Below are 56956 nucleotides of genomic sequence, written 5' to 3'. Positions count from 1 at the left end.
TGATGCGTGTACCAGAGTCTAAAGTGCTGCAAATCAAATCCTGGTTAAAACCCAAACCTGCAGATGACCGCAGTCAGAAGATTGAACTGCATCCTATACAGATTCAGACCCAGCTTGATATTCCTTATCCTTTGGAGTCAGTCGCTGCCGGTTTCCCCTCTCCAGCTCAGGATTATGCAGAAGACTTCATCGATTTAAACCGCTATCTGGTGCATAACCCCTCAAGTACCTTTGTATTACGCGTAAATTCGTTGTCGATGAAAAATGCAGGTATAGACATTGATGACCAGATTTTAATTGACCGCAGCCTAAAGGCAGAACACGGCGATATCGTTCTAGCCTTAATTAATAATGACTTTACCGTTAAACGATTAATGATAGAAAAACAGAAAAATGGAGAACTGAATATCTGGTTAAAAGCAGAAAACCCGGAATATCCGGATATTTATTTGCGCAGTGAAGAACAGCTGATTATTTGGGGTGTGGTGACCTGTATTTTAAAAAAATTGCGCTAATGCTCAAAATCAACAACTAAAGGCAGATGCGAGCCAGGTTTTATGCATACCCGTGGCACCTGTAAAAAATCAGGTTTTGTTTGGACTTTATCTATTCGCAATCTGCAAAACTTTGCAGAATATCGTTAGTAAGTCTTTTTTTATTGGAATGATCTATTTCTGCAAGACGCTTATAAAAAATAGGACTCAAGATGGATAAATACGTGGCTCTCGTTTCAAGTAGCATCTAATCGAGGAAATTTGATAGACCAATAAAAAGCCCCAAGTAAACTTGAGGCTTTGTGATGAATCCTTAGCTTGGCTGAGGATTATTTTTGCTGTTGAGGGTTTTTTTGCTGCTGTTGGCGTTGATTGCCTTGGTTTTGCTGACGTTGATTGTCTTGCTGCTGTTGTTGCTGCTGTTGATGCTTTTGGTTTTCGCTTTGCGGATTCGATTGTTGTTGATTAGCCATTTTCATATCCATCCTTTGCATTGATTACTAGATTCTGATTGCTCAATCAGATTACTAGGATATGCCGTATGTATTACGACTCTTATTAATCTAGCGGATATTTCCACTTAACCAACCCGCAAACTGTATCGACTTAATTCATTGTAATGATCAAAATATTAATTTACTGATTTTTAATGCATCATTAAATCTGATCTTTACGCTATTAACTGTAAGTACACTGAAGCTTACAGGCTGCTCAAGCTCTTTATCGAATGCGCTCTTGATTATCTTCATTTTTTAAATTTGAAATTACTGAGCGATTTGATTATTCTAATCTTGAAAATGTTACAATTTCAAGAATAAAAATGGCCCAACAACTTTTTGCTTTAATTGATATCAATAACTGCTATGTGAGCTGCGAACGGGTATTTAATCCTCATTTGAATGGCCAGCCTGTGGTGGTGCTCTCCAATAATGACGGCTGTGTGGTTTCTCGAAGCAATGAAGCCAAGGCCTTAAATATCGGTATGGCCATTCCCTGGCATGAAATTGAGCAATGGGCTTTAGCGGCGGGAGTAAAAGTATTTTCCAGTAATTATGCTTTATACGCAGATATGTCACGGCGTTTTTTTTCGATTCTGGAACAGCATTTTCATCCTGATGATTTAGAGCCTTATTCCATTGATGAGTGTTTTATCCAGCTGAACAGCTATGCAGAAAATTTTGATGTAGAACAATATTGTCGAGACTTAATCCAGCGCATTCAGCAATGGCTTGGCTTGCCCTGCTGTATGGGAATTGGAACCACCAAAACCCAGGCCAAACTGGCCAATCATTTTGCCAAAAAAAGAACTGGCTTTAACTCTCTATGCTATTTGCCTCATTTAGATTTATGCAGTTATGAAAGCCTGCTCTTAGAAACACCGACTAGCGAGATTTGGGGTATTGGTCGTAAAATCAGCAAACAGCTTCAAGACTATGAAATTTATAGTTGCTATGACTTAACTTTTGCCAATGAACATCATCTTGCCAAACAATTTTCAGTGACGATTGCACGCACGATTCGTGAACTAAAAGGTCAATCCTGTATTGCACTGGATGACCCTGCAACACTGGCAAAAAGAATCCTTTCTTCACGAAGTTTTGCTGCAGCCTTGACTGAAAAATCAATCATTAAAGAGGCCGTCATTTTTCATGTTAACCGTGCCCATAAACGCTTAATCAAACAGCAGCAACTGTGTGCCTGCGTGCATGTTTCACTCTATGAAAAGATCCCCAATCCTCCCTATAAAAAAACTCTTTCTCATGCTCTGGGTCTGGAATATGCAAGCGATGACTTACTTGTTTTAAATGCTGCTGCATTAAAGCAAATAGATGTTTTATTTAAAGAAAATAAGAGATACATTAAAGTGGAAGTGATGTTTAGTGCCTTGCATGTGAAACGACAATATACTCATGACTTATGGCAACCCCTAGCACTGATTCAGCAACGTGAGGGTTTAATGAAAACCCTAGTGCAAATGCAACAACGCTATGGCTCGGATTGTATACAAGTTGGCTATCATTCTGCCAATCCAGCCTGGCATATGAAACAGCAACATCGCTCGCCACGCTATACCACCTGCTGGCAAGAAATGCTTACGATTAATGACGCTGCGCTGACTGTTACACAAAATAAATGAACTGTTTTGGTCAATTCAGTTTACAATGTAAAAAAAAGTAATAATTATAAAAAATGTCATTTTTTAACATTGCCAATTACCTGCAAAGTTTCCATTATATAGCTCAGTTTTGACACATAGCTTCCGTATCAATTCAAACAATTTACAATAGAAATACGGAAATATATGCCATAATACGCAAACTTTGCTGACATCTTGCAAGGTACATTTGCAAACTTATAATTGGAGCAAGCTGAATGAGCTCAACCATTTTGGTTATTCATGGACCGAATCTAAATTTACTAGGTATGCGTGAACCTGAAGTTTATGGGCACCTTACTCTGGACGATATAAATCAAAAGCTCATCGCTCAAGCTCAAAATGCATCTCTTACTCTAGATACCTTCCAAAGCAATTGGGAAGGTGCCATTGTTGACCGAATTCATCAGGCACAAAAAGAAGGCGTTCAATTCATCATTATCAATCCTGCAGCCTTAACCCATACCTCGGTTGCAGTACGTGATGCGCTTCTTGGTATTGCCATTCCCTTTATTGAAGTTCATTTGTCCAATGTACACGCACGTGAAGCATTCCGACATCATTCATATTTATCCGATAAAGCCGTTGGCGTGATTTGTGGTTTAGGTGCAAAAGGTTATACCGCTGCACTAGACTTCGCCCTCGACAAAATTCAACCTTCTACGCAACCATAATTAGGAATACTGTCTCATGGATATTCGTAAAATCAAGAAACTCATCGACCTGATGATTGAGTCTGACTTACAAGCGATTGAAGTTAAAGAAGGTGATCAATCCATCGCCTTAACCCGTCGCAATCCTGTGGTAGCAGCAGCTGTTCCTGCAATGCCTGTAGCCGCTGCTGCAGCACCAGTTGCAAAAACACCGCGCGGTGCAGTTGAAAATTCTCCTATGGTTGGTGTGTTCTATGCAGCGCCAAACCCAGGTGAAGCACCCTTCGTTAAAGTAGGTCAGACCGTTTCTGCTGGTGAAACACTGGGTATTATTGAAGCCATGAAAATCATGAACCCGATTGAAGCGACTCAAAGCGGCGTAATTGAAGAAATTCTGGTGAAAAACGGCGAAGTGATTCAATTCGGTCAACCTTTGTTCCGCTATCGCGCTTAAGACCACGGGGACTCACAATGTTGCAAAAAGTTTTGATTGCAAACCGTGGTGAAATTGCTTTACGCATCACCCGGGCTTGCAGAACTTTAGGAATTAAAACCGTAGGTATTTATTCCGATGCCGATAAAGACCTGATGCACTTACGCTTTTGTGATGAAGCTGTATGTATCGGTCCGGGTGCAAGTAGCGAAAGCTATTTAAACATCCCGGCAATTATTACTGCTGCTGAAATTACCGGTGCAGATGCCATCCATCCAGGTTATGGCTTCTTGTCGGAAAATGCCGAGTTTGCAGAAATTGTAGAAAATTCTGGTTTTATCTTTATTGGTCCACGTCCAGAACATATTCGCTTAATGGGGAACAAGGTTTCTGCCATTATTGCCATGAAAAAAGCCGGTGTACCCACTGTACCGGGCTGTGACCATGCAGTAACCATCCACAATGCCCTAGCTGAAGCGAAAGAAATTGGTTTTCCGTTAATCGTGAAAGCAGCTTCTGGTGGTGGTGGGCGTGGTATGCGTATTGTAGAACGTGTAGATACCCTACTCGAATCTGTTCAGGCGGCACAGCGAGATGCTGAAATGTGGTTTGGCGATGACACGGTTTATATGGAACGTTTCCTGCAAAAACCACGTCACGTTGAAGTACAAGTATTGGCAGATGGTAATGGCCATGCGATTCACCTGTATGATCGTGACTGTTCACTACAACGTCGCCATCAAAAAGTTTTAGAAGAAGCACCTGCACCGGGCTTACCAGAACAAGCGCGAGCTGAAATTTTAGAAGCATGTGTTAATGCGTGTAAATTGATGCAATACCGCGGCGCAGGTACTTTTGAATTCTTATTTGAAGACGGTGAATTCTTCTTTATTGAAATGAATACCCGTGTTCAAGTTGAACACCCTGTGACTGAAATGGTCACTGGTATCGACATTATTGAACAACAGCTTCGTATTGCAGGTGGTCTTGGTTTGGATCTTCAACAAGAAGATATCCAATTAAAAGGTCATGCAATCGAATGTCGTATCAATGCAGAAGATCCATCAACCTTTATGCCTTCACCGGGTAAAATTGATCACTTCTATGCACCAGGCGGCGCTGGTATTCGCCTTGATTCACATATTTACCAAGGCTATAGCATTCCACCGTACTATGACTCAATGATTGCAAAACTCATTGCCCATGGTAAAGACCGTGACACTTCTATTGCGCGTATGAAGCAAGCCTTAGAAGAAATCATTTTGACAGGTGTGAAAACAAATATTCCATTACATAAAGATTTGATTCTAGAAGATAAAAACTTCTGCGAACAAGCAATGGATATTCATTATCTGGAAAAACACTTGTTGAAAAAACTGGAAGCCTATCAAGAAGCTTCTTGAATCAAGCTTTCAGACTAAAAAACCGCTCTTTATGAGCGGTTTTTTATATATGAAAGTTATGTATAAAAATTATTAATAATCATTAAGGCAACACACGGCGTAATGTGGCAAAGCATTGTTCTGCCTTGTCATTACTACAGAAATTAATGGTAGATGGATTTTTCCACTGCACGAAATATTGAGAAATTTCTCCGGTTTGGTCTTCCTGCAAACCTGAGCAATCTTTTTCATTGTTGTCATACTTTACCTGCAAAACCAGTGCAGACAATAAAGAGCGCTCTTCTTGGGCCGGCTGAAAGTCATAAATTCCAGATGACCACTCCTGCCCACTTTTAATAATGACATTGTTATTACTTTTAAAATTATAATATTCAATACATTTATTATTGTTGGCCACTTGCATTCCCCACAAGCCAACAATTTCGGGACGAGTCGCGATACGAATCGTATTCGAATTTTCAGCTCGAGCCGTTTCTTCTGTTGCCACTACCGCTTGATTATCATTTGCCATCGCAACAGATGAGCACAAGGTAAGTAAAATTGTAAAATATGTTTTTTTCATACATCAATTCAGTGCTAAGAATCCTTTGCTATAACTTAGCATATTTTTATGAAAAACCAGTATTTATCACCATATTGCAACAATATAATTTCAGGCTGAATTTACCCAAAAAAGTCATCGGCCAAGCTGAAAAGAATTAATTCTTTCCGGCTAATACCGAAATAACAATTTCCACTTATAATGATACAGTTGTATAATAAATGTTCATTCGTCTTGAAAATATTTCTATTTAATTAAGAGTATAGCAAAATAATTTTTTCATCCTTCTGACTAAGTCGCCATGTTAGAGTGACAAGGACGTGATCTTTGCATACTTTGCTAATCTCATCTCAATTATCATCGTTACGGCAACATGCCCCTGCCTTTTTCATTATTGGCGCTGTGGTCCTGATCTGCTGTTTGTGCGGAATTCTATCCAGACCTGTTACCTTTTTAGCCTATTTATGGCCTGCAAATGCAGTTTTGCTGGGATTATTTTTACGTTTTAAGCATTTAAACACCCTGGGCGGATGGTTAGGTGCGTTTAGCGGTTATATGCTGGCAGATCTGCTGACTGGCAATTTTTTGCTGCTGACCTTTGTTCTGAGCCTTGCAAATCTGATTAACGTGATAATTTCGTTATTTCTTATTCAATGCTGGAAATTAAATTATCGAAACTATAATCAAGGTTTTACCTTCTTATATTTATTTACCATTTGTGCCTTGGGCGGTTGCCTAGCTAGTGCCTTGTTTGCCATTGCGACTGTTCCTTATCTTTCTGATACCTTTATGTCTACGCAACGTCTGGGGGTTGATTTTGGCATGTGGTGGGCGGGTGAAATCGTCAATTGCATTACCATTCTGCCAATTATTTTATTTTTCCCAACCTTAACGGAAATAGGAAAATATTTTAAAAATATTAAGCTGAATCAATTTCATTTGACCAAATTGCTACCGCTGATTGCGATTGTCATTTCAGTGACTTTTACCCATATTTTCACTGGACCGGGTGCCTTGCTTTATCCGCTGGCTGCTTTAATTTGGGCTGCTTTAAGTTATCCTATTTTCATCGTTGCCGTCATTAACAGCATTGTATGTCTGGTGACCTATCACAGTCTGACATATTTTTATTTATCCGATTCCTCTGCGGCATATTTATCAACCACTATTTCTGTGCGTATTGGTTTATGTATGCTGGGTTTTGCCCCACTCGTTCTGTGCATTATTACCAGTAACCGCCGTGAACTGTATAAAAAAGTGCTGTATCTGGCCAATCACGACAGTTTGACCAATACCATTAACCGACGCCACCTGTTTGAAAAAGGTGAACGATATCTGAGTGAAGCTAAAAGCCACTCAGTCTCTCTGGTCATGCTTGATCTGGATCATTTTAAAAGAATGAATGACCAATATGGACATCATACCGGTGATTTGGTGCTCAAACATTTTTCGCAACTGGTTGAAGATAATATCCGTGCCAATGAACTTTTTGCGCGTGTAGGCGGTGAAGAATTCCTGATTTTAATGATGAATACCACCTTGCAAGAAACCCAAGCCATTGCTGAACGAATTCGAAATAAAATTGAATTAACCCCAATGCAACTTCCTCAGGGAGATTTATTATTTATTACCACCAGTATTGGTATTACCCATCAGAGCTTACCCACCGAGCTGAGCTTGCAAAATATTATCAATCTGGCGGATCGAGCCCTGTATCGCTCAAAAGCTTTGGGGCGCAATCAGATTACCATTGCTTCTTGATATGCTTAACTTCCTAAGCCCCCCAAAAGCCCCTTGCCTGGCTGACTAAAACCATAACAGGCAGCATCACGGCAACCATATTGAACATGGCATAGAATACTGACTTTTCTTTAAAGACTTTTTAGGCTTGCTGGATATATTTCGGTAGCCAGCGTACAAATAGCAAACCCACAACAGTTGAAAGCCCGGCGAGCAAAAAAACCATCTCTCCCGAAATCACGTGCCAATATCTTCCAGCCAAAATACTTCCCAAGGCGACCCCCAAGCCCCACATGGTGCTATACATGGCCTGGCCACGGCCTTGCTGACCTGCTGAAAAATTTTGAAAGATAATACGCATGGCAATCATATGAAATAGGCCGAAACTAAAAGCATGAATACTCTGGGCTAAAAACTGTGCCATAAATAAACCAGGCAACAATCCCACCACAACCCAACGCACACCCGTTAAAACCAGACACAAACTGACCAGGCTACGCCATGAAAATCGGGTGAGGAAAATATGCGCAAAGGCAAACATGATAATTTCTGCAACCACCCCAATTGACCACAACAGGCCAATTTCAGTGGTGCTATAACCAACCTGGTGCAAGTAGTTGCTATAGAAACTATAAAATGGCGCATGAGAAAATAATAAAACAAACTCTATGGCAAAAAATGCAGCAACTACGGGTCGTTTTAATATGGGCAAGAGTGGCTCTAATTGCTGTTGCGACTGTGGAGCGCTACTGGGTTCTTTAATGCTAAAAGACCAGAGGAAAGCCAAGAGTGCAATACACAATAGCATCAACGGCAACATGGAAATAGCGACTATTTCGAGCAAGGCCCCAATGCCAAACACCCCAACAATAAAACCGACCGAGCCCCATTTTCTTACTTTTCCATACAGCTGAGTGCGCTTGTCGCCCAACCAGAACAAGGTTATCCCTTCAAATTGCGCCAAAATGGCATTTTGAAAAAAGCTGAAAATCAGCATTAGTAGTGCTACCGACTGGAAGGTATTGGGAACCAGAAAAATCATGAACCAAATAAAGCATTCCATCCATGTCGCAATTCGTACCAACAACATTCTTTTACCTGACTTATCGGCAATCCATCCCCAAATGAACGGCGCAAAAAATCGGGTTATAATTGCAATTGAAGATAATAATCCGATCTCTTGATAATTAAAGCCCTGATCTTCCAGATACAAATTCCAAAAAGGCATGAACGTACCGACGATGGAATAGTAGAAGAAGTAGAATCCTGCCAGTTTATGAGGAATTGAGAGTGATCGCATAGAGTAAACAGCTGTATTTTTAAAGACTCAAAATAAAAGAGTAATATTCAGGTAGCTTAAAAATCACTCTTTTTCAGTACCCTATAATACCTGTAATTACAGGATCTGAATTGAACAATTTAAAAGATGTTCTTGTTCGATATGCAGGTTCAAATTTCAGTCCAAATCAAACTATCTAAATTAAATATTGCGGTTTATTTTGAAATCATCCATGTTTGTTTTTCGAGCAATTTATGTGGATTATTGGTTAATAATCAAATGAATTAAGAAAATTTTTATAAAATCATCATCTGTTGTTTGCCTCACAATACAAAAAGTAAATCAATTGGAGAAAGCAAATGTTAAGTAAAATGATGATAGCAACCAGCCTGACTGCCTCTATGGTTTTGACAGGTTGTACATCCTCCATGCCAAATCCTTCTACTGAAAGGCATTTAGCAAAATTGCAAAACAAAAACTGGGTGATGACCGAAATCAATCAAGTTAAGTATAAAGCTGATCCTGTTTTATCTGCCGTTCCAATGCTCAGTTTTGATAATAGCCAACTCAGCGGTAGTGATGGCTGCAACCAATTTATGGGAGGCTATGCTGTACAAGATACCCAAATTAAATTTTCCAATTTAGCCACTACAGAGAAAGCCTGTTTAAATCCAACCGACTTACCGCAAAAGTTTGCACAAGCCCTAAATCAGGTTGTCAGCTATGAGGCGACCGACCATGAATTAAAGTTATTCGATAGCAATCATCGTGTAGTCCTTAAGTTTAAGAATATGAAATAGATATAAATAAGCCCTCGATTGAGGGCTTATTATTGATTTAAAGTTTTGCGAGTTGCTTTACGCTTATCTTAGCTTATACATCGATGAGTGGTTCATTATTAGGAATCGACATTGAGTTACCCTGTCTGTTCTGCATGCCTCCCATTTCATCTTTATTTCTTTCGTACATAGAATAAAGAATTAAAGCAATAACAATCACTGCGATCACACCAAGGATCATTTTTATTTGTCTAGAATCCATATTCATTCCCTTTATAAATAAAGAAAATAGCCATAAGACAATATCTGTAAAAATTTGCCCCTCGTCTCTTATGTAAACGTTAAGAGGATGAAAGCTCAATTTTATTTCGGTTGTCTGCGGAAATGTTCTTGTTGATGGTCATTTTGCTGGTTGGGTTGCTTCTGGGGATTTTGTTGCTGATTTGGTTGATTGGTTTTTGGATTTTCTTGTTGCTGCTGATTGGGTTTCTCGCGCTCTTGATTATGTTGACTGAATTGCATGGGTTCTCGAGTAGCCATCTTATTTTCACCCTCTGTTTATTCTATATAATTTAATTAATTTACTATTTAATTTTTATGAGCCAATCTTTACTTTGTGTCAATTTCATTCAATGTAAATTGTATTCATCTATGCGGTTGATCTATAAAAAGACAGTCTCAAGCACATTAACATTGATTACTCAACGCTTATAAAAAGTTCAGCGATATGATTTCTTTATTGAATCCCAAGCTCGACACAGTCTAGCTTGGATTTTTGTTCAAGTTAGACATATAAACTGTATTTGTATAGCCTCCATTTATCATCTAAATTTTCTCAGATTTTAAATGGCATAACAGTTTGTTTGGGATTAAATGAAGCTAATCATTTTTTCCACATTTACGACATTCCTGAACATATCCATGCTTATGATCCCAGCTGTACTCATACACATGCAGACAGAAAATTTTACGAAGAGAATTAAACATAAATTTAACCTCACCCACCTAGTTGAGAAAACTATCTCTACTTAATAATATGGGTGCTAAGATGATAAATATCAAAATAAAAAGATAAAAAATACCTACATAATCGGTAGGCAAAAATACGAATACGCGGAATTCAGCGTAGAAACGACAGCCAATTGCTGGGGCGCTATTTTCTATAAATTGAAGCACCGTGACATTAGCAAAATATATCAAAATGCAAAATTAAAATGATTCTATTATTTCGACAGAGCGGTATATAAAAAGCCCGCTTGGTCAGCAGGCTTTAGGTTTATTTGTCTTTATCCATGGAGCTTGGAGATGTAGTTTGATCTTGCTGATCATTATCGGTATCGCGTTGACATGCAGTTAAGCCAACCATGACGACCAACCCTATTAATACTATTTTTTTCATGTCTTATCCTTGTGTCGCTGGATCATTCAGAATATAAGAATGACACATTTTCACCGTTCAACATTTACAGCAAAAATGTAAAAATACTTAATAAAATGAGTTTATAAGTTCGAGGGTTAGAACTCATGCTCCATATTGCCGAATCAGTAGCTAAACAAATTTGCAGTCCTTACCTTTAAGATGAGTATTAAAGTTTCTTTAACTGCCTTGCTCTTTTGAACAGACCCAGTCTTTCTTTTCGCTGAATGATCTGATCTTCAGTAAATGGAAGGCGCTTTTGTAACTCGGTTAAGCTCAGGGAATGGTTCTCTATCAAATAACCATCCTGTTCTACAGTCCACGGGATGAGAGAAAATTCAATTTTGTTTCGGTATGCTCTATTCATGCGCAGCATTATAAAACATAGTTTTCAGCCAATACAGCGCTCAGACTGGATAAGTTATCTTGGAAAATTCTTTTAGAAAATTTTAAAAAAGTTATCTCACAATTTCCCATAAAACAGCATGATCCGAGTGTGTCACAAAACCAATCAGCTCATTGGTTTCATTCAGCTTGGGAATAAACTGATTATTCTCCATATCATAATAACCTGCACGATCTTCGGCCTTGGCCAAGGTAACTTCATCTCCCAAGACCTTGTTAATCATTCGTTCTTCACCTGATGCCTGATTTTTAATTTTGATCATAAGATTCTAGCCTTTGACTTATCGTTTGATCTCTATCATAAGGAATCAGATGTTAATGTATGGCCTACTTTGTTAGCTCTAATGTAACCTGAATGATCTTTGATTCTAGAAATGATATTCCACTGCTCAGTGGTAAAGCCAAAACTTAAAATATGATTTGATCTCTAAAATGGTTATTAAATAGATGATATTTCTGAACTGAATTTAAATGTAAAAGGTACTTTATTAAACCTCTTGCAAAAATCACTTTTTAATCAATTACGTGTTGTAAATTGCAGCAATCAAATTCAGGCTTAAAGCTTGGTACCCTTTATCAAGAAGCATAGATATCTTGGCTTCGTGCGCTGATCTTTAAACAATTGAAATCATCTGTATTTCCTTGTGCAAGACCTCTTGAAATCATCTGTATCGTTATTTTTCGATCTTGGCAAGATTTTCTCCAAGACCAAAAAATAATGCTTTATTTCACTGTTCTTTTATTTAATTGATTAAATTCTATTTATGGATATTAAGGACTGGATAAATCTGTTTCTGTTGGATTTTTTACCATTATTTTAGATGCTTGAAGATTCAATTTGTCACTCTTCATAAAAAATGTACAGAAGATCGCAAAGATCGCCATACCCATAATATAATTAATAATCAAATGAGGGCTGCCCTCACCCACACTTAAAAGCTTAGTTGCAATTAGGGGAGCTAGACCACCACCAATGACTCCGGCAAACTGCACAGAAATTGAAATACCGCTATATCGGATTTCGGTCGGAAATTGTCGAGCAAATAATTGGGATTGTGGTGCATACATCAGTGGGAAAACCACACCAATGGCCAGTACAATTGCAGTCCAAACTAATACAGGATCTTTGGTATCCAACATACTGAAAAATGGGTAGCAATAAAGTGCAAGTACTACCAGACCAAACATAAACATATTTCTTTGACCCACTTTATCGGAGAGATGTCCAAATAAAGGCGTCATAATCATAATCAAACCACCACCGCAAATTGTTGCGAAGAGGATGTCTTGACGAGGAATTCCCAGTTTTGTCGTGGTATAGGCGAGTGCGAAGGTTGAAGCAATATAGAACCATGCATTTTCAGCAGCACGCGCAAAAATAATGGTTAAAAGCTCGCGAGGATGATTCTTGAAAACTTGTAAAGCGGGTACTTTAATCTCTTGTGCCTGGTCTTTAACTTTTTCAAAATCTGGGGACTCAGGAACTTTGACCCGGATATACCAGCCAACCCCTAAAAGTACAATGCTGGCAAGGAATGGAATGCGCCACCCCCAACTAAATAGGCTGGCTTCTGGCAACATAGACACTAATCCCAGCGCGATTGATGCAAGCATGAGCCCACCACCTGCACTGGCCTGAGGTAGACTGCCCCAAAATCCTTTACCGCCTTCGGGTGCATGTTCAACTGCCATTAAAACGGCACCGCCCCATTCTCCTCCCATGGCCATACCTTGTATAAAGCGTAGTATGACAAGACAAACCGTAGCCCAATAGCCAATACTTTCATAAGTTGGCAATAAACCAATGAGAACGGTGGGAATACCCATCATAATGAGAGTCGTCAATAACATTGCTTTACGGCCGATTTTGTCTCCAAAATGACCAAACACAATTCCGCCCAAAGGCCGACCAATAAATCCTACTGCATAAGTGGCAAATGCAGCCATTACTCCCATCAAGGGATCGAGGTTAGGAAAGAAGAGTTTATTGAAAATTAATGCGGCAGCCGCACCGTAAATAAAAAAATCGTACCATTCAATGGTGGTGCCGACCATACTGGATACACCCGCTAAACGGTGTGAAGACTTCTTAGCTTGAGACTGTGATTGTTGTTCGGGTTTCATATCTATCCCTCTTATATTTTTGAGCAGAGTCATCCATGACCCACTTCGTTATTTAAAATAAATTCCGATTATTTATAACAAAGCGGATCTATCTGTTGCTGAGTCCAGACCGGCCAGATCTGTTGCAAGGTTTGTTCAAATTTTGCATTCTCAGTTCGCCACTGCGGATTTTTGTCTTTATCAATAATCAGCGCACGAACGCCTTCAATAAAGTCGCCCTGCTCTAACCAGACGTCCTGTAAGTCGCGTTCCAGCTGCATGCATTTTTCTAGCGATAAATTCTGTCCGGCTTGCTGTAACTTCAGGCTGGTTTGCTTGGCCATGACCGGACGATGCTGCAAAATTGCCAACATCTTATTGGCCCAGTCCTGATCAATTGCATTATTTGCATGAGCAAGACTCTGTTCAATCTCCTCCAGGTGTGGATAGCCAAAATGCTGATTAATATGCTCTATACATTTTTGTAGCTCGCTTTCTACCGGATGCGTAATATAGCTACTCATGATTTTTTGGATTTCAATCGGGTTTAATACCGGCGCAGCAATCAATGCCACTTCCAGTTCAGCAAAACCTTCGCTCGGCACATGATAATCCACTAGATCCAGATACAGCGCATCACTGCTACTGATCTGCTCACCGGTCAATGCCATATAGACACCGACTTCATCCAGTCTGGACAGAAAATGCGTTGCACCCACATCCGGGAAAAAACCAATCGCGGTTTCGGGCATGGCAAAACGTGATTTTTCACTGCTCACTTTAATATGACACGCCTGCGCCAGGCCAAAACCGCCACCCAGGACATAACCATCCAGCATCGCGATCACGGGTTTGGGAAAATTGCGCAGTGTGCCCAGCATCTTATATTCGGTGGCAAAAAAATCCTGATACTGGGTATTGCCGGCCTGATAGCTGTCATATAGATAGCGGATATCGCCTCCGGCACAGAACGCCTTGGGACTGTTGGAATTGATCAAGATGGCTTGCACTTCTGGATCATGGCGCCACTGATCGAGTTGTGCCTGAATGCCTTGGATCATCGGCAAGGTTAAGGCATTTAAATGGCTGGTGCGGTCCAGGCTGATAATGCCCAGACCTCCTGCGACCCGAATCGCTAAATTATTTTCAATACTCATTATTTTTGTTCCTATTATGAATTTCTTATTGATGGGTAAATTTGGCTGGGCGTTTTTCCACAAAGGCCTGCATGCCTTCTTTTTGATCATGACCGGCAAAAATGGAATGGAACACCCGGCGTTCAAAGCGCAGGCCTTCAGCCAAACTCACTTCAAAGGCTCGATTAATTGATTCTTTAATCATCATCACGGCAGTAAGCGACTTTTCAGCAATTTTTTCTGCAGCTTGCAGGGTGTGTTCCAGCAATTCTTCCTTGGCAAATACCCGAGCCACCAAACCACTTTGCTCCGCTTCCTGTGCCCCCATCTGCCGCGCAGTCAGGCACATTTCCATGGCTTTGGCCTTACCAATCGCCAAGGTTAAACGCTGGGTACCACCAATACCGGGCAACACGCCTAAGGTCACTTCAGGCAAACCAAATTTTGCATTATCGGCACAGTAAATAAAGTCGCACATCAATGCCAGCTCGCAACCACCACCCAAGGCATAGCCGCTCACTGCGGCAATTAAAGGTTTACGACGCTGCGCAATTCGATCGGCCAGACTAAAAAAATCGTCCAGATAAATTTGCGGAAAATTCAGATCTGCCATTTCTTTAATATCGGCACCGGCAGCAAAGGCTTTTTCTGAACCGGTGATGACAATACAGCCAATTGCCGGATCTTTTTCTAGCTGATCCAGTGCCTGATTGACTTCAACAATCAGCTGGTTATTTAGTGCATTTAAAGCCTGCGGACGGTTTAAAGTAATCAGCCCGACACCATTACGTTGTTCTAATAAAATCGTTTGCCATTGCATGAGATAAATCCTTTAAAATTAGAGGCTGCGTGCAATCACCAAGCGCTGAATATCGCTGGTGCCTTCATAAATCTGACAAATACGGGCATCGCGATAAATCCGTTCAATCGGGAAATCTTTCAGATAACCATAGCCACCAAAAATTTGTAAGGCTTTGGAGCAGACGCGTTCTGCCATTTCTGAAGCAAATAGCTTGGCCATGGAGGCTTCAGTTAAACAGGCTTCACCGGCTTCTTTCTTGCGTGCTGCAAAATGCACCAGTTGCCGTGCCGCTTCAATTTCAGTCGCCATACTGGCCAGTCGGAAGGAAATCGCCTGCTGTTCAAAAATCGGTTTGCCAAAGGCGACCCGATCATGCGCATAGGCCGTTGCTTCTTCTAAAGCGGCACGCGCCAAACCAACGGCTTGTGCGGCAATACCGATCCGCCCGCCTTCCAGATTGGCCAAGGCAATTTTTAAACCTTCGCCTTCGGCACCGAGTCTTAAACTTTCATGAATGCGGACATCGGTTAAGGCAATCTGACAGGTATCCGAAGCATGCAGGCCGAGTTTTTCTTCCACCCGAATCACTTCATAGCCAGGTGTGTCTCGCGGCACTAAAAATGCACTCATGCCTTTTTTGCCCGCAGCTGGATCAGTCATGGCAAAGACAATAATCATCCCGGCATTGTGGCCTGAGGTAATGAACTGTTTGGCGCCATTGATAATGTAATGATCGCCGTCCTTGACCGCTCGGGTTTTAATGGCAGCAGCATCCGAACCGGTATGCGGTTCGGTTAAGGCAAAGGCGCCGATCATTTCACCTTGAGCCAAAGGCTTTAAAAATTGCTGCTTTTGCTGTTCCGTACCAAATTTGAGAATCGGCACACAACCCACCGAGTTGTGCACGCTCATGATGGCGGATGTTGCACCATCAGCCGCAGCGACTTCTTCGAGGGCTAGTACATAAGCCAGCGTGCCTGTACCTGAACCGCCCCATTCTTCTGGAATCAGCATGCCCAGAAAACCCAGCTCACCCATTTGGGACAAAGTCTGTTTAGGAAATATGCCTTTTTGATCCCACTCTCCGGCAAAGGGTTTAATTTGTTCCTGGGCGAAGCTTTTGGCCATATCCTGAATCAGTTGTTGCTCTTCCGTTAATTGCATCGATTCTTCCTTCAATCTCTTTATTTAATCTTCTTATTCAATCTGTTGGCTTTGGCTGGTTATGCGGTCTTCGCTTGCTGCTTGTTGATTTCCTGATTGCGCAGTAAAAAGCGTTGAATTTTACCGCTTGGGGTTTTTGGCAATTCGGTCACAAATTCAATCAGGCGCGGATAGGCATGCGCAGACAAACGCTTTTTCACAAATTGGCCCAGCTCTTCTTCCAGATGGGTCGAAGCTGCAAAATTATTCGCCAGAATCACAAAGGCTTTGATGACTTCGGTACGTTCAGGATCTGGCACGCCAATGACTGCCGCTTCAATCACGGCATCATGTTCCAGCAAGGCACTTTCCACATCAAATGGGCCGACCCGATAGCCTGACGTTGTAATGACATCATCACTACGCCCTACAAAGCTCATACTGCCATCGGCATGAATTTCTGCGGTATCCCCAGTTAAGTAATAATGTCCGACAAATGGAGATTTACGGCTTTCTTCATAGCCAGAGAACCACATCATGGGTGATTGGCTAATATCAACTGCCAGGATGCCCGGGACGTCAGCCGCTAATTCATGACCCTGTTCATCGACAACGGCTATTCGGTAACCCGGGCTGGCAAAGCCTGCCGAACCTGAACGGACCGGATGTTCCAGCGCATGATGATTGCACACCACCATGCCAACTTCGGTCTGGCCATAATGGTCATAAATCGGCACATCCAGCACCTCTTTAAACCAGCGGATCACTTCCGGATTTAAAGGTTCACCGGCACTGCTGACGACACGTAATTTACCGCGCAGTTTTGCCATTTGAGCAGGATCGGCTGCCATCATCATGCGGTAAGCGGTCGGTGCACCAGCCAGATTGGTAATGCCATATTGCTTAACAATGTCGCAGACGCTTTCCGCATTAAAACCACCTTCATAAAACAAGGTGGAATGCCCAAGCAGCAAGGGTCCTGTAATACCGTAGTACAAGCCATAAGCCCAGCCCGGATCGGCAATATTCCAGAACGCATCTTCAGGGCTTAGGCCGATGGTATTTTGCATATAGCCAGCAAAAGCAATCAGTGCTTTTAGCGGTACTTTTAAGGGCTTGGCCGGGCCGGTGGTGCCTGAAGTAAACATCAGTAAAAATGGCTCATCCATACTGAGCATTTCCAGTTCACAGTTTTCAGCCTGGCGGTTCAACACCGTCCAGAAACTGAGATCGTGTGGATAGCGCTCTGCCTCGGTTTCAGCATGTACCGTCACAATGGCTGGACAGTGACTAATCTCGGATAATTTGTCCCGATTGGCCAAATCGGTCACCACCAGTTTGCTTTGAGCAAGTTGAATGCGATGTTCGATGGCTTTGGGGCCAAAGGCGGTAAATAAAGGCTGGTATACCGCCCCAATCCGCCAGATGGCTAAAATAGTAATGATCAGCTCGGGGGTACGCGGCAATAATCCCGAGACCCGGTCGCCTTTGCGGATTCCCTGAGATTTTAAAAAGTTGGCAAACTGGCTGGAATATTTTTTCAGCTCGCGAAAGCTATACTGTTCTTTGCGGCCATCTTTGCCGTACCAGTATAAGGCAATGGCATCGGAATCGGCATGGCGGTCACAACATTCATAACAGGCATTTACCGCCTGCGCTGACCCGGATAAAAACTGACTTGTAACCGTATTTAAATCAAAATCTTGAGCCGTTTTTTGATAATTTAGCATAGTAAACCTCAGCCTGAATTTATAGTTATTACTGACAGGGTATTTTTGATGGAGCAGATCCTTGCTCCATCATGATGATTCAATTCTTAAGCAGGTTGGGTAGTGTATTGATGCATGATGCTGGAGAAGTCCAGATGAGCATCGCCTTCCTGACACAGTTGTTGATAGAGTTTTTGTACCATGCTGCCGAGTACAATCGGCTGATCCACCTGTTGCGCAGCATCCACGGCCAGGCCCAAATCCTTGAGCATCAGCTGTGCCGCAAAACCATCGGTATAACCCCGCGATGACGGCGCATTTTCACAAATATCTGGCCATGGATTATAAATTTCAGAACTCCAGCAACGTCCGGTTGAGCTATTGATCACCCCGGCCAAGGCCTGTGGATCAATCCCCAGTTTGGCCCCGAGTGCCATCCCTTCTGCAACGGCAGTCATGGAAATACCGAGAATCAGGTTATTACAGATTTTTGCCACCTGTCCGGTTCCCACATCCCCACAATGCACCAGATTTTTGCCCATACAGCTGAGGACCGGTCTGACTGCCTCAAAGGTCGCTACATCTGCGCCGACCATAAAGGTTAAAGTGCCATCTTTGGCACCTAAAGTGCCGCCGGATACCGGTGCATCACAAACGCGAATCTGCTTGGCCTGAGCTGCTGCGGCCACTTCCTGAATGGTTTGCGGGTCAATGGTACTGCTGTCGATACATAAGCTGCCCGCTTGAAGCACTTCCAGAATACCGTGTTCACCGAGATAAACTTCACGGACATGCTTGGCTGCAGGCAGCATGCTGACCACGATCTCCGCCTGCTTTGCAGCAGCCTGTGGACTGTCGCAGACTACACCGCCCGCTTCTGCAAAATGCTGCAACGCCACTGCACTTAAGTCATAACCAAAAACCTGATGGCCTGCCTTGAGCAGATTCTGGGCCATGGAGCCGCCCATGTTGCCTAAACCAATAAATGCAATCTTCATGCTCATGCTCCTTAACGCAGACTGATCGTGGTATTGACACCTGTGGTTTCCTGGTTATCTTCAAACCAGCGGCTGGTAATGGTTTTGGTCTGGGTATAGAACTGCACCGCCTGCTTGCCATAAGGACCCAAATCGCCGAGTTTTGAACCACGGGAACCGGTAAAGCTGAAGAACGGCACAGGTACAGGAATTGGAATGTTAATGCCAACCTGACCGATATCAATCTGGTTTTGGAAAGTACGTGCCGTATTGCCATTTTGGGTAAAGAGTCCCACACCATTTCCAAATGGATTGGCATTAATCAGCTGAATGGCTTGTTCTAAAGTATCAACATGTATGATCGCCAATACTGGACCAAATACCTCTTCTTGATAAATGCGCATATCGGTCGTGATCTGATTAAAAATCGTTGGTCCGACAAAATTGCCTTTTTCATAGCCCGGAACTTGTACATCACGGCCATCAAGCAGCAGTTCAGCGCCTTGTTCAATGCCACTGTTAATTAAGTCTATGACACGCGCTTTGGCACGGGTCGAAATCACTGGCCCAACATCAGTATTTGGTTCATGGCCTGCATTAACCTTTAAAGTTTTGGTTTTATTGACCAGTTCATCGACCCAGTGCTTGGTCTCACCAACCATCACTGCCACTGAAAGTGCCATACAACGCTGTCCCGCTGCACCAAAAGCTGCACCGACTAGAGCATTTAAAGTCTGTTCCTTGTTAGCATCCGGCATTACCACGACATGGTTTTTAGCCCCCATCATCGACTGCACACGCTTGCCATATTGGCCTGCCAGGTTATAGACATGTGTACCGACCGCGGTCGAACCCACAAAAGAAATCGCTTTGATATCGCGATGGGTACACAGCAGATCAACCACTTCTTTACCACCATGCACCACATTCAGTACACCTGCAGGTACACCCGCCTGAATCGCCAGTTCAACCAGCATCATGGTCGACAACGGATCCTGTTCCGAAGGTTTTAAGACAAAAGTATTGCCGCAGACAATCGCCATCGGGAACATCCACAGTGGAATCATCGCTGGGAAGTTAAACGGCGTAATCCCTGCACAGACACCCAGTGGTTGCTGCAAGGTATAGGTATCGACACCGCGTGCTACCCCTTCAATATACTCACCCATTTGTAGTGAACCGATCGAACAGGCATGTTCCACCACTTCCAGACCGCGTTGGATATCACCTTCGGCATCGGCCAGGGTTTTACCCTGTTCCGCCGTTAGTACTTGGGCAATACTTTTTAAATTCGTACGAATCAGATCCTGCAGCTTCAGCATAATCCGCATACGGGCCTGAATCGGGGTTTGGCGCCAGCTGGCAAAGGCATTTTGTGCGGCAGCAATCGCGGCATTGACTTCTTCAGCAGTGGCAAAAGGCACCTGACCCAAAACTTCTTGAGTGGCTGGATTGATAATATCTTGCCAATGACTGGTTTTTGATTCGACAAATTCACCATTAATGAGGAGTTTTGCGGTGGTGAATCCGATACTTTGCTGTGGATGATGAATGGCGTTCATGGTCGCTCCGTGCTGGTTTGTTATTGTCGTTGTATCTGCCTTTACTGGCTTTATTCGGCGTATTATTTTTACGCTGTTTCTGCAGACTAACAAAGAACACTTTGACCACCAATAGAAATTGGTGCACGATGATTGTGCAAATTTGCACAGGCATTTAACAGGATGTTAAATAAAAAATGAAAGTGGATTGGGATCATTTACGTTTCTTTTTGGTTTTAGCACGTGCTAAAACACTCACCAATGCAGCACGCTTGATTGGGGTGGAACACAGTACCGTGGCACGGAGGATTCAGGCTCTGGAAAACACCTTGGGTACTCAACTGTTTAAACGCGAAGCGACAGGTTATGAACTGACATCGGAAGGCTTGGCACTGGTACCACGTGTGGAACAGATGGAGCAGTCCTTTATCCAGATTGACAAACGTCATGACCCTTTACACGGTCGGGTCCGGATTGGTGCGCCAGAAGGCTTTGGAACTGCATTTTTAGCGCGGTTACTGGCCGAGTTTTCTCAGCATTATCCATCCTTAACCATTGATTTAATTCCGGTTCCTAAGACCATTAAATTGTCACATCGTGAAGCCGATATTGTGATCGCGATTGACCGGCCCAAATCTGGGCCCTATATCATTACCCGTCTCTCGAATTACTGTTTAAAGCTGTATGGCAGTAAAAAGTATTTACAACAAAATCCCCCAATTAAGCGGGTAGAAGATTTAACACAGCACCGTTTTGTCGATTATATTGATGATCTGGTCTATAGCGCTGCGTTGTATTCGCTGGAACGTCTCCCCTTGCAATTGACTGCCTGTTTTCGCAGTAACAGTATTCTGGCCCAGCAAATTGCGGTCAGTGCGGGTGCCGGACTGGCGATTTTACCGCGATTTATTGCCCAGGATAAACCTGAACTTGAAGAGGTACTCAGTGAGCAGGTGAATTTTGCACACACTTTCTGGATGCTAACCTTAGTTGATTTACAACATGAACCCCGGATTAAACTGGTCTGGGATTTTTTGCGTAAACAGGCAGATATTCAGCAAGCAGTTTTAATGGGCAGATAAATAATTTTTTGATCTTTAGATGACTTTTTTCTTTGTAAGTTGATTCAATCTGTATTGAGTTGAATCAACTTAAGCCATAACGTATCAATACAGCAAATAAACCTATAAGAACATTTTTCAAGCTGTGTACTTGCTAAATTAACAGCCGATGACTTGAATAATTTTTAGGAAAATACAGGAAAATAATATGAAAGTACTGATTGTTCTGACTTCACATGACACGCTTGGTAATACCGGTAAGAAAACCGGCTTCTGGTTGGAAGAGCTGGCTGCGCCTTATTATGCGTTTATCGATGCCGGTGCAGAAGTTACATTAGTCTCTCCTAAAGGGGGGCAGCCGCCGTTAGACCCAAAAAGTAATGAAAAAGATGCGCAAACTGAAACCACTCATCGTTTCGAAGCGGATACATCTGCCATGCAAGCGTTGGCGAATACCCAGAAACTAAGTGAAATTTCTATTTCCGATTTTGATGCAGTATTTTATCCAGGTGGACATGGGCCTTTATGGGATCTGGCAAAAGATCCTGATTCAATCGCACTAATTGAGCAATCCTTAGAGTCGAATAAACCGGTGGCTTTGGTTTGTCATGCGCCCGGCGTACTACGTCATGTGAAAAGCAGTGATAACCAACCCATTGTAAAAGGCAAGTCAGTCACAGGCTTTAGCAATACTGAAGAAGATGCTGTAGGTCTGACCGAAATTGTTCCTTTTTTGGTCGAAGACATGCTCAAGGAAAATGGTGGACAATATTCCAAGGCAGAGGATTGGCAGGTTCATGTACAGCAAGATGGCTTACTCATTACAGGACAAAATCCGACATCTTCTGCTGCGACAGCAGAAGCACTGTTAAAATTACTCCAATTAAGGAGGTAGTCAAGTTTACAAACAAGCTTTTTAAACTATCTCATTTTTGATTGCTATGCAGAAGATCAGTTCAGATTCATCCGCATAGGAATTGGCGAACAGTTCATGCACTTCTTTTAGACTGTGTCTATGCGTATAGTCTGTAAATCGGTATTCACGCCAATAGCTTAGACAGAGAAGAACCTGATCTTCCAAGCTAAGCTTGGGTGGTCTGCCTTTTGCGGGAACGTGCATTTTCAATTGCTCAATCATTAAAGAGGAGGTTGACCATAAGATGCCAGTATATCGCTTGAAATGTGTGTCAGAAAGCTTCTTTGAATCGATGTATTTCATCGCAGATTATGCACGAATGCAAAAAAACTGAGGTACAAATAATTAGTCAAAAAGATGGTCGCTTTTTGATTTATGAAAGATATTTATTGAAGCATTGATAATTTTCTCATGCATTGTGTTATTTAATGTTTGCTCCATCTAACTCCCTCGCATAAAGCTCCTAATATATTTTAAGCATTTAAAAAATAGTGGAGCAGAAAGAATATGTATAAATATCCCAAAAGCCCATCAATAGAAGTCCAAGCCCATCAACCGGGTATTCAATCGCAAATGCATCCTCAACCAGAAGTCATCAAACCCAATTATCAAGGAAGCAATAAATTAAAAGACAAAATTGCCCTGATCACCGGCGGTGATAGCGGTATTGGCAGATCAATCGCAGTGTTGTTTGCACGCGAAGGTGCAGATATTGCGATCTGCTATTTGGAAGAAGATAAAGATGCCGAAGAAACCAAGAGAATGGTAGAAAAAGAAGGTCGCCGTTGCCTGTTGTTGAAATGCGATTTACAGCATCACGATGAAATAAGCATGATAGTCGAAAAAACACTTCAAAAATTTAAAACAATCAATATCTTAATTAACAATGCCGGCGTGCAATATCCGCAAAAATATATTACTGACATCAACACCCAACAACTTTTTAAAACTTTTGAAATCAATATTTTATCCATGTTTTACTTAACTCAAATGGTGATTCCTTATATGACCCAAGGTGATTCAATCATCAATACCAGCAGTATCACCAGTTATCATGGCCATGACCTGCTGATTGACTATGCCAGTACCAAAGGCGCGATTACGTCATTTACCCGCAGCCTATCCACAAATTTATTGAAAAATAAAACCGGGATTCGGGTCAATGCAGTAGCGCCGGGTCCGATCTGGACGCCTCTCATTCCAAGCAGTTTTGATGAAGAGCAATTAAAAGATTTTGGTAAAAAAACGCCCATGGGACGAATGGGACAACCCAGCGAAGTCGCTCCAGCTTATTTATTTCTTGCTTCGGATGAAGCCAGTTATATTTCAGGTCAAGTCATTCATGTTAATGGCGGTACGATTATTAATGGCTAAACCATTTAAACAGTAAACTTCTTGCATAAATAATTTTTAATCAATTTTTAATCAATTTTTATTAGCAATGAAAATTCCCTCTCCTTGTTAAGGATGAGCGTAATTACGCGCAAGAGGGAGAGGTTTCTATGAAAAAAAGCCCCTCATCCTAGCCTTCTCCCAATGGGAGAAGGAACTTCCCAATTTAATTTCATTACTTTCTAATGATCATTTTTTGATTTATGAAAGAGGTGTAGTGAGAACGCTTTGAATCATTTGAATCATTTGAATCATTTGAATCATTTGAATCATTTGAATCATTTGAATCATTTGAATCATTTGAATCATTTGAATCATTTGAATCATTTGAATCATTTGAATCATTTGAATCATTTGAATCATTTGAATCATTTGAATCATTTGAATCAAATCCCACACCAAAGCTCGACATATTATTACCCAGCATAAATTTTTTTTTGCTTAAATGAACAAAGCTGTAAATCTAAAGAGGGATACATTATGCCTAGAGGCGATAAATCAGCTTATACAGAGAAGCAGAAGCGGCAAGCGAAACATATTGAGGACAGTGAAAAAGAACGTGGACTTTCCCAAGATGATGCGGAACGCATTGCTTGGGCTACCGTAAATAAGCAAGATGGTGGCGGCAAGAAAAAAAGACACCATTAAAGATTATGATCCTGCAATTTCATAAAGCTCTCTTAAGAGGGCTTTATTTGATTCATTGGCACATCTAGCCGAACTATTTTACCGCTTGTCGGATAATGTCATTACAAAAAAATATAACAGCATGATTATCATTGGCTTTTAAGATATGTGCTTTTGCTGTTCACAATTTTTAAAAGTGTCAATGAATCTGCTCCTTTAAAATCCTAATTTACCCGTGAAAGGGGTGAATACCATGACACTCTATTGCATAAAAAAAAATCAAAGCTTTCTCGCTTATCGAGATCAATTTGATGACTGCCATAATTGGCAAATGTCGGATCTGGATTTGGCCTTTGCCAGCCCCTGGTATTGGTCAATTGATATAAATATGGCAAAAATTTTCATTACTCAAACTGAAGCCGAAACTTTTCTAAGCACACATTATGGAGAGTTATTTATCCATGCCGAAATAGACTTGTATAAATATGAATATGACTCACCTTAATTTAGACCAAGCATATTGATCTGACCGAGTGCTTTATTCACTGGCTGCTCAGTTTGCGTCCAGACTTGTTCGCACCTTAAAACAGCGTATTACTGGTTTTAATATGAATGGTGCTAAATTTGTAAGATTAATCATGAGGAGGAATCTTTTTTGCTGTAATGATGATCAAGAAAAAATTTAGAGACAGCTCCATGTGCGCAAATTTTGAAGCAATTAAAAGAAATAGAGCATTTCTTCTCGGCCTTTCCGAGCCTCAATTTGAATATCCTGATCATATTTACCCATTATATGATGCTCCAATTTTAATGCATGGTGCAGATCAACCTGAATGGGATGTTGCCAAATTTGGTCTTATTCCTTTTTGGGCAAAAGAATTGAAATATGCTCGTCACACCTATAATGCCAGGACTGAAACCGTGGCAAGCAAACCCAGTTTTCGTCATGCATGGCATAAGAATCAGTTTGCCTTGGTACCTGTCGATGCCATCTTCGAGCCCAAATATATAGATGGCAAACCGCACTGGTATGCGATTTTCCGCAAAGATGGACTGCCCTTTACCCTCGCCGCCATTTATGAAAATGCAGTCATTGAGAATAAACCGGTTCGATCCATGAGCCTGTTAACGATCAATGCTGACCATCATCCTTTTATGAAGCAATTTCACACACCCAAAGATGAAAAGCGCTCGGTCATCGTCATTCCAGAAAATGCCAGGATAGATTGGTTAAATAGCAACTATGATCAAGCAAATCAATTCTTCTTTGAAATGCAGGATGAATATCTTGCTGTACCCAAAAATCGTACAGCAGCAACTTAATTGTAATATTTATTATTTGCTCGTAGCGCAGCATTGCTGTTGTTTAAAATGATAAAAAAACAAGCTGTGCCATTTTTAATTCAGGATTGATCTACATATATAAAACATAAAAATAATCAATAAGGAAAAGGATTAAATATTAAATTCTGCTGCATTTTTTTAAACAGCTATAACGCAAAAATTTCTTTCTAAAGCATGATATTTATGCACTAAAGTAAAGTTGCTTAAAGATTTGTTCCCTTTTGCATATATATAGCGCCAAAAATTGGAGAATACCTTAAATTAGAGGGTGCAAGATTACCGCTATACAGGAGAGGTATGAAATGGCTACTATCAATGTAAATGACATTACTAAACATGCTGACGTAATTGCCGTAGATGGTAAAAAAGTAGGAACAGTAGATCACCTTCAAGGCACAGATCAAATCAAGTTAACAAGAAATGAAGAAGGTAGTCATCACCTTATTCCACTTTCATGGGTGAGTGAAATTAAAGAAAATCAGGTTATGCTCAATGTAGATTCTGAAGAAGTCAAAAGTCATTGGGTTGCGGCTTAAGCAAGGCAAAACACTACCGTATAAGCCCTTTCTTCGATATGGAGGGGCTTATTTAAACTTGATAAGTTAAAATAATTTGTGCTGAATCATTCCATTTCATTACAACAAATACTAAATATTAAAAATACTCATTTTTATTTTAAAGGCATTATTTTAGTTATATTCATTATGCTACATTTTATATTTAAACTTCTTATTAAAGAAAACACACGAATCTATTTATTTAAAATGTTCTTTGCATACCCAAACTTCACCATCTATACGTACCCGATCTGGCCCGATCAGGTCTAATCTTTTACCATAATAATTGGTCAGATTGAGAAAATTTCCATTCTTATCGTAATTTGCCCATATACCTCTCTGAATATCCGGGCTATCGAGTTTATAGAATGTCACTAATTTCTGTGGATATGTGGTTGCTGTATTCATTATTTATTTCACCTGACCTTGTTAATTAGCAAAATAAGGTACATCTTCTTCAATAAAAAATACCTCACCCGTAGAATTCAAAATCCATTGATTAGTACCCATAATTTTTGTCAATTGTTCTTGCGATGAGTTATATACATTTACCAAATGATTTTCCTCATCATATTCACCGGTATAAATTACGGTGGGCGATGTATCAAAATCCTCATTCATTTTATGAGCTTTTACAGGTCTGATATTCATACTTAACTCCTTTCCTGCTTAAAGGGGCTTTCCCCCCTTTAAACATCTTACTGACCATAACAGTAAATCCTGATTTATTTTTCATTTTGAGACTGCTTTCCAGAATCTTTTTGCTGATTATGTTTGTGGTCTTGCTGTGGTAAATGATGGGGTTGTTTTATCGGTTGATTCCTTTGATTCATATCTGTTTGATTTTGAGGTTGAGACTTAGACATAACACTATTCCTTTTGACATTATTTAAAGATAATCAACAGCCTAATTATTAATGACAATATCAGCATATACCTAAGTTAACCAAATAAAAACAATCATGATGTATCAAAATATAATATTTTAATAAAATTATACTTATAAAATTCAACATCTTTATTAAATAATAATCCAACCTATGTATTAAATAAGTTCTTAATGCTTTATTTTTATTAAAAAAACATATTTTATTCAAACATATACACTATATTTAGTATTATTTTTATTTTTTAAATAATATTTATTTCACAAAATTTAAAATAATATGAATACATAAATAATACATATAAACAAATTACACATATTCAACAGCTTATTTATAAGAAGGTCTTATTATTCAATTAAAAACAAAATATGACCAAAAAATCAATCTCTCCTTAATATATCCAGACTACAAATTTCAATAATTTCATTATTAAGTACTTCTGATCAGACTATCAGCTTCTCCCCTTAAACACAGGCTAAAGGGCAATTCCAGTTTAAAAAATTAACTTTGTTCAATTGTAAAAAGCCCTATCTTCAAGATAGGGCTTTTTACGAGCAATAGTGGATTGAAAATGGCGTTGCTTAAGCAGGAACTGTGTCGGCAATGGCTTCGCGTGACCAGATCCGATGATGGCGGATCAGGGTTTTAAACTGTTCTTGCACAGATGCAAAATCCTCTGCATTTAAAGTCCCTTCATCATGCGGCAATTTAAGCTCATGTAAAAGTTTTTGCTTATCTCCTAACAACACAATTGGCTTCAGGTGCTTATAGGCCTCCAGAAGATAGTGTTTTATCACCCCATCTTTTAGCGCTTGCGGGTAATTATCACCATCGACAATCACGACTGCATCATAAGCAATGGAAGGTTCTGCTTTTTGCATACCATTCGAGGCAACTTGAGCCTGTTGTTGATTCATCACAGGACCTGGCGTTGGAGTCAATATGTGAGCCACGGCTTTTTCAGCTGTAGCCCATTGTTGAATCGCATCGATACTGGCTTGATTAACCTGATCATGCACCAGTACTGCAATTTTTTTAGCTTTAATATCCTCAGGAACAAATGCTGTCATAGAAAGACGTGCCGATTTTTCTACCGAGGAAGATTTTGCCGGATTTTGTGGTGCAGCGACTTCTATACCCAAGTTTTTACCGACCTGTTGCGCCAGATCCAGATCGATATTGGCCAATACTTCTTGCACTTCACGTTGGCGGATATGTGGACGTTGCACTTTACTCAATTCGAAAGTATAGGCATCCACCACGTGTTTTTGTTCATGCGCTGCCAAGCTCTGGTAATACAGTCGGGCTTGCGAGAAATGATCTGAAAAAGATTCACTGCGCTGGCGAATTTTTTTACCATCTATACGTTCCTGGTAGCTCTCAAAACCGCCGTCCTGTACCGCGGCTGGCGTTTCCACTGGCCAGTTGTTATCAATCGAATTGGGTTGATAGGATGCCTGGCCGCGATGAATATAAGTTTGATGCATGGCATCACGCTGGTTGTTATGAAAAGGGCAAACCGGTTTATTAATCGGCAATTGATGAAAGTTCGGGCCACCCAAGCGGCTCAACTGGGTGTCGGTATAAGAAAATAAACGTGCCTGCAATAAAGGGTCATTGGTGAAATCTATACCCGGTACAATATGTGCAGGACAAAAGGCCACCTGTTCAATTTCTGCAAAGAAATTATCGACATTACGGTTCAGTACAAACTTGCCAATAGGCGTGACCGGAACCAGTTCTTCCGGAATGATTTTTGTAGGATCGAGCAAATCGAACTCGAACTTCATTTCATCTTCTTCAGCGACAATTTGAATGCCCAGCTCCCACTCCGGATAATTCCCCGACTCAATCGCTTCATATAAATCTCGGCGATGAAAATCAGGGTCTTTACCAGACAGCTTTTGTGCTTCATCCCAAACCAGTTGGCTTAAACCTTGTTTCGGTGTCCAGTGAAATTTGACAAATATGGCTTTGCCTTGCGCATTAATCAAACGGAAGGTATGTACCCCAAAACCTTGAATTGAGCGTAAATTACGTGGAATGGCACGATCCGACATTGCCCACATCACCGTATGGGCAGACTCCGGTACCAAGGAGACAAAATCCCAGAAAGTATCATGGGCTGACCCTCCGGTTGGCACTTCAGTATGCGGTTCGGGTTTCACGGCATGCACAAAATCTGGAAATTTAATGCCATCTTGCACAAAGAAAACCGGAACATTATTGCCGACCAAATCGTAATTACCTTCCTGAGTATAAAATTTAATGGCAAAACCCCGGATATCCCGCACGGTATCCGCAGACCCGCGAGGGCCTTGTACAGTGGAAAAACGTACAAAAATTGGCGTCTGTGTAGTGGAATCGGTCAAAAAGCCGGCTTTGGTATATTGTTCATTGCCCGGATAAGCCTGAAAATAACCATGTGCCCCTACACCACGTGCATGCACAATGCGCTCTGGGATACGTTCGTGATCAAAATGCGTGATTTTTTCTCTTAAGATAAAATCTTCCAGTAAGGTGGAACCCCTTACACCTGCCCTTAAACTGTTCTGATTGTCTGCAATCTTTACGCCTTGATTGGTGGTCAATGCATGATCAGTAGCGTCACTGCGTGAAGCATCTAACTGTTGTGTTTTTGCACTTTCATTTTGCTTGTCTAAAGCATCAGTGCCTGCGACTTCACTTTGTTTAGCTTTATGATTCATATTCGTACCTCGTTTTCAATTAAATTAAAAAATGTTGGATAAAATGAATGCGATAACCAATAGACATTAATCTTTATGGCGGAAATGACTGCGTACTTTTCTGGGTACTTAAAAAGGGAAATAGAAAGTCCACAAAACGTTGCGTACACCAAAGTCCTATTTCACGATGATGGGCATGGGGTGCTAAATAAGGCAGTAATTTATTGATTTTCATGGCAAGATTTCCTGTTTCATAAATCTGGTGCTGAATATCTTCCAGCTCGCCATCAGATAAAAAACTGAACCAGAAATCATGTTGATTTTTATGACCAAGATTGATTTTTCGTGTGCTTAAATCGGTATTGTGCGCAGATTCACCGGCAATCCAGTCATAAATAATCTGCTTTTCGGTAGAATTAAATACCCCGTACATTTTTCCATCTTCATGACTAATTAACTTCCAGAAATGACTTTCTTCCGGGTCTTTACCCAGTTTGATCCACTTCTTATCAATTAATACATCCACAAAGGCTTCCACTGAATCGGGTGTCGCAAGCCATGAATTAATGGTTCTGCTATTAAACTGACATTTGTCACTATGAATGACATTACCGACCAAGGCTTTCCGCTTCAAAATGTTAATAACCAGAGCATCTAAATTCAGGTTTTTTATAATTTGCTTAGAAGATAATCCCTTATTGTTTAAAGCAAAGCCGATCTTTACTTTTTCTATAAAAGATTCTTTATCATTGTATTTACTGTAGATTTTTTCGAAGGCTTTGAGAGATAAATTGGCATGGCCATTATCAATATTGTCGATGGTGATATGCACATTAAAATATTTTGAATCTATACCTAACTCTTGTAGCTCATAGTTGGTGATCAGCAGATGTAATGGAAGTTGTTCATATGCCAGGTTAAAACCAATGATCTCAGGAATATACTCGGGGGGTGCATAAGCCAGTGCCAGTTGAATTGCAGGTTGATGATAATATTCATCCTCCAGATCCAAAACAAAATGTTCCAATCCTAAATTCAGAATAAGATCATCGTATAGGCAAACATGATTGGATTTGGCCATTCCCAAGCCGAGCTCTTCCAAATATATTTGAATTAAATCTCTGAAAACTGGATCATTCCAATAATGGGTCATGCTATATAACCAGGAACCGTCTACCCGCTTTACCGGGGCGACTTTAATCAAAAATTCAAATGCCTGACCGACATTTTTAAAATATTCGCGCGCTGCCCCAGCCTTTCTTCTTTCTAAATAAGCCTGATATTCAGTGCATTGAACCTTATTGTTACTTAGCATCCAAGCCTGAATTTTACTGATATCCGCGGGAAAATCGACAGCGCTATAATTTAAGATTTGAATTTCTTTTTTTAAAAAATGTGATGCTTTTCGTTCCTTATCACCAATAGAAACATCAGCATTGAGAAAAAAAGTGACTAAATCGCAATAATTTTGATGATTTTTATCAAGTAATTCTAGCAATTGCTTTTTTACTGCTATTGGCATTTTTTATTCTCCAAGCGGTAATTAGCATATGACCTTAATTCACTTATAACGCATGACAAAACCCTATAATTGTTATGATTCGTTTATATTATGTTTAATTCATTATTATCTATTTATAAAATTCAAACAGTTAAAATAAAAGTGTTTTAAAAAAGTGTTTTAAAAAAGTGTTTTAAAAAAGTGTGACACAAATCGCATTAACTTGTTTTATATTGTTAATATACACTTTAGGGTAATATTCAGCGATTCTAATAAAGGAATAAATATGACCACTAAATGTTGTGAACTTCTAGCTAAAAATAAGCTCAATATAACCTTTATTGAAAGTGCATCAGCGGGTTATTTGGCTTACCGTTTTTCACAATCTCCCTATTCGGGTGAAATCTTAAATGGAGGTCTGGTATGTTATGATTTAAAAATCAAAGAAAAAATACTTAAAATATCGGCTAAAATTATAAAACAGTACACCCCTGAATCTATTGAAATTACTGAAGAATTGGTAAAAAAATCAAAAAATATATTTAAATCGGATATCTATGTAGGATGCACTGGACTACTCAAGCATGGCGGTTCTGAAACTCCAGAAAAACCTGTGGGGACTTTTTTTTATTCAATTTTATATAAAAACAAAATATATAGTTATCGATGTGTATGTAAAGGTAAAAAGAAAGAAAAACTCAATACACTTATTCAATACATATGTAAAAGCCTAATTAAAATTGTTAAATCTAAATAATTAAAATTTAAATTTGTTAATAGGGTTTATCCTAATTATCGATATATTTCATTAGTATAATTTTAAAACAGCTTGTTATAATTACATTCCAAACATTATGTAACATCCATTCTATTTTTTAATAAAATATTCATGCTAATAATAATTATATCTGGTTATACAGATTTTATTAAAAGCATAGATGAGGTGTAGAAATGACTAATCCAAATCAACCCCAACAACAAAATGATCAACAACGCCAACAGCAGCAACAGAACGACCAACAACGCCAACAGCCTGGTCAACAACAGCAACAAGATGAACAACGCCAACAGCCTGGTCAACAACAGCAACAAGATCAGCAACGTCAACAACCCGGTCAGCAGCAAGGCAACATGCCACAACAGCAGCAAAATGATCAGCAACGCCAACAGCCCGGTCAACAGCAAGGCAACATGCCACAACAGCAGCAACAAGATCAGCAACGTCAGCAAACTGGTCAGCAGCAGAGCAACCTGCAACAACAGCAGCAAAATGAAAATCAACGTCAGCAAACCGGTCAGCAGCAAGAATTTAAACAAAATCAGAATGACCAAAATAATCAACAGAAATAATGCGTTGATTAAGAATTCAATTTCGCATTCTAGATTGTGGAATGGTATTTCATTGCTTGGCTAGTAATTCAAAAAAATTAGGAGTTCTACAGAATGACTGATCCCACTTTAGAAAATCAAAACCGCATCTCAAATAGTGAATCTGATCGGTATTGGCGCGAAAATTATACCAGTCGGCCTTATTATCAAGATTTACACCGTGATATTCCAGATATTGATTATGACAAGGATCTATCCTCTGCTTATGAATTTGGAAGAAACTCACGTTCTGAGTACGGCGAGAACGCCCGTTTTGAAGATTCGGAAAATGATCTTCAAAGCAAATGGGAACAGTTTAAAACTACTTCTCGCTTAAAATGGGAACATGCAAAACATGCTGTAAAAGATGCATGGGACAGAATGTAGCGGAATAAAAAATTTTACTTCAATTTCCATTCATTAAAAAAGCACCCGAGGGTGCTTTTTTATACTGCTTTTTTATAGAATATCTTTCTGACTAATTGAACATTTGCCCAAATGCATAAATAACAAACATCAGCATAAGCGCAGATGACGAAGTTACAAGGAGTTCTATCGCTTTCATAACCCACTCTCACTTCCTTATAGTGGAACACTCTTTATACACTGATAATTTTTGTCAGACAATAACAATTATTGACAATAATGTATCAAAAAAATACCAACCATATAAATATCACATTTTAAAATCAACATTTTCGCTTATCACAAATACAAAATTTTATTGCAGAATATTTCGCTTCATTTTTTAGTTGCGTTTAATTTTAATATTTATATATTTTTCAATATTTTAAAAAATAATTCTTTAACTGTTTTAACTTGTTTATCTTGATTCGAGTATACCAATAGAGGATATTAAATTAACTTTCCTGTTATTTTTTGATACTTATTTTGAGCTGTATTCGATTCGGATTTAACACTTTGCAACATTTTTCCGCTTTTTCCCCGCTTAACTTACTACCGCCTGGAAAGCATCCTAGGTATGGCATGACTTGGTCACTATGAACGGGAAAGTGAAATTTTAGGCACTAAAAAACCGCCTTAAAGACGGTTTTTCTTTTCCAAAAAGTTATATCTTGTTTACGGGAGTATTAAAGCGGAACATCTCATTAATACCCGTATAGAAACTGCGGCCATCAAGGTTCAAATCAATTTCAATACCAGATTCAAGCAAGACTTTCTTGCCTACTTCAACCCATTTAAACCCTTCACGGGTATTTTGCATTTTTTTAACAGGAACCAGCGATACTACAATTTCACGACCATTTACAGATTTTGCGACTAAATTTTCAGTTTTATTCAACATTTACACCAATTTTTTAATACATACAGAAATGCCACCATTGGCATTTCAAAACAACAACTTTAACTTGGGATCACTCAAATGAGTGGAAGCGTCTCTAGCAATTTTTAAAAGAGAACATTTTCATGTAAGTCTTATTGTGGAATTTATTATAACAGAAATACTGATTTAATTCTAAAATATATATCAACTATATTAATTATAATTGTATTTAAATATTTCAAATTTCCTTGTTCTATTTTCAGCTATCAAGATGCATGTAAATTACTGATAGACCCGCAAATAATTGGCAATCAGTCGTGTAGACCAGGACTCTGTCTGTTTTATACCTTCATAAAAAATACAGTGACTGCCCTTTTTAGTGGTCACCACTACAATATTGGGCATTTTTTGAATGGCTTCTTTATAAGGTTCCAGATTGCGAATATGACAGACGGGATCGTCTTCCGCATTTAAAATCATCAAGGGAATTTTGACATTTTCAAATACATGAATCGGATTGGTAGCCAGATTATAGTCTTCAAAACTGCTATAGCCTGCCAGTTCAAAATAATGATACTGAAACTCTAATAAATCCTTGGCAGCAAGCACTTTGGGCAAGGAAGGGATTTGTTGCCAGGCTTCACTATAAGGATGAATAAATGCATCAACCAGCTTTTTCGTCATCAACCTACTATAAAAAGGATGCACATTTTTAAAGCCAAGTTCCGTATCATAGCCGGGACATAATGCAAATGCCGCTTTAAATGGGGTGTTTTCACCTTCCTCGCCTAAATAGCGCACCAATAACCCAGTTCCGGCAGATGAGCCGACAGCATATAAAGCAGATTGTGGAAATCTGGTCTGAATATATTGGATCTGTTCACGTAAATCATCGGTAGACCCAAACATGGAAATCTTGGGTACAGGCATGGGTAAATTGGCATGACCACGGCGCAAACATAGGGCGATACGCCATCCGGTATAACGGTGTAAGTCACCCACCAGTTCTGCCATGCTTTCCGGTGTACCTGTGAGCGTATGCATTAACACAATGGTCGGGGTATCTGCTGGCAAATGAAGGCCGTACCAAGCAATTGCAGTCACTCCGCCATCCGGCATCTGTAACTGTTCGATGGCATCATAGTGAAGCTGAATGTTTTTCTTTTTGATTAAATCGAAATAAAGCAAATGGATATGCGTATTTGCCAACCATGGCGTAGGACGATATTTCTGTTGTAATTGCGCTAAGGCATCAAGCTTTTGCCGTACTTCACCTTGCGGATCACCATACAGTATGGGTAATTCCGCACCGGTCAATTGATCCACAAGTTCTTGTGCCCATTGACTGAATTTATTGACCATAAACTTCATATTCGCTTTACCTCACAAAATGATGTAACTCAAAATACTTAGCACATGTCACTCCACTCAACAGTTTATATTTTGACTATACGCCTTATGCTTTGGGCATAAAAGCAGCCATACGTTGCCCCATCTGTGCGGCCAAGGCTTCCAGACCACTTTTAGGACGTAACATTACTTCAAAATCAATAATTTGACCTTGCTCATTAAAGCGAATCATGTCTATGCCTTTGAGTTTTTTTTCACCGACATTGGCAGAAAACTCCAGCACCACATTTAAGCCATCTTCTGTATAGAATTCACGGTGATAAGTAAAATTTTCAAAGATCTGAATCACATTGCTCAGAATAAAAAATACCACCTGTTTACCCGGATAAGGGTTATAAGCTACCGGTGAGCGAAACACCACATCTTCAGCCAGCAGTTCATTCAAAATTGACATGTCGCCTGTTTGCAGCATGGTATGCCAACGTTGTACTGCTGCTTGAGTCATTGTTAAAGCCATTTTATTTTCCTTTATTCATATCCATTTTTGAATTCTATTTATCCCCTCACCCCAACCCTCTCCCTTAGGGAGAGGGAGTATTTATTCCTGATTTAAAACCAAAGGAAATTCCCTCTCCTTTTAGGAGATGAGAATCCTCGAAATATATTTCGAGTTCGCAAAGGAGAGGTCTATTTTTTTTAAATCACGGCGGCCAAATCTGCACCTTGACGAATGGCACGTTTGGCATCCAGTTCACCGGCTTCTTTGGCACCACCAATCAAATGTACATTTTTGCCATCGGCTTGCAGCTGGTCAAACATTGCGGTAAAAGGTTCCTGACCGGCACAAATCACCACATGATCCACTTCTAACACGGTCGGCTGACCATTCACCACAATATGTAGGCCTTGATCATCAATCTTTTCATAACTCGCACCCGCCACCATTTTGACATCGCGGTGTTTTAATCCGGTACGGTGAATCCAGCCTGTGGTTTTACCCAAGCCTGCACCGACTGAACTAGCCTTGCGTTGCAAGAGATAGATTTCACGCTGCGATGGTTCTACTTGGGCTGCTTTTAAACCACCGACATTTTCATAACCCGTGTCAATGCCCCATTCATTATAGAATTTATTCGGATTCAGCGTAGCACTCTCTCCTTCATGGCTTAAATATTCCGCCGTATCAAAGCCAATACCGCCTGCACCAATAATAGCAACACGTTTCCCCACCGGCTTACGTTCTTTTAATACTTCCAGATAAGTCAGTACTTTTGGATGATCAATGCCATCAATTTCTAAATGACGCGGGCTTACACCGGTTGCCACTACGATGTCATCAAAGTTTGATTGACTCAGTTCTTCATAAGTGGCTTGATGATTTAGACGTAATTGAATATTAGGAAGTAACTCAATTTTACGTTTGAAATAACGCAAGGTTTCATAAAACTCTTCCTTGCCCGGAATGGTTTTGGCAATATTGAACTGCCCCCCAATCTGATTGGCTGCTTCGAAAATGGTGACTTTATGTCCACGTTCAGCAGCATAGGTTGCAAAACTCAAGCCTGCCGGTCCTGCACCAATCACCGCAATATTTTTAGTCTGAGTTGTTTCTTTAAAGATCAGTTCCGTTTCATAACAGGCACGCGGATTCACCAGACAAGTGGCAATTTTCATCGAGAAAATATGATCCAGGCAGGCCTGGTTACAACCGATACAGGTATTGATTTCATCACTACGGCCTTGTTCTGCCTTTTGCACAAAGAATGCATCGGCAAGCATTGGACGCGCCATGGAAATCATATCGGCATGACTCGAAGCCAACACATGTTCGGCCATTTCTGGCGTATTAATACGGTTCGAGGTAATTAAAGGAATATTGACCAAACCTTTCAGTTTTTCTGTAACCCATGTAAATGCCGCACGCGGTACTTTGGTGGCAATCGTTGGAATACGTGCTTCATGCCAGCCAATCCCGGTATTGATAATGGTTGCACCAGCTTTTTCAATTTCTTTGGCCAGCTGCACCACTTCTTCAAAAGTTGAACCGCCATCGACCAGATCCAGCATGGATAAACGATAAATGATGATAAAGTTTTCACCCACGGTTTCACGGGTACGCTTAACGATTTCAATCGGGAAACGGATACGGTTTTCATAACTGCCGCCCCACTCATCATCACGGTGGTTGGTGCGTGCAGCAATAAACTCGTTAATCAGATAGCCTTCCGAGCCCATGATTTCTACACCGTCATAACCGGCGTATTGTGCCAACTTTGCACAATGGGCAAAGTCATCAATGGTCTGTTGTACTTCAGCAGCGCTTAAGGCATGGGGCTTGCTTGGATTGATCGGTGCCTGAATGGCAGACGGCGCAACCAGATCGGCCTGATAGGAATAACGTCCGGTATGTAAAATCTGCATGGCAATTTTGCCACCTGCGTCATGCACCGCCTGGGTAATGACTTTATGTTTTTCAGCTTCTTCTACCGAGTCTAATTTCGCCCCGCCCGCAAAGGTCAAACCTGCATCATTCGGTGCAATCCCGCCTGTGACAATCAGCCCTACACCGCCTTGTGCCCGCTCTGCATAAAATGCAGCCATGCGCTCATAGCCACGTGGCGCTTCTTCCAGACCTACGTGCATAGATCCCATCAAGACACGGTTTTTGAGTGTGGTAAAGCCTAAATCTAAAGGGGCCAACAAATGAGGGTAATTCGACATAAGATCTCCTTGGCGTGCTTTCTCAGCTAGCTATTCGGGGTGTTTAATGCAACTTGTTGCATAACTTATATTCCAGATTTGATTTTTATGCAACATGTTGCATAATGTTCTGGTAAATTTTTACTGACTGAGCCGTTTATGTCCTTAGCCCATGTTTTATTGACCAGCCTGATTGAAAAACCCAGTACCGGGATTGATTTGGCTCGTCGCTTTGACCGTTCCATGGGCTTTTTCTGGAATGCGACCCATCAGCAAATTTATCGTGAACTCAGCGCCATGCAGCAAAAGAACTGGATATCTACGCTTGAAGATCACAGTTCCAATACCCGTAAAAAAACCTATCAGGTGGAGGCATTGGGACGTGCCGAACTAGCAGACTGGATGCTCAAGCAAAGCGCTCCGGCTCAATTACGCGATGATTTAATGGTTCGGCTGCGTGCTGAAGCACAATTGGGTGGCAATAGCATACTGCCTGAATTAGAACGACATTTGCTTTTACACCAAGAAAATTTAAAAATTTACCAAACGATTTTTAGCAAAGATTTCGCTAATGAGCTTGATCAAGACCGTACCCAATTTATTCATAAAATGATTCTACAACTGGGTATTGATCTGGAAATGGGCTGGATCAAATGGTTAGAGACGATTATTCCGCAATTAAAAACCTTTGAAGATAAGGCCTAACTCAAGGACACGCGCATGCCACATTATTTTATGCCTGATCAGCAACAGCTATTTGTCCGTGAATTTGGACATGGACAGCCGGTATTGGTCCTGTCAGGTTTAGGCATGCAGAGCTGGCACTGGCTACCGTTTCTATATCGGCATGCCAAAACTCATAAATTCATTATTCCAGACTGGCGTGGGTTTGGAGGTTCACAACACTGTAGCATTCCGGATATGGATGCCATTTCCAGCCACTGGCAAGATGTACAATCCGTTATGGCCCAGTTGCAACTCGATAAAGTGATTGTGATTGCCTATTCCATGGGTGCAACCACGGCGATGCATGGCATGCAATATGGCAACTTTGCCGAACATATCACAGCCTATTTGCATATTGACCAGACCCCTAAAATTCCGGTGGATGACAGCTGGGATTATGGACTGTTTGGCGAAGATCATCCGGTCTTTATCTCTATTCTGACTGAGCTGTCCCAGTTACTGGCTCAACATCAAAACATCAAATATTTAAAAGATCTGGATAGCAAAGCTCGCCGGCAAATCGCCAAACTCTGGCTACAGTTTATTGGCCTACAGAATAGCAACAAATACAGTTTAAAGGCCTTTGAATGGGTATTAAATCAGCCGCGATTGCAAAGTTTATTATTGCCATCCAATCGGCTCGACTATACGGTATGGTATATCAACAATTATCTGTATCATCGGGAAGATTACCGCGAGGCGATTCAAAAACTGCAATGCCCGGTGACTTTCATCAGTGGTACTCAATCCAAGCTTTATCCTGTAGAAGGTCAAACCTTGATTGCGCAAAGTATTCCACATGCCAAACAGGTTCATTTTGAAAAATCTGGGCATACGCCATTGCTGAGCGAACCGGTTAAATTTGGTCGTGAAATTACCCAGTTTCTTAAACAGTCCCGGTAAATCGCGATACATCCTAAAAAGGTAACAGCATTAAAAAATGATGCGGTCATATTTAATGGCTTCCAGATCATAGACCTGATAAACACTATCGATTAATGCACGGATATAGTCACTTTCATCATTGTTACGCAGGATTAAAAATACCGGACTGACAGCTGCATCATCAATGATCGGCACATACTCTAAGTGTTTAAATTGCATGGTTGTAGCACTCTCCGGGACAATGCAGAGACCTTCACCCGCAGCCACCATGCCCAAGGCCAACTGGATATCTTCCACCACAGTTAAGTTCTGAGGATTCAGTCCATATTCAGAAAACAGGCCTTTCATTTGAGTCGAAAAACTGGGTTTAGGCAAATTGGGATATAAAATTAAAGTTTCATCAACAATATCTGCAAGGCTCAGCCCTTCTTTACGCTGTGCAATAGCATGACTTGAATGCACCGCAACCATTAAAGGTTCTTCACGCAATAAAATCCGTTTTATATCCGGGTCTGATATACGCACCCGGCCAAAGCAAGCATCAATACGCCCTTCTTTCAGCGCATCGATTTGCTGCATGGCATTCATCTTGACCATTTTGATTTTCAGATGTGGCTGCTGCTGGCGAAATAAATACACCACTCGAGGCAACAGTCCAAACAACAAGGAACCACCGAAAGCAATGGTCAGCGTTCTTTCAATCCTGCCTTCACGTATGGTAATGGATTTAAGCTGTTCAGCATTGGCTAACAGCTTAAGCGCCTGCTGATAAAAAAACCGTCCGATCACAGTCGGTTGCAATGGTCGGCTGCCGCGTTCAAACAGCTGAGCGCCGAGTTCTGTTTCAAGATTTTGAATTTGACGGCTTAATGGGGGCTGAGCAATAAATAATTTTTCTGCCGCTTTGGTAAAACTCTGTTCTTCTACAACAGCAACAAAATAGCGTAAATGCCTTAATTCCATGACATTTTTCCTTTATTGATCTTTATACACCCAGCCCAAAACCAGCATGGCAATTTACCATAGCCAATTCAAAGCACTGACACTGAACCATAAAGAAAAGCGCTGTCGCTGACTATTCCACTTTAGCCTTGCTCTTTCGATAGCCGGATAGAAGATGAGAATTTTATTTTCAGAGATTTATGATCTTCAGATCTTTAATAAAGCAAAGCGGCTTACAGCTGATCCGGTGCAGAATAAAAATATAAACCCTGAAGATTAAGCAAATTTGAAATTGACAAATTGCAACGATATATCTTTAATCTTATATATTGTTGCATAAATGGAATTTTAAATGCTGTCTGATCTTGATGATTTCTATTGCTTTGCATTGGTGGTTGAACATGGTGGGTTTAGTGCCGCGGAACGTGCCACCGATATTCCAAAATCAAAATTAAGCCGTCGCGTTTACAATCTTGAAGAGCATTTAGGCGTTCGCTTAATCCAGCGCAGTTCCCGCCATTTTGCCGTGACTGAAATTGGCATGAATGTTTACCGGCATGCACAAGTGATGATGAATGCTGCACAAGCTGCCCATGATCTGGTCGATCATTTGAGTATTCAGCCACGTGGAGTAATTAAAGTTAGCCTGCCCGTTTCAATTGCACAAAATGAAATTGCCAAGATTCTGCCAAAATTCCTGAAAACCTATCCTGAAATTAAGGTACAGCTGATTGTGAGTAATCGCCGTGTCGATATTATCAATGAAGGTATAGACGTGGCATTACGGGTACGTTCCAATCTGGATGATGACCCAAATCTGGTTTTACGCAAATTTGAAAATATCGAACAGCATTTATTTGCCAGTCAGGCCTATCTCAATGAATTTGGTGACTTAAAACAGCCGGAAGATTTAAGCCAGCATCACATCCTGAGTATGTCAGATGAGCATTTAGACCAATATATCGTTGTGCATGATGACAAAAACCAGCAGAAAAAAATTAAGGTCAATCCCATGGTGATGGGTTCGGATTTGACGATGCTGGCACAGCTGGCACGACAAAATTGCGGGATTGCCTTGTTACCCGATACCATTGTTCAAGATTATGTTCAAAGTGGCGAATTGGTGCGTGTACTGCCGGACTGGAAAGCGCCACACGGTATTTTCCATGCAGTATATCCTTCACGTCGCGGCCTGCTGCCTGCTGTTCGGGTCTTTATCGACTATTTGGTGGAACAGCTGAGTAAACATTAAAAATTGCAGCTGAAGGAAATTCGGAGAGGTTCAATTTCTAACTCATTTTTCTTCAGCCCATGTTTAGATAAGTTTAGCTATATCGCTATTTTCACAAAAACTTAATAAACTTATCATAATTCTTCATAAAGAGAATAATCACTTAAGTAATAACAAAATAATCAGGCAAAAAAAAGCTTACCCGAGTTGGATAAGCTTATAAACTTTAAATAAGAAACTACAGCTAGAATCTATATTTGTATAGTACAAAAAAAATATATATAAATCTAATATCTAAAATATATTATAAAAAAATAATAAAAATAATTTTATTTTTAAAATCAAAAACTTATTCATTAAACTAATAGATTTTAAAACTTTGTTTGAACATAAAGTAAACAATTCTATACCAAAGTATAAAAAATCTATTTCATTTAAATCTTCTCGCTTAAATTTCAGGATATGAACCGGTACCTTCTGGCCAAGGAGATAAAAGCTCGAAACCGGTATCGGTTACAGCAACCATATGTTCCCATTGCGCTGTCAATGAATGGTCAGCAGTCACTACGGTCCAGCCATCTTTGAGCTCTTTTACTTTCGGCTTACCTGCATTGACCATGGGTTCAATGGTAAAGACCATGCCTTTTTTAAGGATAAGACCTTGTCCTGACTGTCCATAATGTAGAACATTCGGTTGTTCGTGATAGACCTTGCCAATGCCGTGACCGCAGTATTCACGGACAATGCTATAGCCTTCGCGGTGTGCAACCGACTGAATGGCAAATCCGACATCACCCAAAGTTGCGCCCGGTTTCACTGCATGAATACCGGCAACCATTGCTTCATAAGTGGTTTCAACCAGTTTTTTGGCTTCAGGCTTTACCGTACCAACATAATACATGCGGCTGGTATCACCAAAATAACCATCTTTAATGATCGCCACATCAATATTGATAATGTCACCATCTTGCAAAATGGTATTTGCAGATGGAATACCATGGCACACGACTTCATTTGGGGAAATACAGGTGGTTTTGGTATAGCCGTAATAACCCACATTGGCCGGAATCACTTTTAATGTGTTCACAATGAAGTCGTTACAGATGTCATCCAGATATTCTGTGCTTACTCCCGGCTTGACATACTTCCCTATCATTTCTAAAACCTGAGCAGCCAAACGCCCGGAAATACGGAGTTTTTCTAAATCTTGCTCAGTTTTGATAGTAATAGTGGAAGCTTTCATTGCATCATCCTCAAGAATAAGGCTTATGATTATAGTCCTTTTACTTTTATTTTGTTTAATTAGAACAGATAAACAGAATAGTTTTGACCATTTTTTGCAAGTTGGGTGATTGATTTACATACATTTAACCGTTCATTATCAAAAAATTAAAATCCACTTAAATAATTAAAAAAGAATAATATTTTATATTTTTATTTTTTTTACCAATTAATCATATATATAATTAAACTTAATTTTTTCCAATTGTTCATTTAAGTAGGTTTCTAAATCACTAAAGTTCATAAGCTTCATAAAATAATCTACAAAAAAGCCTTCATATCCTCTAAAATTGCCTCTTTTGATCAATCCATCTCCCCTCTATGACAAGTCTCCGTACAAGAGATATTGTTGCCTTAGGTTTTATGACCTTTGCACTTTTTATTGGTGCGGGCAATATTATCTTTCCACCTATTGTGGCTCAACAAGCCGGTGAACATGTATGGTTAGCTGCTTTAGGTTTTCTAATCACTGCAGTTGGTCTGCCTGTTATTACTATTATGGCGCTGTCCCGTGTAGAAGGATCCATCCAAAATTTAAGTTCTCCTTTAGGTAAAATCGCAAGTCTGATTTTAACTATCGTGTGTTACTTAGCTGTTGGTCCTTTATTTGCAACTCCGCGTACAGCAACGGTTTCTTATGAAATCGGTTTTTCTTCTTATTTTGGTACATCAAGTAGCAGCCTGCTCATTTACAGTGCGATTTATTTTGCGCTGGTGACGGCTATTTCTTTATACCCTAATAAACTCCTAGATACTGTTGGCCATTTCCTTGCACCGTTAAAGATTGTTTCTTTAGCTATATTGGGTATTGCTGCTGTTGCAATTCCTGCCGGATTTATTCCACCCGCAATTAACAACTATGTGAATGCCCCGGTTTCCGAAGGTTTTGTCAATGGTTACTTAACCATGGACACTTTAGGTGCCCTGGTTTTTGGTATTGTAATCATTAACGCGATTCATTCACGTGGTGTAACCGATAAAAAACTGGTCACCAAATACGCTGTAATCGCAAGTTTAATCTCAGGTGTCGGTTTAACTCTGGTTTATTTAAGTCTGTTTAAACTTGGTCTAGGTAGCCACGAAGTTGCACCAAATGCCGCCAATGGTGCAGTGATCCTGCATGCATATGTACAACATGCTTTTGGTGATATTGGCTCTCTATTCTTGACTGGAATGATTTTCCTAGCCTGTATGGTTACAGCGATTGGCTTAACCTGTGCATGTGCAGAATACTTCTCAGCACTGACTAAAATTCCTTATAAAATTTTCGTTTTTGTGTTGGTAGGCTTCTCTTTTATCATTTCAAACCTTGGTTTAACTAAACTGATTGCCGTGTCTGTGCCTGTGTTGAGTGCCATTTACCCACCAGCCATTGTGGTGATCCTGCTCAGTTTCTTGTGGAAGTATTTCAATAAACCTGCCTATGTTGTTGCCCCGGTAACCGCGATTGCATTTTTATTTGGCGTGCTTGATGGACTTAAAGTTGCAGGTTTTAACTTACCTGAAATCATTCAACATTTACCTTTAAATGCGCAAAATTTAGCTTGGCTTATTCCATCTACTATTGTGCTGATTATTGCTGTTTTAATCGACAAAGTTAAAAAATAACCTCAAGTTGATGTCATTAAAATTACGTTTTATCCAAACCTAATTTTAAGCGTAATCAATAAAATGTCATGTTTTACCCAAACAGAGTTTTATTGTTTACATTTACATCGGCTTGATATTTTTTGTAACATCTTAAAATTAAATAAAATCAATCACTCCCTTTTTAACTTCTCTCCCTCCTCTTAGCTATAGCAGATTCTTGCTTAAAGCTTGGCATCAATATTGCTATTTTTATATCGACTATTGTTGAATATCTCTAATTATTTTCATTTTGATAATATGTATGAACAGTACGTTATTTGATCAAAAAATACCTCATATTCATATTTTGAATAAGATAAGCATATCGTTTTATGTACTAGCATTGTTTTATGTACTAGCATTGTTTTATGACAAAATAATGACATTGGCTATTGAAATGAGATGAAATTCGAAGTACAACAGTAGAAACTAATCTGACTAAAACAATTAGGTTTAGGTCATAAAATAACAGGAGGGGTGGAGATGTTAACATTACATTTCAATAAGGAAATCTTCATTAACGCTCTAAAAGCAAACAAGAACATGGTCACTTATCTAAGTACCTCAGTAGCTTTAGTGGTGACACTCATTATCCATGGATTAATTCAGGGTAATTTAAAGCCTGAATTCTTTGTGTATGCTTTTATTGTTTCGGTTGCCTTTTATATTTGGGCGGTGGTAGACCAAAAATATCGTCACCAGAAGCAGAGTAATTCTACAGAATAAAAGATGGGTGAACCCTCACCCATCTTAAAAAAGAACAAGAATAAATAGCAAATAAACAATAATAATCAAATATTTATTTCAATATAAAACTCATTAAATTAAAACTTTCCCAATCCCAGTATCGTCCCAAGTAACAATCCTGCTGTCGCACCCAACTCCCCGATCACCAAAAAAATCATCGCACTGCTCAGCATCCATTTTGGCAAATGCCAGCGCCCCATTTGATGCGGTTGTTTAAATTGATTGGTGGTATCTTTAAGCCAGCCATGTAAGACATAACTTAAAATTGAAAAACTAAAAAAGAACAAATTAATCAGCACAAAAATTAAATTAAGTCCCTCACTCCAAACTGAAAAATAAGCTAAAACTGCAATAATCAGGCTAGCTGGTGCATAGAGCAAGCTACTTCTATGGGCAATATCGACATAATAATGTGCACGCGCCTGTGGAGAATGCCGGATTTGATAATATTTCCATACGCCTGTAAGCATGCCTACCCACAGAAAAACCCCACTAAAGATGATTGCCCAAGCAACCGACTGATTTAACATTCCTGTTTCCATTCATATATATCCTTATTTTTAGAGCACTATTTGACTTTAAAGTCATACATTTTACAAGTTTCTTTTTGGAACTTATGTAAAGTAAAACAATGACTTTATGACATTGCTCACTGGAAAATCATGTCTCAATACGAAAAAGCAGAAATTCAATGTCAGGATGGCTATACGCTACATGCCCATTTTTATTCACATCAAACTACGCATGCAAAGTCCTTACCGGTTTTAATTTGTCCCGCTACCGGCATTACCAAACAGTTTTACCATGCCTATGCAACATGGCTGGCTGAGCAAGGTCACGATGTTTTAGTTTTTGATTTTCGCGGGATTGGGGATTCACTCGCAGGCCCACTGAAAAAATCCAAGGCCAGTATTGTGCAATGGGGACAGTTAGACATTCCTGCTGCCATTGATACTTTACTTGCCAAAACAACAGCCCAAAAAGTGATTTTACTGGGTCATAGTGCTGGTGGTCAGCTTTTGGGCATTGTGCCTAATTATGAAAAAGTGGCTAAAGTTGTGGCGGTTTCTGGTTCAACCGGTCATGTCAAAGGCTTAAAAGGTAAAACCAAACTGCTTGCACCGGTGATGTTCCGTGGCATTTTCCCACTTTCTCGTTACACCTTAGGCTATGGCCCGACTCAAGCCATTGGTATGGGTGAAAACCTGCCTAAAGATGTCGCCAAGCAATGGGCGCAATTTTGTAGCAAACCAGGTTATGTCATCAATGCGATGGGTAAAACTGTATTTGAAGATTATCATGCTGAAATTGATTGCCCGATTACGGTACTGTGGTCTTCAGACGATGAAATTGCAACGGAAGCCAATGTAAAGGATTTATTACGTTTGTACCCAAATGCAACGACTGAAATGATTGAGTTAAAACCTAAAAGCTATAATCATAAAGCGATTGGTCACATGCTGATGTTTAAAAAATCGCATCAAAATTTATGGCCGGTGATTGAACAACAATTGACAGTTTAGATGAGATATAGATAGTTATTTGAAAGCTGGTGTGTTCTAATACTCTCAGTTTGAGATGAGCCTCTTACAGTATATGGGCTTTACCTATATACGACTAGCCCCTAACCATGGGGCTTTTTAATGTCTGGGATTCAAGAATAATTGTTGGGCAATACTCCACCATCAACCATCCCTTGTATCAAATATCTTTTAAAAATGAATAATTAATTGGGTTTTATATCATATACCCAATTTCTAGCGTCTTTATCACTGGTCGTTTCACAGACATAGTAGTCATGATCCCAAGCGTCAGGATGGAAAATTTCCTTTTTATGATAAGTCACATTTTTAGACTTTTCGACACAGACAAAGCTATCGCCTTGGTCTTTAACTTGGGTTCCGTTGAGGAACCCACCAATACAGAGGAATCGGGATTGTTTAGGCATATTTAACTTCACATTCGAATTTTTAAAATATTATCTAACTAAGAATTAATATAATTATATTAATTCTGAAGTTTCTGAAGTTTCTGAAGTTTCTGAAGTTTCTGAAGTTTCTGAAGTTTCTGAAGTTTCTGAAGTTTCTGAAGTTTCTGAAGTTTCTGAAGTTTCTGAAGTCATGCTATCAACATACCTAGCAATTTTTGTAAATATCTCAAAAAGCCTATCCACCTCCGGTATAAAAATATTAGGTGCATCATAAGAAACACTGTCATCTCTATGATAAGTATGTGCAGCAATATTTCTATTTTTCTTTAACTCTGTATTATCTAGTTTAGACTCCAATATATCTAATTCGCCACTTGCTTTGAAATATTCAACAATTTTCTCAGCGTTAGCCATCCCTAATACTTGGACTAGGATTTTTACAAAATGGTCTTTATAACTAAAATTATTAATATTTTTTAAAAATGATTTTCCTGTCGAAGATATGATAGTACTATATTCAGACTCTGTTACTCGCATCATAATTAAATCTATAGAGCATTCTATCCAACCACAATATTCTATTAAAGCAAGCTTAGAATAAAATATTGGTGCTAAATCATCTCCAAATGATGCGTTATATAATTCATCCAGCTTACGAAGGTTCGTCAATATTTTGTCTTTATCTAGATCAAAAGCAGACATAATTAAATCTCTTACTCAAATATCTGTATAGCTTTAGATAAACGACCTATGACTTTATCTTTACTTGCTAATCCCTCTTTCAATGAAATTAGCGAAAATTCTGGTTGTTCTAATAAAGATGTAATTTTAGCAATTAAAATTTCTTCCGACTCTAATTCTGAATTATCAAGATTCATATAAATACCGAATAAAATAGCCTCATTCACCGATTTACTCAGTCTAGATAATCTATTATCTTTTTGAGCAATTTCGAGCGTCTTCAATAAATTATTCTTCCATTTTTGAGTTTCTCCCAAAGAAGCATCTCTATTATCACCCATAAAGTCATTTAAGAATTTTGATAATTTACCGTCGTAATCATTAAGTTTTACAGAAAATGATATAATACGTAAATATAATTCCTCATATTGATATCTATAAGGCTTAACATTTTTTTTAGTTTTTTTAGAAACCAAATTAGGTTTTGAATAATTAAATATATTCTTTGAAATAGGAGCATCCGCTATTTCTTTTAATAAATTATTAAAATTTCCTGAATAAATACAGTTCCTAATTTCCTGATTATTTAAACGACTACCGCCAGAGTTTAATCGATGAAAAATCGTAAACAAATATTCCATATGAGATTTTTTTGAATAATCACATCTTAATACAGTAATTGGAATAGTTAAATTTTGTATTTTTGAGAAGATTTCAGGATTATCTATTTTTATTTGTTCAGGAGTTTTCCCACTTAACCTTTCATCAACATCATCAATTTTTGATAATTGCCATGAATCTTGATTTAAGAAACTTACAATTGTGGTGATACGTTGGAGACCATCAATTACTAACCGCTTATCAGTTTTATAATCCAAGCTTATACACATACTTGGTATAGGCAACTGTTTAGTTAATGAATCAATAAATCTCGTTTTTTCTACAGCTGTCCAAACCAAATTTCTTTGAAAATCCGGATCAATTTTTAATTGATTATCTGTATACATTCTTAATAAATCAGCACATGAGCGTAATTCATTAAATGAAATAATATCATCGGGTGGCTGTTTATTTATGTCATCATTTTCTGATAGCTTTTCTTCTAGTACAAGAAGGTCTTTATCAATTTTATTATGATCAATAGCATTCATTATATTTACACATTTAAAAACATAGGGTCATTTTATAAAAAAATCAATTAATACAATAAATAAGGGCTGATAAATCAGCCCTTATTTTCAACTACTTAATCAATTAAGACAATTGAGCAGCAGCAATTTTCTTGGTATCAACATTTTCAGCAGCGTCAGTATAGTCGCCCATTTTGTCGAAGCTTAAGTATTGATAGATGTCAGCAGACATGCTGTCAATTTGAGCTGCATACTGTTGGTATTCTTCTGGAGTTGGTAATTTACCAAGTACAGCAGCAACAGATGCAAGTTCAGCAGAAGCTAAGTAAACGTTAGCGCCTTGACCTAAACGGTTCGGGAAGTTACGAGTAGAAGTCGATACACACGTTGTGTTCGGCGCTACACGTGCCTGGTTACCCATACACAATGAACAACCTGGCATTTCAGTACGCGCGCCAGCTTTACCGTAAATGTTATAGAAACCTTCTTCCATCAATTGACGTTCGTCCATACGCGTAGGCGGAGCAATCCACAAACGAGTATTCAATACGCCACCAGGAACTTTCTCAAGTAACTTACCAGTTGCACGGAAGTGACCGATGTTTGTCATACATGAACCAACGAATACTTCGTCAATTTTCACGCCTTGAACGTCAGAAAGTAATTTCGCATCATCTGGATCGTTTGGACAGCAAAGAACTGGTTCAGTAATTGTAGCAAGGTCAATTTCATACACTTTAGTGTATTCAGCGTCTGCATCAGCTTTAATAAGTGATGGGTTAGCTAACCATTTTTCCATGTTCTCAACACGACGAGCCATAGTACGCGCATCGCCATAACCTTCAGAAATCATCCATTTCAACATAGTAATGTTTGATTTAAGGTATTCAGCAACTTTCTCTTCAGAAAGAGTGATTGAACAACCAGCAGCTGAACGTTCAGCAGAAGCATCAGACAATTCGAATGCTTGCTCAACAGTTAAGTCAGTTTCCATTTCTGTTAAGTCGATCTCAAGGATACGACCAGAGAAGATGTTTTTCTTACCTTTCTTCTCTACAGTTAAGTCACCTTGCTGAATCGCAACGTAAGGAATTGCATGTACTAGATCACGTAGAGTGATACCAGGTTGCATTTTACCTTTGAACTTAACAAGAACAGATTCAGGCATGTCAAGTGGCATAACACCAGTCGCTGCAGCGAACGCTACAAGGCCAGAACCCGCTGGGAATGAAATACCAATTGGGAAACGAGTATGCGAGTCACCACCAGTACCAACGGTATCCGGAAGAAGCATACGGTTTAACCAAGAGTGAATAATACCGTCACCTGGGCGTAAAGACACACCACCACGGTTCATGATGAAATCAGGAAGCGAGTGCTGCATTTGAACGTCAACTGGTTTTGGATACGCAGCTGTATGACAGAAAGATTGCATAACAAGGTCAGCAGAGAAACCTAGGCAAGCCAAGTCTTTCAATTCGTCACGAGTCATAGGACCAGTAGTATCTTGCGAACCAACAGTCGTCATCTTAGGTTCGCAGTAAGTACCTGGAAGTACACCTTGACCTTCAGGAAGACCACAAGCGCGACCAACCATTTTTTGAGCTTGAGTGAAGCCTTTACCAGTAGCTGCAGGTTGAACTGGAGTACGGAATAAAGTTGAAGGTGCAAGACCAAGAGCTTCACGAGCTTTAGTTGTTAAACCACGACCAACGATAAGGTTGATACGGCCACCAGCACGTACTTCGTCTAGAAGAACTGGAGTTTTAAGTTCAGATTCAGCGATTTGAGCGCCGTCTTTGAACGCAGTTACTTTAGCAGCAGCGTGGTCGATTTTAAGCGTGATTTCGTCGCCCATGTTCATGTTTTGAACATCAATTTCTACTGGCAATGCACCAGCATCTTCCATTGTGTTGAAGAAAATCGGAGCGATTTTAGAACCTAAGCAGTAACCACCGTCTTTTTTGTTCGGGATGTGAGCAATTTCGTCACCGAAGAACCAAAGTACAGAGTTAGTTGCTGACTTACGAGAAGAACCAGTACCAACAACGTCACCTACGTAAGCAACTTGGTTGCCTTTCGCGATAAGGTCTTTGATTTGGTTAAGTGGACCAACTTCACCAGGAACTTCTGGGTTGATACCGTCACGTACGTTTTTAAGCATTGCGTTAGCGTGTAACGGAATGTCTGGACGGCTCCACGCGTCTTGTGCAGGTGACAAGTCGTCTGTGTTAGTTTCGCCAGTTACTTTGAAAACTGTAAGTTTGATTTCTTCAGGAACGTCTTTACGGCTAGTGAACCATTCAGCATCAGCCCAAGACTGCATAACAGCTTGTGCATTTGCATTACCTGCTTTTGCTTTATCAGCAACGTCATGGAATGCATCAAATACAAGAAGAGTTTTCTTAAGCGCTTCAGCAGCAAGCTCTGCAAGTTCAGCGTCATCAAGAAGTGCAACTAAAGGTGCAACGTTGTAACCACCAAGCATAGTACCTAGTAAGTAAACAGCACGTTCTTTAGTGATTAAAGGAGATGTTGCTTCGCCTTTTGCCAATGCAGCCAAGAATGCAGCTTTTACATAAGCAGCTTGGTCAACACCTGCAGGAACACGGTTTTCTAGCAAATCAACTAAAAATGCTTCTTCTCCAGCCGGTGGATTTTTTAATAGTTCAACCAAGTCAGCTGTTTGAGCATCGTCAAGTGGCTTCGGTGGGACTCCGAGTGCGGCACGTTCTTCAACGTGTTGGCGGTAAGCTTCTAGCACGGTGTTATTCCTCTTTTTAAAAAATTATCTACGAATTCCAGCTTATTCAAAGCTTCGCAAATAATATGGACTGCTAAATTTTACTAAAATTCCAGTTAAAAGTTAATGCAACTAAAGTGTTTCTTTGTGATGTCCATTATTTTGTAGCTAAATGATGTCCATATTGGTTACACATTAGGCAAATCCTTCACTTTCAAGGCTTTTCAATAGCAAAAAACTGAGTTTTACCGGAACATTAAACATAAAAAAGACAACCTAATGTTGCCTTTTTTTCTTCTATAAAAATATTCAACCTTAGTGGACTGTGGTTTCGGACAAATATTGCTGTAATTCTGTACGATTACCTACAAATTTAAGCGAGCATTGGTCTTCAAATAAGCCATTGTGATTAGAACTTGCAAATGAAATATCCACCATATAGCGTGAATTGTTTTCCCCATCAATTTTTCTGCGCAGAAATACTTTGTCACCTACGCTGAGCACATAATTTCCACCACCAATTATAGCCATGCCTTGTTCATCTTCTAAAAGCAAATCTGCATGATGTAAGTAGCCGATCACATCCATTTTCCTGCTCCTACGTTGTTGTTGTAGAATTTATTATTCAATAATAAGATAAGCTTTTCTATATTTTTGATTAAGCAAATGTCACAATTTATTTTTTAACTTTGCTTAGGCTATTTTTATTATTTAGGTATAAAAAAACCGTTCCTTAGAACGGTTTGTAATTTGGCATTTTGTCATGCGGTGTAGAAATACATTTTTCAGTAATTTTTTGCTTGAACTGATTACGGCTTGCTTCCGGATCTTTCGTTATTTCTGCTAACGGTAATGCATAAACCTGCTCAATAATATCCAAAATAAAGGTTTTAGTGATTTCATCTTCAATTTTATTGGCATGTTCTATGGCAGCCGCTTTGGTAATGGTATTTTGACGATCATACATAATGTTGTTCGCAGCATTACCCATACTTGTACAATAGCCTTTCCACTGCTCTTCAGGCGTTAACGGCTTTTTTTCAGCACATCCAACCAAGGCAACCAATACCGTCAAAGCAAATAATTTTTTCATCAATGTTCTCCTGTTGCCCCCTATGATAATCAAAGTTAAGGAAAATACGAAATCTCCTGACCCGAGATCAGAACAACAACCATTTCAAATTAAACCTAATACATCAAAATACTGATTGATGATTGCTACACCACTATGTATGCTTATTTTTTCATGACATAGATTACTTTTATTTAGAAAGAAACGATTAATTACGAATTAAATGAATAACTGCAGAACTTATCTCGTTTATTATTTCTACAAGCTTACATCCTATTACAAATATTAAATTACTGTTTTTATTAAATGTATTTATAAAATTACAAATATAGAAGATAAAAAAACCGAATAGCTAGATATTCGGTTGCATAATATGAAACATCAATGTATGCTTAATCCCAACTAGAAAAATAGTTTGTTCTGGTAAATCTTTTTGTATTTCGCAGTTTTAGTCATAATCCTTCGTTTTTTCAGATTTAAAGTTCCATTCTTCTTTTCAAGTTAAATCATCAGGCTTTTCAATAAGCTAAAAAATATTTTCATAGGATTGTTATTATGTCTAACACTGTAAAAGGTACTGTAAAGTGGTTTAACGAAACTAAAGGTTTCGGTTTCATTCAACAAGAAAACGGTCCTGACGTTTTCGCTCATTTCAGCGAAATCACTGGTAACGGCTTCAAAACTTTAGCTGAAGGCCAACAAGTTGAATTCAGCATCGCTCAAGGTCAAAAAGGCCCGAATGCTGTAAACATCGTAGCACTATAATTTTATAATCACGCTTACACCAGTAAGCAAGATTAGAAAAAGCGAGAGTTTGACTCTCGCTTTTTTGTATCTAAGCCCAATAAAAATCCTCCCGAAGGAGGTTTTATTCTACTATTTTAATAATCACTACTATCCTGTCACCCAAGGTAAATGTCATATTGGGTACTACTGACTTTCTAGGCAGCTTTTTATAGGGACGGGTTGTTGATCGTAGAAAATTACCCTCTTCGTCATGATAGAAAAAATTTAAAAAGCCAGAGGTAACGTCCTCTTCTGCTATAAACTCTATCAGCTCACCTGTGTATTGATCTTGAACGATAATTTTCATGGTGGTGCCTTATATTAATTTGGCCCTATAATTTTATCACGAAAAGTTAATCCACCCATCTTGATACCATCACTTCGAATCATCCCGTTACACGTAAAGAATCTACGCAAATTAGCTATTCGATCTCTCAGCTTAATCATAATGCCGTCAATGGTGCGCATTTCATCCAGTGTCAAACCTGTTCTACTGAGATTCTGATACTTAGACAGCTCAGCACTGCAAAACTCTAAGTCTTTTTTTCGCTTGTACACGATCTGTCATGGATATCACCAATAAGAAAAGAAAAACCCCGCATATTTCAGCAGGGTTTTATGTACCAGATAGGTTTGGCAAATTAGATACCATTAATACTCTACAGTAATCACAAATGTATTTTCACCCTCTAAATGAGTTTGGAAATTTAAAGCGTGTTTTCGACAGTATTCCCCCAACATCAAAATAGCACCTTTATCGATAGTATCTAAAGGCTCTTTTAAACGAACGGGATTTTCCTCTCTTTTAGCAATAGCTTGATGGATTTTAGTAAATAATTCCTCATATTTGATGGTGGTGAGATTGGTCATTTTGATCACCATTGATTACTAAAAATACAATTATAGATTAGATACAAAATCTCCGATGTAAGAATAATTTTACAACCTCAGGCAGACTTATTTTTCTTTCAAGCAATCCCGACACACTTTGATTTCTTCATCATCAATCGTGTAATCAATTTCCGTTGCACCATAAAAGCCGAATAAACACATGAGGAATTGGAGCATCACTTTTCTCCTGACTTAAAAAACCCGCTTAACCTTAGGATTGAGTTAAGCGGGTTCAGTATTTGATGGCCATTTTATTATTTTTATTAACGTGCTTTCTTTTTAATGTGGTTAAAAATTAGCACCCCAAAGCACATTACAAAGTATAAAAAATACGCATAAATCATTTCTACTTGTTTGCTTTGAGTTATTTTTTGATTTTTGTTAGACAATAATCATCTAATCTGCTGGCGACCGATTCCGATTTTAAACTTGGGTTAGTTTAAACAGCCGCCATGGAGCCTTGATATTGCTTACACAGAAATTCAGACAATATTTCTCAAGGCTTTAAAAAAAAGTCCCTAAAGGAGACTCATTTATATAATCCGATTATTTAATTTCTGAATCTTCAAAATTTTTAGGGAGATTTAAATTGATTTTAAAATTTGCAATTTGATCAGCATTGCCCCAGTCTCCATAAATAAGCGCTTTTACTTCAATTCCGGTATCTTCATATAGGTGCTTATCCTTTAAAATTTTGAGAAACTTTTCAGCATCTTCGTCACTTAGATAACCTACTTGAACACCACCTACAATCACCATAATTGCATAGGTGTATTCTGTGTTTGTGGTATCCATAACCAAAAGAGCATTGACAACTTTACTAACAGAATTATCAAGTTGGGGGCCGACTATTTCAATTATAGGTTGCTGAAAGTCAATTGCACTGTAAATTTGATGACCAAACTTATTTTTAATTATTTCTTTAAACTTTCCACCAGATTTTTGTTGGATAGGATTTACCATTACAAAAACTGTTACTAAGACAATAACAATAACTACAAGAAGAATTAGCCCCATGACTCATACTCTTTTACATGGGAAAGATACTAATACCCTAACACAAAAAGAAGCGTGTTATTTAATGACTATTGTTCTCTAATATTTCTTGTAATCTGCAGTATCTCAATAAGCCAGAAATATCGAATATACTTATTCTTAAGTTTTATTGAGCTTAAACTATCCTCATAATTTATTTAGTTCAGAAGACAGATACTTAACAAACTGTTTTTTTAATTCTGAAAGGCTATAAACGCAAAAAGCCCACCTTTCGATGAGCTTTTAGATTTTGAGTGTTTGAGCTTCATTTCTTCGACAGCCGGTATACATGATGAATAACACCAAATCGCGTGTGGCATTGTTGACGCATCTTCATAAAGAGATCTTTGTGAAGTAATTCAGCACAGCATTGTAATAAGTGTGAATATTCGACTTATCTAAATGTCTTAATCCAAGCTTTGCTTTATTCCATCCACGTTTGGCAAGAATAACATCAACTGGATTGTGTTTAAGAATTGGATTTTCATCGGTTGAACAATGCATCAACATTAGATTTGTTGAGTTTCATTTTAGACTTGTATGCGAATTCAACACTTGCATTTTAAGTCTAAAATTACTCAACAGTCTATATATATAGCTAAATACTAAATAAACTATCACAATGTTTTTTGAATAATTCATCAATGTCTTTTATTCGGAACTTATTTCTAATCGACTTTACTCGTGACCACATTTTTTCTATTGGATTTAAGTCCGGGCTATATTTAGGAAGCCACACAATGTAATGGCCTGCACAGCGTACCAATTCTTGAAGTCTTTTCCCTTTATGAAAGGTCGCATTATCCATAATTAAAACACTGGTTTCTTTCAGCTTCGGTAATAAATCCTGTTCAATCCAGCA

The 56956-nt window shown here is 39.4% G+C and carries 61 protein-coding genes (1 of these 61 cut by a window edge); 24 read left to right on the top strand and 37 right to left on the bottom strand.

The genetic code is table 11. From position 1 onward, the window contains the following. Positions 1–515: the 3' portion of a LexA family protein gene (locus B9T26_RS01700; protein ID WP_086198086.1), read on the top strand. Its footprint begins 106 nt before the window's first position; the window shows 515 of its 621 coding nt (coding positions 107–621); its start codon lies off the left edge, out of view; its stop codon occupies positions 513–515. A gap of 308 nt (positions 516–823) precedes the next feature. On the opposite strand, the gene B9T26_RS15620 is transcribed toward B9T26_RS01700, so the two are convergent. Further along, positions 824–967: a hypothetical protein gene (locus B9T26_RS15620; RefSeq protein ID WP_171262914.1), complete on the bottom strand. Its 144-nt coding sequence runs from the start codon at positions 965–967 to the stop codon at positions 824–826. A 347-nt stretch (positions 968–1314) separates the two neighbouring features. Between B9T26_RS15620 and B9T26_RS01695 the strand changes: the two genes are divergently transcribed. The 4 genes from B9T26_RS01695 to accC all read left to right on the top strand — a co-directional run bounded on the left by B9T26_RS01695 (position 1315) and on the right by accC (position 5138). Further along, complete coding sequence (locus B9T26_RS01695; RefSeq protein WP_086198085.1) at positions 1315–2631, top strand: Y-family DNA polymerase; 1317 nt, start codon at positions 1315–1317, stop codon at positions 2629–2631. Positions 2632–2867: 236 nt separating this feature from the next. Beyond that, on the top strand, positions 2868–3323 hold the full coding sequence (gene aroQ, locus B9T26_RS01690; RefSeq protein ID WP_086198084.1) for a type II 3-dehydroquinate dehydratase: 456 nt from the start codon (positions 2868–2870) through the stop codon (positions 3321–3323). A 16-nt stretch (positions 3324–3339) separates the two neighbouring features. After that, positions 3340–3756: an acetyl-CoA carboxylase biotin carboxyl carrier protein gene (gene accB, locus B9T26_RS01685; protein WP_086176753.1), complete on the top strand. Its 417-nt coding sequence runs from the start codon at positions 3340–3342 to the stop codon at positions 3754–3756. A gap of 17 nt (positions 3757–3773) precedes the next feature. Continuing rightward, positions 3774–5138: an acetyl-CoA carboxylase biotin carboxylase subunit gene (accC, locus tag B9T26_RS01680; RefSeq protein WP_086198083.1), complete on the top strand. Its 1365-nt coding sequence runs from the start codon at positions 3774–3776 to the stop codon at positions 5136–5138. Positions 5139–5220: 82 nt separating this feature from the next. Here accC and B9T26_RS01675 read toward each other — a convergent pair whose 3' ends face one another. After that, on the bottom strand, positions 5221–5700 hold the full coding sequence (locus tag B9T26_RS01675) for a hypothetical protein (RefSeq protein WP_086198082.1): 480 nt from the start codon (positions 5698–5700) through the stop codon (positions 5221–5223). A 306-nt stretch (positions 5701–6006) separates the two neighbouring features. On the opposite strand from B9T26_RS01675, the gene B9T26_RS01670 reads away from it, so the two are divergent. Next, positions 6007–7440, top strand: coding sequence for a diguanylate cyclase (locus tag B9T26_RS01670; protein ID WP_413772754.1), 1434 nt, complete (start codon positions 6007–6009; stop codon positions 7438–7440). A 121-nt stretch (positions 7441–7561) separates the two neighbouring features. On the opposite strand, the gene B9T26_RS01665 is transcribed toward B9T26_RS01670, so the two are convergent. Continuing rightward, positions 7562–8719 (bottom strand): MFS transporter, encoded by a 1158-nt coding sequence (locus tag B9T26_RS01665; protein ID WP_086198081.1) that lies wholly within the window; start codon positions 8717–8719, stop codon positions 7562–7564. Positions 8720–9057: 338 nt separating this feature from the next. On the opposite strand from B9T26_RS01665, the gene B9T26_RS01660 reads away from it, so the two are divergent. Next, the gene (locus tag B9T26_RS01660) at positions 9058–9498 is read left to right on the top strand and encodes an META domain-containing protein (protein ID WP_086198080.1); all 441 of its coding nucleotides are present in this window, start codon (positions 9058–9060) and stop codon (positions 9496–9498) included. A 73-nt stretch (positions 9499–9571) separates the two neighbouring features. On the opposite strand, the gene B9T26_RS15615 is transcribed toward B9T26_RS01660, so the two are convergent. From B9T26_RS15615 to B9T26_RS01615, 11 genes are all read right to left on the bottom strand, one after another. Next, a complete protein-coding gene (locus tag B9T26_RS15615; RefSeq protein WP_171262913.1) occupies positions 9572–9739 on the bottom strand; it encodes a hypothetical protein in 168 nt (55 codons plus the stop codon). Between the two features lie 101 nt (positions 9740–9840). After that, a complete protein-coding gene (locus B9T26_RS15610) occupies positions 9841–10017 on the bottom strand; it encodes a hypothetical protein (protein ID WP_171262912.1) in 177 nt (58 codons plus the stop codon). Positions 10018–10753: 736 nt separating this feature from the next. After that, the gene (locus tag B9T26_RS15945; protein WP_413772753.1) at positions 10754–10876 is read right to left on the bottom strand and encodes a lipoprotein; all 123 of its coding nucleotides are present in this window, start codon (positions 10874–10876) and stop codon (positions 10754–10756) included. Between the two features lie 476 nt (positions 10877–11352). Next, entirely contained in the window at positions 11353–11562 is a 210-nt protein-coding gene (locus tag B9T26_RS01650) for a hypothetical protein (RefSeq protein ID WP_086198079.1), read from the bottom strand. A 508-nt stretch (positions 11563–12070) separates the two neighbouring features. After that, positions 12071–13423 (bottom strand): MFS transporter, encoded by a 1353-nt coding sequence (locus B9T26_RS01645; RefSeq protein ID WP_086198078.1) that lies wholly within the window; start codon positions 13421–13423, stop codon positions 12071–12073. A gap of 68 nt (positions 13424–13491) precedes the next feature. Then, complete coding sequence (locus tag B9T26_RS01640; RefSeq protein ID WP_086198077.1) at positions 13492–14559, bottom strand: enoyl-CoA hydratase/isomerase family protein; 1068 nt, start codon at positions 14557–14559, stop codon at positions 13492–13494. Between the two features lie 25 nt (positions 14560–14584). Further along, on the bottom strand, positions 14585–15358 hold the full coding sequence (locus tag B9T26_RS01635; protein ID WP_086198076.1) for an enoyl-CoA hydratase: 774 nt from the start codon (positions 15356–15358) through the stop codon (positions 14585–14587). Between the two features lie 18 nt (positions 15359–15376). Then, positions 15377–16504, bottom strand: coding sequence for an acyl-CoA dehydrogenase family protein (locus tag B9T26_RS01630; RefSeq protein WP_086198075.1), 1128 nt, complete (start codon positions 16502–16504; stop codon positions 15377–15379). 59 nt (positions 16505–16563) lie between these two features. Continuing rightward, positions 16564–18213 carry an AMP-binding protein gene (locus B9T26_RS01625; protein ID WP_086198074.1) on the bottom strand — a complete coding sequence of 550 codons (1650 nt, stop codon included), beginning with the start codon at positions 18211–18213 and terminating at the stop codon, positions 16564–16566. An 86-nt stretch (positions 18214–18299) separates the two neighbouring features. Further along, entirely contained in the window at positions 18300–19190 is an 891-nt protein-coding gene (gene mmsB / locus B9T26_RS01620; RefSeq protein WP_086198073.1) for a 3-hydroxyisobutyrate dehydrogenase, read from the bottom strand. 11 nt (positions 19191–19201) lie between these two features. After that, positions 19202–20731, bottom strand: coding sequence for a CoA-acylating methylmalonate-semialdehyde dehydrogenase (locus tag B9T26_RS01615; RefSeq protein WP_086198072.1), 1530 nt, complete (start codon positions 20729–20731; stop codon positions 19202–19204). Positions 20732–20907: 176 nt separating this feature from the next. Here B9T26_RS01615 and B9T26_RS01610 point away from each other — a divergent pair, with 176 nt between their 5' ends. The 3 genes from B9T26_RS01610 to B9T26_RS01595 all read left to right on the top strand — a co-directional run bounded on the left by B9T26_RS01610 (position 20908) and on the right by B9T26_RS01595 (position 24061). Then, on the top strand, positions 20908–21792 hold the full coding sequence (locus tag B9T26_RS01610; protein WP_086198071.1) for a LysR family transcriptional regulator: 885 nt from the start codon (positions 20908–20910) through the stop codon (positions 21790–21792). 187 nt (positions 21793–21979) lie between these two features. Next, positions 21980–22666, top strand: a complete 687-nt coding sequence (locus B9T26_RS01605; protein WP_086198070.1) for a type 1 glutamine amidotransferase domain-containing protein — start codon at positions 21980–21982, stop codon at positions 22664–22666. Positions 22667–23194: 528 nt separating this feature from the next. Further along, positions 23195–24061 carry a glucose 1-dehydrogenase gene (locus B9T26_RS01595; protein WP_086198069.1) on the top strand — a complete coding sequence of 289 codons (867 nt, stop codon included), beginning with the start codon at positions 23195–23197 and terminating at the stop codon, positions 24059–24061. A 193-nt stretch (positions 24062–24254) separates the two neighbouring features. Here the strand turns inward: B9T26_RS01595 and B9T26_RS15605 are convergent, their stop codons facing one another. After that, the gene (locus tag B9T26_RS15605) at positions 24255–24506 is read right to left on the bottom strand and encodes a hypothetical protein (protein ID WP_171262911.1); all 252 of its coding nucleotides are present in this window, start codon (positions 24504–24506) and stop codon (positions 24255–24257) included. A 53-nt stretch (positions 24507–24559) separates the two neighbouring features. On the opposite strand from B9T26_RS15605, the gene B9T26_RS15600 reads away from it, so the two are divergent. The 4 genes from B9T26_RS15600 to B9T26_RS01570 all read left to right on the top strand — a co-directional run bounded on the left by B9T26_RS15600 (position 24560) and on the right by B9T26_RS01570 (position 26586). Beyond that, positions 24560–24727: a hypothetical protein gene (locus tag B9T26_RS15600; RefSeq protein ID WP_086198068.1), complete on the top strand. Its 168-nt coding sequence runs from the start codon at positions 24560–24562 to the stop codon at positions 24725–24727. A gap of 223 nt (positions 24728–24950) precedes the next feature. Then, positions 24951–25211, top strand: coding sequence for a hypothetical protein (locus B9T26_RS01580; RefSeq protein WP_143222983.1), 261 nt, complete (start codon positions 24951–24953; stop codon positions 25209–25211). 191 nt (positions 25212–25402) lie between these two features. After that, positions 25403–26029 carry an SOS response-associated peptidase gene (locus B9T26_RS01575; protein WP_086198066.1) on the top strand — a complete coding sequence of 209 codons (627 nt, stop codon included), beginning with the start codon at positions 25403–25405 and terminating at the stop codon, positions 26027–26029. A gap of 323 nt (positions 26030–26352) precedes the next feature. Continuing rightward, entirely contained in the window at positions 26353–26586 is a 234-nt protein-coding gene (locus B9T26_RS01570; protein WP_086198065.1) for a DUF2171 domain-containing protein, read from the top strand. 219 nt (positions 26587–26805) lie between these two features. Here B9T26_RS01570 and B9T26_RS01565 read toward each other — a convergent pair whose 3' ends face one another. From B9T26_RS01565 to B9T26_RS01550, 5 genes are all read right to left on the bottom strand, one after another. Continuing rightward, positions 26806–27015, bottom strand: a complete 210-nt coding sequence (locus B9T26_RS01565) for a hypothetical protein (RefSeq protein ID WP_086175161.1) — start codon at positions 27013–27015, stop codon at positions 26806–26808. A gap of 21 nt (positions 27016–27036) precedes the next feature. Further along, positions 27037–27258 (bottom strand): hypothetical protein, encoded by a 222-nt coding sequence (locus B9T26_RS01560; RefSeq protein ID WP_086198064.1) that lies wholly within the window; start codon positions 27256–27258, stop codon positions 27037–27039. Positions 27259–27332: 74 nt separating this feature from the next. Further along, positions 27333–27473, bottom strand: a complete 141-nt coding sequence (locus tag B9T26_RS15595; protein WP_171262910.1) for a hypothetical protein — start codon at positions 27471–27473, stop codon at positions 27333–27335. A gap of 602 nt (positions 27474–28075) precedes the next feature. Then, positions 28076–30202, bottom strand: a complete 2127-nt coding sequence (gene katE, locus B9T26_RS01555; protein WP_086198063.1) for a catalase HPII — start codon at positions 30200–30202, stop codon at positions 28076–28078. 73 nt (positions 30203–30275) lie between these two features. Continuing rightward, positions 30276–31703, bottom strand: coding sequence for an iron-containing redox enzyme family protein (locus B9T26_RS01550; protein WP_086198062.1), 1428 nt, complete (start codon positions 31701–31703; stop codon positions 30276–30278). 265 nt (positions 31704–31968) lie between these two features. On the opposite strand from B9T26_RS01550, the gene B9T26_RS01545 reads away from it, so the two are divergent. From B9T26_RS01545 to B9T26_RS01535, 3 genes are all read left to right on the top strand, one after another. After that, complete coding sequence (locus B9T26_RS01545; RefSeq protein WP_086198061.1) at positions 31969–32439, top strand: CinA family protein; 471 nt, start codon at positions 31969–31971, stop codon at positions 32437–32439. A 194-nt stretch (positions 32440–32633) separates the two neighbouring features. Next, positions 32634–33032: a hypothetical protein gene (locus tag B9T26_RS15515; RefSeq protein WP_143222982.1), complete on the top strand. Its 399-nt coding sequence runs from the start codon at positions 32634–32636 to the stop codon at positions 33030–33032. Positions 33033–33125: 93 nt separating this feature from the next. Beyond that, on the top strand, positions 33126–33437 hold the full coding sequence (locus B9T26_RS01535) for a hypothetical protein (RefSeq protein ID WP_086175155.1): 312 nt from the start codon (positions 33126–33128) through the stop codon (positions 33435–33437). Positions 33438–34119: 682 nt separating this feature from the next. On the opposite strand, the gene B9T26_RS01530 is transcribed toward B9T26_RS01535, so the two are convergent. The 4 genes from B9T26_RS01530 to B9T26_RS01515 all read right to left on the bottom strand — a co-directional run bounded on the left by B9T26_RS01530 (position 34120) and on the right by B9T26_RS01515 (position 38406). Continuing rightward, positions 34120–34356, bottom strand: a complete 237-nt coding sequence (locus B9T26_RS01530; protein WP_413772752.1) for a hypothetical protein — start codon at positions 34354–34356, stop codon at positions 34120–34122. Between the two features lie 261 nt (positions 34357–34617). Beyond that, positions 34618–35706: a YheT family hydrolase gene (locus tag B9T26_RS01525; RefSeq protein WP_086198060.1), complete on the bottom strand. Its 1089-nt coding sequence runs from the start codon at positions 35704–35706 to the stop codon at positions 34618–34620. 85 nt (positions 35707–35791) lie between these two features. Then, positions 35792–36202: a nuclear transport factor 2 family protein gene (locus B9T26_RS01520; RefSeq protein ID WP_086198059.1), complete on the bottom strand. Its 411-nt coding sequence runs from the start codon at positions 36200–36202 to the stop codon at positions 35792–35794. Positions 36203–36381: 179 nt separating this feature from the next. Then, positions 36382–38406, bottom strand: coding sequence for an NADPH-dependent 2,4-dienoyl-CoA reductase (locus B9T26_RS01515; protein WP_086198058.1), 2025 nt, complete (start codon positions 38404–38406; stop codon positions 36382–36384). A 138-nt stretch (positions 38407–38544) separates the two neighbouring features. On the opposite strand from B9T26_RS01515, the gene B9T26_RS01510 reads away from it, so the two are divergent. Together B9T26_RS01510 and B9T26_RS01505 are read left to right on the top strand one after the other, a co-directional pair. Then, positions 38545–39090: a PadR family transcriptional regulator gene (locus B9T26_RS01510; protein WP_086198057.1), complete on the top strand. Its 546-nt coding sequence runs from the start codon at positions 38545–38547 to the stop codon at positions 39088–39090. A gap of 15 nt (positions 39091–39105) precedes the next feature. After that, complete coding sequence (locus tag B9T26_RS01505) at positions 39106–40014, top strand: alpha/beta fold hydrolase (protein ID WP_086198056.1); 909 nt, start codon at positions 39106–39108, stop codon at positions 40012–40014. Positions 40015–40044: 30 nt separating this feature from the next. Here B9T26_RS01505 and B9T26_RS01500 read toward each other — a convergent pair whose 3' ends face one another. Then, on the bottom strand, positions 40045–40959 hold the full coding sequence (locus B9T26_RS01500) for a LysR family transcriptional regulator (protein ID WP_086198055.1): 915 nt from the start codon (positions 40957–40959) through the stop codon (positions 40045–40047). Between the two features lie 331 nt (positions 40960–41290). Between B9T26_RS01500 and B9T26_RS01495 the strand changes: the two genes are divergently transcribed. Next, a complete protein-coding gene (locus B9T26_RS01495) occupies positions 41291–42190 on the top strand; it encodes a LysR family transcriptional regulator (protein ID WP_086198054.1) in 900 nt (299 codons plus the stop codon). A gap of 427 nt (positions 42191–42617) precedes the next feature. Here B9T26_RS01495 and map read toward each other — a convergent pair whose 3' ends face one another. Beyond that, positions 42618–43412, bottom strand: a complete 795-nt coding sequence (gene map, locus B9T26_RS01490) for a type I methionyl aminopeptidase (RefSeq protein WP_086198053.1) — start codon at positions 43410–43412, stop codon at positions 42618–42620. 359 nt (positions 43413–43771) lie between these two features. On the opposite strand from map, the gene brnQ reads away from it, so the two are divergent. After that, positions 43772–45058, top strand: a complete 1287-nt coding sequence (gene brnQ / locus B9T26_RS01485) for a branched-chain amino acid transport system II carrier protein (protein ID WP_086198052.1) — start codon at positions 43772–43774, stop codon at positions 45056–45058. 504 nt (positions 45059–45562) lie between these two features. Then, a complete protein-coding gene (locus B9T26_RS01480) occupies positions 45563–45805 on the top strand; it encodes a hypothetical protein (RefSeq protein WP_086198051.1) in 243 nt (80 codons plus the stop codon). A 98-nt stretch (positions 45806–45903) separates the two neighbouring features. Here B9T26_RS01480 and B9T26_RS01475 read toward each other — a convergent pair whose 3' ends face one another. Continuing rightward, positions 45904–46368 (bottom strand): hypothetical protein, encoded by a 465-nt coding sequence (locus tag B9T26_RS01475; RefSeq protein WP_086198050.1) that lies wholly within the window; start codon positions 46366–46368, stop codon positions 45904–45906. A gap of 120 nt (positions 46369–46488) precedes the next feature. Here B9T26_RS01475 and B9T26_RS01470 point away from each other — a divergent pair, with 120 nt between their 5' ends. After that, the gene (locus tag B9T26_RS01470) at positions 46489–47349 is read left to right on the top strand and encodes an alpha/beta fold hydrolase (protein ID WP_086198049.1); all 861 of its coding nucleotides are present in this window, start codon (positions 46489–46491) and stop codon (positions 47347–47349) included. 203 nt (positions 47350–47552) lie between these two features. On the opposite strand, the gene B9T26_RS01465 is transcribed toward B9T26_RS01470, so the two are convergent. The 6 genes from B9T26_RS01465 to B9T26_RS01440 form a co-directional block, all read right to left on the bottom strand. Continuing rightward, positions 47553–47774: a hypothetical protein gene (locus B9T26_RS01465; protein ID WP_086198048.1), complete on the bottom strand. Its 222-nt coding sequence runs from the start codon at positions 47772–47774 to the stop codon at positions 47553–47555. 54 nt (positions 47775–47828) lie between these two features. Continuing rightward, positions 47829–48458: a hypothetical protein gene (locus B9T26_RS15590; RefSeq protein WP_171262909.1), complete on the bottom strand. Its 630-nt coding sequence runs from the start codon at positions 48456–48458 to the stop codon at positions 47829–47831. Positions 48459–48469: 11 nt separating this feature from the next. Further along, positions 48470–49588, bottom strand: coding sequence for a DUF262 domain-containing protein (locus B9T26_RS01455; RefSeq protein WP_086198047.1), 1119 nt, complete (start codon positions 49586–49588; stop codon positions 48470–48472). 103 nt (positions 49589–49691) lie between these two features. Continuing rightward, positions 49692–52331 carry a bifunctional aconitate hydratase 2/2-methylisocitrate dehydratase gene (locus tag B9T26_RS01450; protein WP_086198046.1) on the bottom strand — a complete coding sequence of 880 codons (2640 nt, stop codon included), beginning with the start codon at positions 52329–52331 and terminating at the stop codon, positions 49692–49694. Positions 52332–52625: 294 nt separating this feature from the next. Continuing rightward, on the bottom strand, positions 52626–52898 hold the full coding sequence (locus B9T26_RS01445; protein WP_086198045.1) for a hypothetical protein: 273 nt from the start codon (positions 52896–52898) through the stop codon (positions 52626–52628). A 145-nt stretch (positions 52899–53043) separates the two neighbouring features. Then, positions 53044–53403: a hypothetical protein gene (locus tag B9T26_RS01440; protein WP_086198044.1), complete on the bottom strand. Its 360-nt coding sequence runs from the start codon at positions 53401–53403 to the stop codon at positions 53044–53046. 534 nt (positions 53404–53937) lie between these two features. Between B9T26_RS01440 and B9T26_RS01435 the strand changes: the two genes are divergently transcribed. Continuing rightward, positions 53938–54147 (top strand): cold-shock protein, encoded by a 210-nt coding sequence (locus tag B9T26_RS01435; RefSeq protein WP_086175076.1) that lies wholly within the window; start codon positions 53938–53940, stop codon positions 54145–54147. A 103-nt stretch (positions 54148–54250) separates the two neighbouring features. Here the strand turns inward: B9T26_RS01435 and B9T26_RS01430 are convergent, their stop codons facing one another. From B9T26_RS01430 to B9T26_RS01415, 4 genes are all read right to left on the bottom strand, one after another. Then, the gene (locus B9T26_RS01430) at positions 54251–54475 is read right to left on the bottom strand and encodes a hypothetical protein (RefSeq protein ID WP_086198043.1); all 225 of its coding nucleotides are present in this window, start codon (positions 54473–54475) and stop codon (positions 54251–54253) included. Between the two features lie 344 nt (positions 54476–54819). Continuing rightward, positions 54820–55038 carry a hypothetical protein gene (locus B9T26_RS01425; protein WP_086198042.1) on the bottom strand — a complete coding sequence of 73 codons (219 nt, stop codon included), beginning with the start codon at positions 55036–55038 and terminating at the stop codon, positions 54820–54822. A 567-nt stretch (positions 55039–55605) separates the two neighbouring features. Beyond that, positions 55606–56076, bottom strand: coding sequence for a hypothetical protein (locus B9T26_RS01420; protein WP_086198041.1), 471 nt, complete (start codon positions 56074–56076; stop codon positions 55606–55608). Between the two features lie 616 nt (positions 56077–56692). Further along, positions 56693–56956 (bottom strand): transposase (locus B9T26_RS01415; RefSeq protein WP_171262908.1); only part of this gene is annotated, 264 nt, incomplete at its 5' end.

Source organism: Acinetobacter sp. ANC 4169 (genome assembly GCF_002135355.1).
Classification (GTDB): domain Bacteria; phylum Pseudomonadota; class Gammaproteobacteria; order Pseudomonadales; family Moraxellaceae; genus Acinetobacter.
Note: the sequence above shows the minus strand (reverse complement) of the source record. Positions and strands in the feature narration are given on the sequence as shown.

What these genes read in the sequence shown, in the direction of transcription:
- mmsB (WP_086198073.1), bottom strand. Translation starts at nt 19,190, where the DNA reads ATGAAGATTGCATTTATTGGTTTAGGCAACATGGGCGGCTCCATGGCC.
- B9T26_RS01695 (WP_086198085.1), top strand. Translation starts at nt 1,315, where the DNA reads ATGGCCCAACAACTTTTTGCTTTAATTGATATCAATAACTGCTATGTG.
- B9T26_RS01500 (WP_086198055.1), bottom strand. Translation starts at nt 40,959, where the DNA reads ATGGAATTAAGGCATTTACGCTATTTTGTTGCTGTTGTAGAAGAACAG.
- B9T26_RS01575 (WP_086198066.1), top strand. Translation starts at nt 25,403, where the DNA reads ATGTGCGCAAATTTTGAAGCAATTAAAAGAAATAGAGCATTTCTTCTC.
- B9T26_RS01425 (WP_086198042.1), bottom strand. Translation starts at nt 55,038, where the DNA reads ATGACCAATCTCACCACCATCAAATATGAGGAATTATTTACTAAAATC.
- B9T26_RS01610 (WP_086198071.1), top strand. Translation starts at nt 20,908, where the DNA reads ATGAAAGTGGATTGGGATCATTTACGTTTCTTTTTGGTTTTAGCACGT.
- map (WP_086198053.1), bottom strand. Translation starts at nt 43,412, where the DNA reads ATGAAAGCTTCCACTATTACTATCAAAACTGAGCAAGATTTAGAAAAA.
- accC (WP_086198083.1), top strand. Translation starts at nt 3,774, where the DNA reads ATGTTGCAAAAAGTTTTGATTGCAAACCGTGGTGAAATTGCTTTACGC.
- B9T26_RS01525 (WP_086198060.1), bottom strand. Translation starts at nt 35,706, where the DNA reads ATGAAGTTTATGGTCAATAAATTCAGTCAATGGGCACAAGAACTTGTG.
- B9T26_RS01550 (WP_086198062.1), bottom strand. Translation starts at nt 31,703, where the DNA reads ATGCCAATAGCAGTAAAAAAGCAATTGCTAGAATTACTTGATAAAAAT.
- B9T26_RS01625 (WP_086198074.1), bottom strand. Translation starts at nt 18,213, where the DNA reads ATGCTAAATTATCAAAAAACGGCTCAAGATTTTGATTTAAATACGGTT.
- B9T26_RS01520 (WP_086198059.1), bottom strand. Translation starts at nt 36,202, where the DNA reads ATGGCTTTAACAATGACTCAAGCAGCAGTACAACGTTGGCATACCATG.
- B9T26_RS01515 (WP_086198058.1), bottom strand. Translation starts at nt 38,406, where the DNA reads ATGTCGAATTACCCTCATTTGTTGGCCCCTTTAGATTTAGGCTTTACC.
- B9T26_RS01665 (WP_086198081.1), bottom strand. Translation starts at nt 8,719, where the DNA reads ATGCGATCACTCTCAATTCCTCATAAACTGGCAGGATTCTACTTCTTC.
- B9T26_RS01615 (WP_086198072.1), bottom strand. Translation starts at nt 20,731, where the DNA reads ATGAACGCCATTCATCATCCACAGCAAAGTATCGGATTCACCACCGCA.
- B9T26_RS01435 (WP_086175076.1), top strand. Translation starts at nt 53,938, where the DNA reads ATGTCTAACACTGTAAAAGGTACTGTAAAGTGGTTTAACGAAACTAAA.
- B9T26_RS15515 (WP_143222982.1), top strand. Translation starts at nt 32,634, where the DNA reads ATGACTAATCCAAATCAACCCCAACAACAAAATGATCAACAACGCCAA.
- B9T26_RS15605 (WP_171262911.1), bottom strand. Translation starts at nt 24,506, where the DNA reads ATGCTGGGTAATAATATGTCGAGCTTTGGTGTGGGATTTGATTCAAAT.
- B9T26_RS15610 (WP_171262912.1), bottom strand. Translation starts at nt 10,017, where the DNA reads ATGGCTACTCGAGAACCCATGCAATTCAGTCAACATAATCAAGAGCGC.
- B9T26_RS01570 (WP_086198065.1), top strand. Translation starts at nt 26,353, where the DNA reads ATGGCTACTATCAATGTAAATGACATTACTAAACATGCTGACGTAATT.
- B9T26_RS01475 (WP_086198050.1), bottom strand. Translation starts at nt 46,368, where the DNA reads ATGGAAACAGGAATGTTAAATCAGTCGGTTGCTTGGGCAATCATCTTT.
- katE (WP_086198063.1), bottom strand. Translation starts at nt 30,202, where the DNA reads ATGAATCATAAAGCTAAACAAAGTGAAGTCGCAGGCACTGATGCTTTA.
- B9T26_RS01510 (WP_086198057.1), top strand. Translation starts at nt 38,545, where the DNA reads ATGTCCTTAGCCCATGTTTTATTGACCAGCCTGATTGAAAAACCCAGT.
- B9T26_RS01470 (WP_086198049.1), top strand. Translation starts at nt 46,489, where the DNA reads ATGTCTCAATACGAAAAAGCAGAAATTCAATGTCAGGATGGCTATACG.
- B9T26_RS01560 (WP_086198064.1), bottom strand. Translation starts at nt 27,258, where the DNA reads ATGAATATCAGACCTGTAAAAGCTCATAAAATGAATGAGGATTTTGAT.
- aroQ (WP_086198084.1), top strand. Translation starts at nt 2,868, where the DNA reads ATGAGCTCAACCATTTTGGTTATTCATGGACCGAATCTAAATTTACTA.
- B9T26_RS15590 (WP_171262909.1), bottom strand. Translation starts at nt 48,458, where the DNA reads ATGTCTGCTTTTGATCTAGATAAAGACAAAATATTGACGAACCTTCGT.
- B9T26_RS01420 (WP_086198041.1), bottom strand. Translation starts at nt 56,076, where the DNA reads ATGGGGCTAATTCTTCTTGTAGTTATTGTTATTGTCTTAGTAACAGTT.
- B9T26_RS01630 (WP_086198075.1), bottom strand. Translation starts at nt 16,504, where the DNA reads ATGCAATTAACGGAAGAGCAACAACTGATTCAGGATATGGCCAAAAGC.
- B9T26_RS01505 (WP_086198056.1), top strand. Translation starts at nt 39,106, where the DNA reads ATGCCACATTATTTTATGCCTGATCAGCAACAGCTATTTGTCCGTGAA.
- B9T26_RS15595 (WP_171262910.1), bottom strand. Translation starts at nt 27,473, where the DNA reads ATGTCTAAGTCTCAACCTCAAAATCAAACAGATATGAATCAAAGGAAT.
- B9T26_RS01675 (WP_086198082.1), bottom strand. Translation starts at nt 5,700, where the DNA reads ATGAAAAAAACATATTTTACAATTTTACTTACCTTGTGCTCATCTGTT.
- B9T26_RS01660 (WP_086198080.1), top strand. Translation starts at nt 9,058, where the DNA reads ATGTTAAGTAAAATGATGATAGCAACCAGCCTGACTGCCTCTATGGTT.
- B9T26_RS01595 (WP_086198069.1), top strand. Translation starts at nt 23,195, where the DNA reads ATGTATAAATATCCCAAAAGCCCATCAATAGAAGTCCAAGCCCATCAA.
- accB (WP_086176753.1), top strand. Translation starts at nt 3,340, where the DNA reads ATGGATATTCGTAAAATCAAGAAACTCATCGACCTGATGATTGAGTCT.
- B9T26_RS15620 (WP_171262914.1), bottom strand. Translation starts at nt 967, where the DNA reads ATGGCTAATCAACAACAATCGAATCCGCAAAGCGAAAACCAAAAGCAT.
- brnQ (WP_086198052.1), top strand. Translation starts at nt 43,772, where the DNA reads ATGACAAGTCTCCGTACAAGAGATATTGTTGCCTTAGGTTTTATGACC.
- B9T26_RS01530 (WP_413772752.1), bottom strand. Translation starts at nt 34,356, where the DNA reads ATGTTGAATAAAACTGAAAATTTAGTCGCAAAATCTGTAAATGGTCGT.
- B9T26_RS01465 (WP_086198048.1), bottom strand. Translation starts at nt 47,774, where the DNA reads ATGCCTAAACAATCCCGATTCCTCTGTATTGGTGGGTTCCTCAACGGA.
- B9T26_RS15600 (WP_086198068.1), top strand. Translation starts at nt 24,560, where the DNA reads ATGCCTAGAGGCGATAAATCAGCTTATACAGAGAAGCAGAAGCGGCAA.
- B9T26_RS01545 (WP_086198061.1), top strand. Translation starts at nt 31,969, where the DNA reads ATGACCACTAAATGTTGTGAACTTCTAGCTAAAAATAAGCTCAATATA.
- B9T26_RS01440 (WP_086198044.1), bottom strand. Translation starts at nt 53,403, where the DNA reads ATGAAAAAATTATTTGCTTTGACGGTATTGGTTGCCTTGGTTGGATGT.
- B9T26_RS01565 (WP_086175161.1), bottom strand. Translation starts at nt 27,015, where the DNA reads ATGAATACAGCAACCACATATCCACAGAAATTAGTGACATTCTATAAA.
- B9T26_RS01650 (WP_086198079.1), bottom strand. Translation starts at nt 11,562, where the DNA reads ATGATCAAAATTAAAAATCAGGCATCAGGTGAAGAACGAATGATTAAC.
- B9T26_RS01640 (WP_086198077.1), bottom strand. Translation starts at nt 14,559, where the DNA reads ATGAGTATTGAAAATAATTTAGCGATTCGGGTCGCAGGAGGTCTGGGC.
- B9T26_RS01480 (WP_086198051.1), top strand. Translation starts at nt 45,563, where the DNA reads ATGTTAACATTACATTTCAATAAGGAAATCTTCATTAACGCTCTAAAA.
- B9T26_RS01635 (WP_086198076.1), bottom strand. Translation starts at nt 15,358, where the DNA reads ATGCAATGGCAAACGATTTTATTAGAACAACGTAATGGTGTCGGGCTG.
- B9T26_RS01445 (WP_086198045.1), bottom strand. Translation starts at nt 52,898, where the DNA reads ATGGATGTGATCGGCTACTTACATCATGCAGATTTGCTTTTAGAAGAT.
- B9T26_RS15945 (WP_413772753.1), bottom strand. Translation starts at nt 10,876, where the DNA reads ATGAAAAAAATAGTATTAATAGGGTTGGTCGTCATGGTTGGCTTAACT.
- B9T26_RS01535 (WP_086175155.1), top strand. Translation starts at nt 33,126, where the DNA reads ATGACTGATCCCACTTTAGAAAATCAAAACCGCATCTCAAATAGTGAA.
- B9T26_RS15615 (WP_171262913.1), bottom strand. Translation starts at nt 9,739, where the DNA reads ATGGATTCTAGACAAATAAAAATGATCCTTGGTGTGATCGCAGTGATT.
- B9T26_RS01495 (WP_086198054.1), top strand. Translation starts at nt 41,291, where the DNA reads ATGCTGTCTGATCTTGATGATTTCTATTGCTTTGCATTGGTGGTTGAA.
- B9T26_RS01430 (WP_086198043.1), bottom strand. Translation starts at nt 54,475, where the DNA reads ATGAAAATTATCGTTCAAGATCAATACACAGGTGAGCTGATAGAGTTT.
- B9T26_RS01645 (WP_086198078.1), bottom strand. Translation starts at nt 13,423, where the DNA reads ATGAAACCCGAACAACAATCACAGTCTCAAGCTAAGAAGTCTTCACAC.
- B9T26_RS01455 (WP_086198047.1), bottom strand. Translation starts at nt 49,588, where the DNA reads ATGAATGCTATTGATCATAATAAAATTGATAAAGACCTTCTTGTACTA.
- B9T26_RS01605 (WP_086198070.1), top strand. Translation starts at nt 21,980, where the DNA reads ATGAAAGTACTGATTGTTCTGACTTCACATGACACGCTTGGTAATACC.